This window comes from Pseudomonas sp. GW823-FHT02C02 (assembly GCF_058797635.1).
Genome location: NZ_JBXAJV010000008.1, coordinates 224257 through 280845, shown reverse-complemented (window position 1 = coordinate 280845; position 56589 = coordinate 224257). Strand labels below are relative to the sequence as shown.

General features: G+C 59.2%; 53 protein-coding genes, 4 tRNA genes and 1 pseudogene (2 of these 58 cut by a window edge). 24 read left to right on the top strand and 34 right to left on the bottom strand.

The features are described from left to right. Positions 1–17 carry the beginning of an energy-coupling factor ABC transporter permease gene (locus AC1ROI_RS17090; protein ID WP_083375730.1) on the bottom strand. Its footprint begins 673 nt before the window's first position, so only the first 17 of its 690 coding nucleotides appear in the window; its start codon is at positions 15–17; its stop codon lies off the left edge, out of view. Then, positions 14–481, bottom strand: coding sequence for a hypothetical protein (locus AC1ROI_RS17085; protein WP_010467572.1), 468 nt, complete (start codon positions 479–481; stop codon positions 14–16). Before AC1ROI_RS17085 ends, AC1ROI_RS17090 begins: the two co-directional genes overlap by 4 nt. A gap of 129 nt (positions 482–610) precedes the next feature. Here AC1ROI_RS17085 and AC1ROI_RS17080 point away from each other — a divergent pair, with 129 nt between their 5' ends. Genes AC1ROI_RS17080 through AC1ROI_RS17065 form a run of 4 tightly spaced genes read left to right on the top strand, consistent with a single transcriptional unit; the run spans position 611 to position 3345 of the window. Beyond that, positions 611–1237: a DUF1780 domain-containing protein gene (locus AC1ROI_RS17080; protein ID WP_007970534.1), complete on the top strand. Its 627-nt coding sequence runs from the start codon at positions 611–613 to the stop codon at positions 1235–1237. Next, complete coding sequence (locus AC1ROI_RS17075; protein ID WP_010467568.1) at positions 1234–1761, top strand: MOSC domain-containing protein; 528 nt, start codon at positions 1234–1236, stop codon at positions 1759–1761. The genes AC1ROI_RS17080 and AC1ROI_RS17075 overlap by 4 nt, the downstream gene beginning before the upstream one ends. A gap of 51 nt (positions 1762–1812) precedes the next feature. Continuing rightward, positions 1813–1986: a DUF3094 domain-containing protein gene (locus AC1ROI_RS17070; protein ID WP_008028730.1), complete on the top strand. Its 174-nt coding sequence runs from the start codon at positions 1813–1815 to the stop codon at positions 1984–1986. Between the two features lie 60 nt (positions 1987–2046). Next, the gene (locus AC1ROI_RS17065) at positions 2047–3345 is read left to right on the top strand and encodes an NAD(P)/FAD-dependent oxidoreductase (protein ID WP_010467566.1); all 1299 of its coding nucleotides are present in this window, start codon (positions 2047–2049) and stop codon (positions 3343–3345) included. A gap of 75 nt (positions 3346–3420) precedes the next feature. Here AC1ROI_RS17065 and AC1ROI_RS17060 read toward each other — a convergent pair whose 3' ends face one another. Next, entirely contained in the window at positions 3421–3741 is a 321-nt protein-coding gene (locus AC1ROI_RS17060) for a hypothetical protein (RefSeq protein WP_146012985.1), read from the bottom strand. 190 nt (positions 3742–3931) lie between these two features. On the opposite strand from AC1ROI_RS17060, the pseudogene AC1ROI_RS17055 reads away from it, so the two are divergent. Beyond that, positions 3932–4240, top strand: a pseudogene (locus AC1ROI_RS17055) (FAD-dependent oxidoreductase); the annotation flags it as partial. 304 nt (positions 4241–4544) lie between these two features. Further along, positions 4545–4943, top strand: coding sequence for an HvfA family oxazolone/thioamide-modified RiPP metallophore (locus AC1ROI_RS17050; protein ID WP_010467563.1), 399 nt, complete (start codon positions 4545–4547; stop codon positions 4941–4943). Between the two features lie 162 nt (positions 4944–5105). Here the strand turns inward: AC1ROI_RS17050 and AC1ROI_RS17045 are convergent. From AC1ROI_RS17045 to rluD, 7 genes are all read right to left on the bottom strand, one after another. Continuing rightward, positions 5106–5182, bottom strand: a tRNA-Pro gene (locus tag AC1ROI_RS17045). A gap of 95 nt (positions 5183–5277) precedes the next feature. Next, positions 5278–5353: transfer RNA gene (locus tag AC1ROI_RS17040), tRNA-Lys, on the bottom strand. A gap of 5 nt (positions 5354–5358) precedes the next feature. Continuing rightward, positions 5359–5435: transfer RNA gene (locus AC1ROI_RS17035), tRNA-Pro, on the bottom strand. A gap of 9 nt (positions 5436–5444) precedes the next feature. Further along, positions 5445–5520 (bottom strand) — tRNA-Asn (locus tag AC1ROI_RS17030). A 300-nt stretch (positions 5521–5820) separates the two neighbouring features. Next, positions 5821–8385: an ATP-dependent chaperone ClpB gene (gene clpB, locus AC1ROI_RS17025; RefSeq protein ID WP_010467561.1), complete on the bottom strand. Its 2565-nt coding sequence runs from the start codon at positions 8383–8385 to the stop codon at positions 5821–5823. 156 nt (positions 8386–8541) lie between these two features. Next, the gene (gene pgeF, locus AC1ROI_RS17020; protein WP_102593900.1) at positions 8542–9261 is read right to left on the bottom strand and encodes a peptidoglycan editing factor PgeF; all 720 of its coding nucleotides are present in this window, start codon (positions 9259–9261) and stop codon (positions 8542–8544) included. Next, positions 9258–10220, bottom strand: a complete 963-nt coding sequence (gene rluD, locus AC1ROI_RS17015) for a 23S rRNA pseudouridine(1911/1915/1917) synthase RluD (protein ID WP_007942311.1) — start codon at positions 10218–10220, stop codon at positions 9258–9260. Before rluD ends, pgeF begins: the two co-directional genes overlap by 4 nt. 151 nt (positions 10221–10371) lie before the next feature. Between rluD and AC1ROI_RS17010 the strand changes: the two genes are divergently transcribed. The 4 genes from AC1ROI_RS17010 (at position 10372) to AC1ROI_RS16995 (ending at position 14663) form a co-directional block, all read left to right on the top strand. Then, the gene (locus tag AC1ROI_RS17010) at positions 10372–11394 is read left to right on the top strand and encodes an outer membrane protein assembly factor BamD (protein WP_010467556.1); all 1023 of its coding nucleotides are present in this window, start codon (positions 10372–10374) and stop codon (positions 11392–11394) included. A 113-nt stretch (positions 11395–11507) separates the two neighbouring features. Then, positions 11508–11741, top strand: a complete 234-nt coding sequence (locus AC1ROI_RS17005) for a PP0621 family protein (protein WP_094470587.1) — start codon at positions 11508–11510, stop codon at positions 11739–11741. Continuing rightward, positions 11731–13320 carry a sensor histidine kinase gene (locus AC1ROI_RS17000; RefSeq protein WP_010467553.1) on the top strand — a complete coding sequence of 530 codons (1590 nt, stop codon included), beginning with the start codon at positions 11731–11733 and terminating at the stop codon, positions 13318–13320. The genes AC1ROI_RS17005 and AC1ROI_RS17000 overlap by 11 nt, the downstream gene beginning before the upstream one ends. Before the next feature lie 2 nt (positions 13321–13322). Continuing rightward, the gene (locus tag AC1ROI_RS16995; protein ID WP_010467552.1) at positions 13323–14663 is read left to right on the top strand and encodes a sigma-54-dependent transcriptional regulator; all 1341 of its coding nucleotides are present in this window, start codon (positions 13323–13325) and stop codon (positions 14661–14663) included. Between the two features lie 129 nt (positions 14664–14792). Here the strand turns inward: AC1ROI_RS16995 and thiO are convergent, their stop codons facing one another. From thiO to AC1ROI_RS16960, 7 genes are read right to left on the bottom strand one after another with little or no spacing between them, the layout of a single operon-like run. Next, positions 14793–15893, bottom strand: coding sequence for a glycine oxidase ThiO (gene thiO / locus AC1ROI_RS16990; protein WP_102593901.1), 1101 nt, complete (start codon positions 15891–15893; stop codon positions 14793–14795). Positions 15894–15951: 58 nt separating this feature from the next. Continuing rightward, a complete protein-coding gene (locus AC1ROI_RS16985; protein WP_077749389.1) occupies positions 15952–16353 on the bottom strand; it encodes a type IV pilin protein in 402 nt (133 codons plus the stop codon). A gap of 14 nt (positions 16354–16367) precedes the next feature. Next, the gene (locus AC1ROI_RS16980) at positions 16368–19478 is read right to left on the bottom strand and encodes a pilus assembly protein (protein WP_102593902.1); all 3111 of its coding nucleotides are present in this window, start codon (positions 19476–19478) and stop codon (positions 16368–16370) included. Further along, positions 19465–19935 carry a pilus assembly PilX family protein gene (locus AC1ROI_RS16975; RefSeq protein WP_102593903.1) on the bottom strand — a complete coding sequence of 157 codons (471 nt, stop codon included), beginning with the start codon at positions 19933–19935 and terminating at the stop codon, positions 19465–19467. Before AC1ROI_RS16975 ends, AC1ROI_RS16980 begins: the two co-directional genes overlap by 14 nt. Next, positions 19932–20645 carry a PilW family protein gene (locus AC1ROI_RS16970; protein ID WP_077749391.1) on the bottom strand — a complete coding sequence of 238 codons (714 nt, stop codon included), beginning with the start codon at positions 20643–20645 and terminating at the stop codon, positions 19932–19934. Before AC1ROI_RS16970 ends, AC1ROI_RS16975 begins: the two co-directional genes overlap by 4 nt. Further along, on the bottom strand, positions 20642–21091 hold the full coding sequence (gene pilV / locus AC1ROI_RS16965; RefSeq protein WP_042932547.1) for a type IV pilus modification protein PilV: 450 nt from the start codon (positions 21089–21091) through the stop codon (positions 20642–20644). The genes AC1ROI_RS16970 and pilV overlap by 4 nt, the downstream gene beginning before the upstream one ends. Beyond that, entirely contained in the window at positions 21088–21561 is a 474-nt protein-coding gene (locus AC1ROI_RS16960; protein WP_010467543.1) for a GspH/FimT family pseudopilin, read from the bottom strand. Before AC1ROI_RS16960 ends, pilV begins: the two co-directional genes overlap by 4 nt. Positions 21562–21692: 131 nt before the next feature. Here AC1ROI_RS16960 and AC1ROI_RS16955 point away from each other — a divergent pair, with 131 nt between their 5' ends. Next, positions 21693–22250 (top strand): GspH/FimT family pseudopilin, encoded by a 558-nt coding sequence (locus AC1ROI_RS16955; protein ID WP_102593904.1) that lies wholly within the window; start codon positions 21693–21695, stop codon positions 22248–22250. Here AC1ROI_RS16955 and ispH read toward each other — a convergent pair. From ispH to murJ, 6 genes are all read right to left on the bottom strand, one after another. Beyond that, a complete protein-coding gene (gene ispH / locus AC1ROI_RS16950; protein WP_102593905.1) occupies positions 22219–23166 on the bottom strand; it encodes a 4-hydroxy-3-methylbut-2-enyl diphosphate reductase in 948 nt (315 codons plus the stop codon). The genes AC1ROI_RS16955 and ispH overlap by 32 nt on opposite strands. 157 nt (positions 23167–23323) lie before the next feature. Next, entirely contained in the window at positions 23324–23761 is a 438-nt protein-coding gene (gene fkpB / locus AC1ROI_RS16945; protein ID WP_010467538.1) for an FKBP-type peptidyl-prolyl cis-trans isomerase, read from the bottom strand. A gap of 7 nt (positions 23762–23768) precedes the next feature. Then, positions 23769–24281: a signal peptidase II gene (lspA, locus tag AC1ROI_RS16940; protein ID WP_010467537.1), complete on the bottom strand. Its 513-nt coding sequence runs from the start codon at positions 24279–24281 to the stop codon at positions 23769–23771. Further along, positions 24274–27105 (bottom strand): isoleucine--tRNA ligase, encoded by a 2832-nt coding sequence (ileS, locus tag AC1ROI_RS16935; protein ID WP_010467536.1) that lies wholly within the window; start codon positions 27103–27105, stop codon positions 24274–24276. Before ileS ends, lspA begins: the two co-directional genes overlap by 8 nt. Next, on the bottom strand, positions 27106–28056 hold the full coding sequence (gene ribF / locus AC1ROI_RS16930) for a bifunctional riboflavin kinase/FAD synthetase (protein WP_010467535.1): 951 nt from the start codon (positions 28054–28056) through the stop codon (positions 27106–27108). Positions 28057–28185: 129 nt separating this feature from the next. Beyond that, entirely contained in the window at positions 28186–29724 is a 1539-nt protein-coding gene (gene murJ / locus AC1ROI_RS16925) for a murein biosynthesis integral membrane protein MurJ (RefSeq protein WP_010467534.1), read from the bottom strand. Between the two features lie 252 nt (positions 29725–29976). Between murJ and rpsT the strand changes: the two genes are divergently transcribed. Continuing rightward, the gene (rpsT, locus tag AC1ROI_RS16920; RefSeq protein ID WP_008154937.1) at positions 29977–30255 is read left to right on the top strand and encodes a 30S ribosomal protein S20; all 279 of its coding nucleotides are present in this window, start codon (positions 29977–29979) and stop codon (positions 30253–30255) included. A 185-nt stretch (positions 30256–30440) separates the two neighbouring features. On the opposite strand, the gene AC1ROI_RS16915 is transcribed toward rpsT, so the two are convergent. The 5 genes from AC1ROI_RS16915 to rplU all read right to left on the bottom strand — a co-directional run bounded on the left by AC1ROI_RS16915 (position 30441) and on the right by rplU (position 34201). Beyond that, on the bottom strand, positions 30441–30905 hold the full coding sequence (locus AC1ROI_RS16915) for a CreA family protein (protein WP_010467533.1): 465 nt from the start codon (positions 30903–30905) through the stop codon (positions 30441–30443). A gap of 12 nt (positions 30906–30917) precedes the next feature. After that, the gene (gene proB, locus AC1ROI_RS16910) at positions 30918–32036 is read right to left on the bottom strand and encodes a glutamate 5-kinase (protein ID WP_010467532.1); all 1119 of its coding nucleotides are present in this window, start codon (positions 32034–32036) and stop codon (positions 30918–30920) included. A 123-nt stretch (positions 32037–32159) separates the two neighbouring features. After that, entirely contained in the window at positions 32160–33383 is a 1224-nt protein-coding gene (cgtA, locus tag AC1ROI_RS16905) for an Obg family GTPase CgtA (RefSeq protein ID WP_102593906.1), read from the bottom strand. Positions 33384–33576: 193 nt separating this feature from the next. Beyond that, the gene (gene rpmA / locus AC1ROI_RS16900; RefSeq protein ID WP_003215862.1) at positions 33577–33852 is read right to left on the bottom strand and encodes a 50S ribosomal protein L27; all 276 of its coding nucleotides are present in this window, start codon (positions 33850–33852) and stop codon (positions 33577–33579) included. 34 nt (positions 33853–33886) lie between these two features. Further along, positions 33887–34201: a 50S ribosomal protein L21 gene (gene rplU / locus AC1ROI_RS16895; protein WP_003176051.1), complete on the bottom strand. Its 315-nt coding sequence runs from the start codon at positions 34199–34201 to the stop codon at positions 33887–33889. Positions 34202–34441: 240 nt separating this feature from the next. On the opposite strand from rplU, the gene AC1ROI_RS16890 reads away from it, so the two are divergent. The 3 genes from AC1ROI_RS16890 (at position 34442) to AC1ROI_RS16880 (ending at position 36395) form a co-directional block, all read left to right on the top strand. Further along, entirely contained in the window at positions 34442–35410 is a 969-nt protein-coding gene (locus AC1ROI_RS16890; protein ID WP_010467528.1) for a polyprenyl synthetase family protein, read from the top strand. A gap of 180 nt (positions 35411–35590) precedes the next feature. Further along, positions 35591–35932 carry a zinc ribbon domain-containing protein YjdM gene (locus AC1ROI_RS16885; protein WP_010467527.1) on the top strand — a complete coding sequence of 114 codons (342 nt, stop codon included), beginning with the start codon at positions 35591–35593 and terminating at the stop codon, positions 35930–35932. Between the two features lie 205 nt (positions 35933–36137). Further along, on the top strand, positions 36138–36395 hold the full coding sequence (locus AC1ROI_RS16880; protein ID WP_102593907.1) for a PA4570 family protein: 258 nt from the start codon (positions 36138–36140) through the stop codon (positions 36393–36395). Positions 36396–36509: 114 nt separating this feature from the next. Here AC1ROI_RS16880 and bamJ read toward each other — a convergent pair whose 3' ends face one another. The 3 genes from bamJ to AC1ROI_RS16865 form a co-directional block, all read right to left on the bottom strand. Next, positions 36510–37127 (bottom strand): BamJ family beta-barrel-assembly machinery protein, encoded by a 618-nt coding sequence (gene bamJ / locus AC1ROI_RS16875; protein ID WP_010467525.1) that lies wholly within the window; start codon positions 37125–37127, stop codon positions 36510–36512. A 126-nt stretch (positions 37128–37253) separates the two neighbouring features. Continuing rightward, entirely contained in the window at positions 37254–37559 is a 306-nt protein-coding gene (locus tag AC1ROI_RS16870; protein ID WP_102593908.1) for a DUF6482 family protein, read from the bottom strand. Positions 37560–37768: 209 nt separating this feature from the next. Further along, positions 37769–38257: a TIGR00645 family protein gene (locus tag AC1ROI_RS16865; protein WP_007943976.1), complete on the bottom strand. Its 489-nt coding sequence runs from the start codon at positions 38255–38257 to the stop codon at positions 37769–37771. A gap of 171 nt (positions 38258–38428) precedes the next feature. Between AC1ROI_RS16865 and AC1ROI_RS16860 the strand changes: the two genes are divergently transcribed. Then, a complete protein-coding gene (locus tag AC1ROI_RS16860; RefSeq protein WP_102593909.1) occupies positions 38429–40258 on the top strand; it encodes a hypothetical protein in 1830 nt (609 codons plus the stop codon). A 24-nt stretch (positions 40259–40282) separates the two neighbouring features. On the opposite strand, the gene AC1ROI_RS16855 is transcribed toward AC1ROI_RS16860, so the two are convergent. Next, entirely contained in the window at positions 40283–40603 is a 321-nt protein-coding gene (locus AC1ROI_RS16855) for a PA4575 family protein (protein WP_010467520.1), read from the bottom strand. 317 nt (positions 40604–40920) lie between these two features. Further along, entirely contained in the window at positions 40921–43359 is a 2439-nt protein-coding gene (locus tag AC1ROI_RS16850) for a Lon protease family protein (protein ID WP_010467518.1), read from the bottom strand. Positions 43360–43635: 276 nt separating this feature from the next. Between AC1ROI_RS16850 and AC1ROI_RS16845 the strand changes: the two genes are divergently transcribed. From AC1ROI_RS16845 to AC1ROI_RS16830, 4 genes are all read left to right on the top strand, one after another. Further along, positions 43636–44124 carry a DUF3015 domain-containing protein gene (locus tag AC1ROI_RS16845; protein ID WP_102593910.1) on the top strand — a complete coding sequence of 163 codons (489 nt, stop codon included), beginning with the start codon at positions 43636–43638 and terminating at the stop codon, positions 44122–44124. A gap of 93 nt (positions 44125–44217) precedes the next feature. Further along, complete coding sequence (locus tag AC1ROI_RS16840) at positions 44218–46071, top strand: Lnb N-terminal periplasmic domain-containing protein (RefSeq protein WP_010467514.1); 1854 nt, start codon at positions 44218–44220, stop codon at positions 46069–46071. Positions 46072–46286: 215 nt separating this feature from the next. Next, a complete protein-coding gene (locus AC1ROI_RS16835) occupies positions 46287–46643 on the top strand; it encodes a hypothetical protein (RefSeq protein WP_010467512.1) in 357 nt (118 codons plus the stop codon). A gap of 70 nt (positions 46644–46713) precedes the next feature. After that, positions 46714–47208, top strand: coding sequence for a GreA/GreB family elongation factor (locus tag AC1ROI_RS16830; protein WP_077749398.1), 495 nt, complete (start codon positions 46714–46716; stop codon positions 47206–47208). A gap of 167 nt (positions 47209–47375) precedes the next feature. Here AC1ROI_RS16830 and ettA read toward each other — a convergent pair whose 3' ends face one another. Then, on the bottom strand, positions 47376–49040 hold the full coding sequence (ettA, locus tag AC1ROI_RS16825) for an energy-dependent translational throttle protein EttA (RefSeq protein ID WP_077749399.1): 1665 nt from the start codon (positions 49038–49040) through the stop codon (positions 47376–47378). A gap of 286 nt (positions 49041–49326) precedes the next feature. Here ettA and AC1ROI_RS16820 point away from each other — a divergent pair, with 286 nt between their 5' ends. From AC1ROI_RS16820 to AC1ROI_RS16805, 4 genes are all read left to right on the top strand, one after another. Further along, entirely contained in the window at positions 49327–53175 is a 3849-nt protein-coding gene (locus AC1ROI_RS16820; RefSeq protein WP_102593911.1) for a sensor domain-containing protein, read from the top strand. Positions 53176–53392: 217 nt separating this feature from the next. After that, complete coding sequence (gene glyA, locus AC1ROI_RS16815) at positions 53393–54646, top strand: serine hydroxymethyltransferase (RefSeq protein WP_102593912.1); 1254 nt, start codon at positions 53393–53395, stop codon at positions 54644–54646. A 254-nt stretch (positions 54647–54900) separates the two neighbouring features. Then, positions 54901–56214, top strand: a complete 1314-nt coding sequence (locus AC1ROI_RS16810) for a C4-dicarboxylate transporter DctA (RefSeq protein ID WP_010467502.1) — start codon at positions 54901–54903, stop codon at positions 56212–56214. Positions 56215–56281: 67 nt separating this feature from the next. Then, positions 56282–56589, top strand: partial view of a FadR/GntR family transcriptional regulator gene (locus tag AC1ROI_RS16805; protein WP_010467500.1) — the 5' end (the start) only. Its footprint extends 397 nt past the window's final position; 308 of the gene's 705 nt are visible here — the first part of the coding sequence; its start codon is at positions 56282–56284; the stop codon falls past the right edge of the window.

Below are 56589 nucleotides of genomic sequence, written 5' to 3'. Positions count from 1 at the left end.
AGCTCGGCACCGATCATGGTCCAGCCTTCTCCAGTGCCTCATGCAACTGCGCGGCCGTGGCATATTCGTGTTGCGCAACCAATTGGCCATCTTTGAGTTGCAGCCACAGCACTTTATCCACAGCCCCGGGATAACGCGGCGCCACACGCCCCTCGCGGTCCAACATGACCCGATAGGAATAATCACGCATGGCCGGAACGGCAAACATCTTCGCGATCAGCCGTGGCATGCGCTGGATGTCCGCTAAAAACACAACGTGGCGCGCCTCCAGATAACCCTTGGGCTCGCCTTTCAGCGCAGCGTCAACCAGTTTGGCGGCGTCCATGCTTCGCGCCACCAGCAACGTCTGAGTCTGATGATCGAGCGTATAAGCCTGGTCGAATTGATCGAGCAAGGTCCAGGGCGCGAGTCGCTCGCCCACCTCCACCGCCTGGGCCCATAAGGGCAGAAGCCCCAGTAGCAACACCGGCCAATATTTCACATTCACCCCCTTATCGGATCAATTACACACAGTGGCCATCAGTCTACACCGCCCGATCCGACTGCCCAGTGACCTCCTTTACCGGTAAACGCTTTCTGCTTGTCGCATTTGAACGCTAAGCTTGGGCCTATGGATGACTCAGATTATTTACGCCTGCTGACCATCGCGGCCGAGCAAGCCAACGCCTTTCTGTCCAATGCCCGCAAATGGGAGCGTGAGCGTTGGGTTTGTCAGCGCCTGCTGCAAGGCCTGAACATTCCCTATCGCGCCGACGAGTTCGCGCCTGCCGGGGAGCCGCCAGACGTGCTGTTCCGCGACGCCAGTTTCGAGGTGTTCTTCGTCCTCGACGAGGGACGGCGCCTCAACGACGAATGGCGCGATGAACTGCAACGCCGGCGCAGCGCGTTTTCCCTGAGCCAACTGGTGCGTCGCGAGGCCAAGCCCCGGCGCATTCCCGCCAATGAATTCCTGCTGAGACTGGCGCCGACCTTGCGTAAAAAAGCCCACAACTACAAAGAACGCGGCATGGACCTGGGGGAACTGGACATCATTGCGTTCGCCAGCCTCAAGCGTGAAGTACTGGACCTCAACAGCCATTTTCCGCCGCCGACCGAATATTTGCGCCAGGGCTGGCGCTCGCTGTCGTTGGTCGGTCCGACCTTCGCCCGAGTGCTGTTTGCACATCCGGACGCTCCGGACTTCCTGCGCAGTAACCTTGGCCGCAGCATCGTCTTCGACGTCGGGATCAGCCTGTGAGCCCATTGCAGGCATTAATCGCGGAGGTCCCGCAAGCCGGCCGCGTGCGCTGGATCGGCGTGCGCCCGGAACCTCACGTGCCAATGATCGAACTGGATGCCGTTGAGGCGCGACTTGAAGCCGGCCTGACCGGCGATCGAGCCCGCCCGGGAGTCCGTAACGCACGGCAAGTGACGTTGATTCAGTGGGAGCATCTGGCGGTGATCAGTTCGCTGATGGGCCGCCCGCACGACAAACCGGTCTTGCCTGAAGATTTGCGGCGCAACCTCGTTATCAGTGGTATCAACCTGTTCAGCCTCAAGGGTCGTCGCTTCCGCATCGGCCAGGCAATTTTCGAAACCACCGGCTGGTGCCAGCCTTGCGCGCGCCTGCAAAACAACCTCGGCCCCGGGACGTTTCAGGCTGTGCGCGGACATGGCGGAATCACGGCCCGAGTGCTACAAGGTGGAATCATTCGCCTGGACGACAGGGTGAGCGTCGAACCCATTCCCGACAGCGGCTATGCTCCGTTCAACGTTCGTTAATCAGCCTGTAGCTTCTACACCTTCAGCAACGTCTACCTGACGAGGCCCAATATGACCAGCCGCCTGAACCCCGACGACCAGAAGCATGTCGAAGAGTACCTGCACCTGTCCCAGCACCGAGTCGAGCGCCGACCTTTCCGGCCGTGGATGCTCCTGGTGGTGGTGTTGGCAGTGACCATTGGTTTAGGCCTGTTGAGCCGATTTATCAGTTACCTGACGCTATGAGCTGCCTCGCGCTCGCTCGGTTGACTGCACCGATTTCTTTTAGCCTTGCGAGATATCCCTATGACTCATCGTATTGTCATCGTTGGCGGCGGCGCCGGCGGTCTGGAGTTGGCTACCCGTCTGGGTAAGACTCTGGGCAAACGTGGCACGGCCAGCGTGATGCTGGTCGACGCGAACCTGACCCACATCTGGAAGCCGTTGTTGCACGAAGTGGCGGCCGGATCGCTGAACTCTTCCGAAGACGAACTCAACTATGTTGCCCAGGCGAAATGGAACCACTTCGAGTTCCAGCTGGGGCGCATGAGTGGCCTCGATCGCGAGCAGAAGAAAATCCAGCTGGCCGCCACTTACGACGAAGCCGGCCTGGAACTGGTACCGGCGCGTGAAGTGGCTTACGACTCGCTGGTGATTGCCGTCGGCAGTACCACCAACGATTTCGGCACGCAGGGCGCGGCGCAGCATTGCCTGTTTCTCGACACCCGCAAACAGGCCGAGCGTTTCCACCAGCAACTGCTCAATCACTACCTGCGCGCCCATGCCGGGCAGACCGACAAGGTCGAGCAGATCAGCGTCGCCATCGTTGGCGCGGGTGCCACCGGTGTCGAACTGGCAGCAGAACTGCACAACGCCGCCCACGAGCTGGCGGCCTATGGCCTGGACCGGATCAAACCGGAAAACATGCACATCACCCTGATCGAAGCCGGCCCACGAGTGCTGCCAGCCCTGCCGGAACGCATCGGCGGGCCTGTGCATAAAACCCTGGAGAAACTCGGGGTCAATGTGATGACCAACGCCGCCGTCAGCGAAGTGACCGCTGATAGCTTGATCACTGCCGATGGCAACGTGATCAACGCCAGCCTGAAAGTCTGGGCCGCCGGCATTCGTGCGCCGGGTTTCCTCAAAGACATCGATGGCCTGGAAACCAACCGCATCAACCAGCTGCAAGTGCTGCCGACTCTGCAAACCACCCGCGATGAAAACATCTTCGCCTTCGGTGACTGCGCGGCCTGCCCTCAACCGGGCACCGATCGTAACGTACCGCCGCGCGCGCAAGCCGCACATCAGCAGGCCTCGTTACTGGCAAAATCGCTGAAACTGCGGATCGAAGGCAAGGCGTTGCCGGAGTACAAATACACCGACTACGGCTCGCTGATCTCACTGTCGCGTTTTTCGGCTGTGGGTAACTTGATGGGCAACCTGACCGGAAGCGTGATGCTCGAAGGCTGGCTGGCGCGGATGTTTTACGTGTCGCTGTATCGCATGCACCAGATGGCGCTGTATGGCGCGTTTCGTACGGCGATGTTGATGCTCGGCAGCAAGATTGGGCGCGGGACTGAGCCGCGGCTGAAGCTGCACTAGTACGTAAGTGCGTTACTAATGAAAACGCCCGGTTGTTTTACAACCGGGCGTTTTATTTGCTGATGCAGCACGTCATCAGATCACTTCAACACAGTGCGTAGGACTACGTGCCAACGCATTACCATCCTTCCATAACAAAATTTGAAAGCAAAACTGACCGTTCGATAACGGTTTATTGATCTGCAAATTGAAATGACCGTTTCCTTCCATAAGCTGCTCAGCACTCAAAGCATCTTCCTTTCCCGGGGTTACCACTCGCACACGGTGACGAGCGTGCCCCCCCCCTTGAACGCGAAAGTTCTGACCCACTTTGGTGTTTGCGGCTGGCGATGTGACGTAGGGCGGAGATACTGGTTTTGGAGGAGGATTAGGACCACCGGGGAATTCGTTGGACATGATTAATTTCCTTATTCAAATAAGTAAGAGAGGCCAACTGCAATATGTTTTTAGTCTGATTGCGAGCTCATTACACCTGTCATAAATGACAGTACCGACTAACGGTGCAGAAAGATTAGATAGTTGCCCCTACTGTATTTCCCGCACAACTTCATCCCTTCACTCCCCCCTACGGCACATCAGTAGCACCCAGGCTGCGCACCAGCAGGCGTCGTTGCTGGCCAAATCGCTGAAACTGCGGATCGAAGGCAAGGCGTTGCCGGAGTACAAATACACCGACTACGGCTCACTGATCTCACTGTCGCGTTTTTCGGCTGTGGGTAACTTGATGGGCAACCTGACCGGAAGCGTGATGCTCGAAGGCTGGCTGGCGCGGATGTTTTACGTGTCGCTGTATCGCATGCACCAGATGGCGCTGTATGGCGCGTTTCGCACGGCGATGTTGATGCTCGGCAGCAAGATTGGGCGCGGGACTGAGCCGCGACTCAAACTGCATTAACATCTTCAGCGTCCATTAGGGCCTCTTCGCGGGCACGCTTCGCTCCTACAAGTTAACCACCGATCTGTAGGAGCGAGGCTTGCCCGCGAATGAGGCACCTCGGTCCACTTGTGTGTCCCACTGTATCTCCCCCCTCGATTCCTCCCCTTCGCTTACAAACTCCCCCTTGCGCGACACAGTAGCGATACACCCCGCCCTTTAAATGGCCACATCCGAGCAAGGCAACTCGCCCGCTACGGTTATCGCCGCACTCACGTGGCGTCCTTTATCGAACGGTTGTGTCGTGCAACCCAGGAGTATTGAAATGTCCCGTACTACCAAAAACACTATTGGCCTGCTCGGCGCTGTTTTAGCCGGCGGCATGATGTTGTCCGGTTCCGTATTCGCTGCGCAGCCGTTGACCCAAGGCTATTTGCTGGCCTCGGCCGAACAGGTGGTGAAAACCCCTGAAGGCAAATGTGGCGAAGGCAAGTGTGGCGATGCGTCGATGGCGAAGACCGATACCGATGGCGACGGCAAGGTCTCCCGCGCCGAATTCCAGAAAGTCGCGCCGAAGTCCAATTTCGACAAGATCGACACCAACCATGACGGCTTCATCGACGAGCAAGAGGCTTACGACAACGTAAAAGCCAACTTCGAAGCCAATGGCAAGAAAATGCCAAAAGGTCTGTTCGAACATTTGAAAGACCAAGACGGCGCCTAAGCCTTCAGGAATCAAACCGCGTTTTTCCTTCGGGAAACGCGGTTTTTTTTCGGCTGGCGATTTACACCTGGAAGCGCTGCCCTGGAGTTATACGATAACTGAAGTGTTGTTTTTTGCAGACAAAAAAAATCCCCGTATCTTTCGATACGAGGATTTTTAATATGGTCGGGGTAAGGGGATTCGAACTCCTGACATCCTGCTCCCAAAGCAGGCGCGCTACCGGACTGCGCTATACCCCGGTAAAAAAAAGGCACCTTTTAAAGGCGCCTTCTGCGAACAGAGCTTTTGGCGTCTGATCTTAAGATCTGATCCCAGCGTTAACTGGTTTCAAAAATGGTGGGTCGTGTGGGATTCGAACCTACGACCAATTGGTTAAAAGCCAACTGCTCTACCAACTGAGCTAACGACCCAAAAATGGTCGGGGTAAGGGGATTCGAACTCCTGACATCCTGCTCCCAAAGCAGGCGCGCTACCGGACTGCGCTATACCCCGGTTTGAAATTGGCTCCGTGACCAGGACTCGAACCTGGGACCCAATGATTAACAGTCATTTGCTCTACCGACTGAGCTATCACGGAACTACATATTTCAATTACAACGTTTGACGCAATGTTGCACTCTCTTCGACCCGTTCGCATCGCTGCGTTCGTGTGTCTGAGGCGCGCTATTCTACAATCTTAAGCACCTCTGTCAACCCCTTAAATTGCATTCAAGTTAATGATTTGCAACTTATTTCAGATTTCTGCTTGGGGAGCAGAAACCCTTACGGGCGACTTACTGCGGGGCGCACTTTACAAGCCTTTTCCTTTCAGTTCAACAACCTGACGAAAAAAAGGCCTCGCAATGCGAGGCCTTGTTTATTTCACCGCCGTGACAGGTCAGGCAAATACGATCTCGTCGTTCTCCACCTTGCCGACAGCCGTGTCGCCAGGCATGAATCGACCGGACAGAATCAGCTGTGCCAGCGGGTTCTCGATCCAGCGCTGAATCGCTCGTTTGAGCGGTCGTGCGCCGTACACCGGGTCGTAACCTACCGCGATCAGCTTGTCCATGGCCTCTGGACTCAGCTCCAGTTTCAACTCGCGCTCAGTCAGGCGACTGCGCAGACGACCCAACTGGATCTCGGTAATGCCCGCGATCTGATCCCGCGCCAACGGCTCGAAGATCACCACTTCGTCGACCCGGTTGATGAACTCCGGCCGGAAGTGCGTGGAAATCGCATCCATCACCGCCGCGCGTTGCGCCTCCCGATCACCGACCAGTTCCTGGATCTGCACCGAGCCCAGGTTGGAGGTCATGACGATCACGGTGTTCTTGAAATCTACCGTGCGGCCATGGCTGTCGGTCAAGCGGCCATCTTCCAGCACTTGCAGCAAGATGTTGAACACATCCGGGTGGGCCTTCTCGACCTCGTCCAGGAGGATCACCGAGTAAGGCTTGCGACGCACCGCCTCAGTCAGGTAACCGCCCTCTTCATAGCCCACGTAGCCCGGTGGTGCACCGATCAGCCGGGCCACGGAATGTTTCTCCATGAACTCGGACATGTCGATCCGCACCATCGCCTCTTCCGTATCAAAGAGGAACTCGGCCAGCGCCTTGCACAGCTCGGTTTTACCGACACCGGTCGGGCCGAGGAACATGAACGAACCGCTCGGACGATTCGGGTCGGACAACCCGGCCCGGGAACGCCGCACCGCGTTGGAAACGGCGATCACCGCTTCGTCCTGACCAATCACACGCTGGTGCAACAGGCTTTCCATCTTCATCAGCTTGTCGCGCTCGCCTTCGAGCATTTTCGACACCGGAATGCCGGTCCACTTCGAGACGACTTCAGCGATTTCCTCTTCAGTCACCTTGCTGCGAAGCAACTGGTTTTCGCTTTTGCCATGCTGGTCGACCATTTGCAGGCTGCGCTCCAGGTCCGGGATCACCCCGTATTGCAGCTCGGCCATGCGGTTCAGATCACCTTTACGGCGCGCGGCTTCCAGTTCCTGACGGGACTGTTCGATTTTCTGCTGGATCTGCGCAGAACCCTGTACCTCGGCTTTTTCCGAGTTCCAGATTTCTTCGAGGTCCGAATACTCACGTTCGAGGCGAACGATTTCTTCCTGCAACTTCTCCAGACGTTTCTTCGCCGCGTCGTCGCTTTCTTTCTTCAGCGCCTGGGATTCCACCTTCAGCTGAATCAGACGGCGCTCCAGACGGTCGAGGACCTCCGGCTTGGAGTCGATCTCCATGCGGATACGGCTGGCCGCTTCGTCGATCAGGTCGATGGCCTTGTCCGGCAATTGACGGTCGGTAATGTAGCGATGGCTGAGCTTGGCCGCGGCAATGATGGCACCGTCGGTGATCGCGACTTTGTGGTGAACCTCATAACGCTCTTTGAGGCCCCGCAGAATCGCGATGGTGTCCTCTTCGCTCGGCTCGTCCACCAGGACTTTCTGGAAGCGTCGTTCGAGTGCCGCATCCTTCTCTATATATTGGCGGTACTCGTTCAGCGTGGTCGCACCAACGCAATGCAATTCGCCGCGTGCCAATGCAGGCTTGAGCATGTTGCCCGCGTCCATCGAGCCTTCGCCCTTACCGGCGCCGACCATGGTGTGCAGTTCGTCGATGAACAGAATGATCTGACCTTCCTGCTTCGACAGCTCGTTGAGCAGCGATTTCAGGCGTTCTTCGAACTCGCCGCGGTACTTGGCACCGGCAATCAGCGACCCCATGTCCAGGGACAGCAGGCGCTTGCCCTTCAGACCATCCGGCACTTCACCGTTGATGATGCGCTGGGCCAGGCCTTCGGCAATGGCGGTTTTACCCACGCCAGGCTCACCGATCAGCACCGGGTTGTTCTTGGTGCGACGCTGCAGGACCTGGATCGTCCGGCGAATTTCGTCGTCACGGCCGATCACCGGGTCGAGCTTGCCTTCTTCGGCACGCTTGGTCAGGTCGACGGTGTATTTATCCAGCGCCTGGCGCGACTCTTCGTGATTGGCGTCATTGACCGCTTCGCCACCACGCAGGTTAGTGATCGCGTTTTCGAGGGCTTTTTTGCTGACGCCTTGACCGAGCAACAATTTGCCGAGCTTGCTGTTCTCGTCCATCGCGGCGAGCAATACCAACTCACTGGAGATGAACTGATCGCCCTTCTGCTGGGCCAGGCGATCGGCCTGGTTAAGCAGGCGCGCCAAATCCTGCGACATGTTCACGTCGCCGGTCGGGTTCTGGATTTTCGGGAGCTGGTCGAGCTCTTTGGTCAGCTCTTTACGCAAGCTGTTGACGTCAAAACCGACCTGCATCAGCAGGGGCTTGATCGAACCACCCTGCTGTTCAAGCATGGCCTGCATCAAGTGCGCCGGCTCGATGCCGGGATGGTCAAGGCCGACGGCCAGCGATTGGGCGTCGGATAGAGCTAACTGCAATTTGCTGGTTAAACGATCTATGCGCATGGGTCACCTTCCTTTTGAGCAGGCCGGACCTATAAAACATCCTGAATGAAGAAACCTGCCAGATACCTCATTAGATGTGGTCGATTCTGGGAGATTCAAGCGTCTTGGAATTGATGTAGATCAGAGAAGTCTAGCGTTCGTACCCCAGATAGGGCACTACAGCCAGATAAGAGAGGCAAACCGACCCGTGCGTGGATTGCGGCGGTAAGAAAAGAAGCGAGGATCGGTCACGGTGCAGAAACCGCCACCATAAACAGCGGTGACACCGCGCACAGCAAGGCGCAAACGCGCCAGTTCGTAGATGTCGGCCATGAACTTGCCAGCGTTTTGGCTGGGCACAAAGGCTTTGGCCGCTTCGGGCAGTTGCTGGACGAAGGTCTCGCGCACTTCCGGGCCGACTTCAAAGGCTTGCGGGCCAATGGCCGGGCCCAGCCAGACCAGCACGTCTTCTGGAGGCACCGCCAGGCTGTCGAGCGTCGCTTCGAGCACACCTGCCGCCAATCCACGCCAACCGGCATGGGCCGCCGCGACGCGAGTACCGGCGCGGTTACAAAATAGCGCTGGCAGGCAATCGGCGGTCATTGCCGCGCAGGCAATGCCGGGGGTTGTCGTCCAACTGGCATCAGCGGTTGCCGTGATATTGGGGTCGGCATGGGCCACGGCAATGCCGTGAACCTGCTTTAACCAGGCCGGCTGAATAGAGAAATGATCGGTGAGGCGTCGGCGATTTTCGGCAACCGCTTCCGGGTTGTCGCCGACGTGATCGCCAAGGTTGAGGCTGTCGAACGGCGCCAGACTGACGCCGCCCGCACGGGTGGTAACGCAGGCTTTCACCCCGGCAGGCGCAGGCCAGTCGGGAATCAGCCAGTCACTCATCCGATGAACGCCTCGCGGTCTTGCTTGAGCAGCGTCAGCAACCAGACGAAATCATCCGGCAATGGCGATTCCCAGCTCATGCGTTTACCGGTGGTCGGGTGATCCAGCTCCAGGAACCGCGCATGCAGTGCCTGACGCGGGAACGCCTTCAACGATTCGACCATGGTCACACTGGCGGCCGGTGGAATGCGGAAGCGACCGCCGTAGGCAGGATCTCCGACCAACGGGTAGTTGATGTGGGCCATGTGCACGCGAATCTGGTGTGTACGACCGGTTTCCAGCTTCACCCGCACGTGCGTGTGAGAGCGGAAACGCTCAAGTACGCGGTAATGGCTGACGGCTTGCTTGCCCCCTTCCATCACGGCCATGCGCTGGCGTTGCTGGCCATGACGACCGATCGGCGCATTGATCTTGCCGCCGGCCGTCACCACACCGATCACGATGCATTCGTAGATCCGGCTTACGCTACGGCTCTGCAATTGCGTGACAAGCTGTGTCTGCGCCTGAATGGTCTTGGCCACCACCATCAGACCGGTGGTGTCCTTGTCCAGGCGATGCACGATACCGGCGCGGGGCACATTGATAATGTCCGGCACGTGGTGCAGCAAGGCGTTGAGCAAGGTGCCATCCGCGTGACCGGCGGCAGGATGCACCACCAGGCCCGCAGGTTTGTTGATCACCAGGATGTCATCGTCTTCATAGACGATGTCCAGCTCGATGTCTTGAGCGATCCATTCGCCCTGAGCTTCCTGCTCGGCAGTCAGTTCAAGAATGGCGCCACCATGAACGATGTCTCGCGGGCGGATAACCGCCCCATCCACAGTCAGGCGGCCGTCTTTGATCCAGGCGGAAAGGCGCGAGCGCGAGTGCTCAGCGAATAATTGTGCGGCGACTTGATCGAGGCGTTGGCCGCCCAATTCGGACGGCACCTCTGCGCGAAGTTCAATTTTATCGGACATGCTCAGACTAGGCGTCGGCACAGCCTTTGGTTTCGGCTGCGCGCTTGTGGTTAAATACGGCGTCTTTTGCCCCGAGGCTATTCAACGGGGCGCTCATCATAACAGGACGGCCCCGCCCAAGACAGCGGCCGTCATAGGGACGCAAGCCGCCATGCAAGTGAAACACCTGCTGCTGATCGCCATCCTCGCATTGACCGCTGCTTGCTCATCGAAGGAAGTCGTAGACGAAAACCTTAGTGAAGTCGAGCTGTACCAGCAGGCTCAGACCGACCTGGACAACAATAGCTACACTGCCGCCACAGCCAAGCTGAAGGCGCTGGAGTCGCGTTATCCGTTCGGGCGCTACGCCGATCAGGCTCAACTCGAGCTGATCTACGCCAATTACAAGAACGCCGAGCCTGAGGCTGCGAAGTCTGCTGCCGAGCGTTTCATTCGTTTGCACCCACAGCATCCGAACGTGGATTACGCGTATTACCTCAAAGGCCTGACCTCCTTCGACCAGGACGTCGGCCTGTTGTCGCGCTTCCTGCCGCTGGACATGACCAAGCGTGACCCGGGTGCGGCCCGCGACTCGTACAACGAGTTCGCCCAGCTGACCAGCCGTTTCCCGAACAGCCGCTACTCGCCGGACGCCAAGCAGCGCATGATCTACCTGCGCAACCTGCTGGCGGCCTACGAGATTCACGTTGCCGACTACTACCTGACCCGTCAGGCCTATGTCGCCGCTGCGAACCGTGGCCGTTACGTAGTGGAAAACTTCCAGGAAACCCCTTCGGTCGGTGACGGCCTGGCGGTGATGACTGAAGCCTACCAACGTCTGCACCTGGACGACCTGGCAGCCACCAGCCTTGAAACCCTGAAGCTCAACTACCCGAACCACCCAAGCCTGGTAGACGGTCAGTTCAAGCCTTCGGTCGACGAAGCCGACAACCGTTCGTGGCTGAGCAAGGCCACCTTGGGCCTGATCGAATCCCGTCCTCCTCTGCCGCCGGGCGAAACCCGCGCCAACCAGGACGTGCAGAAGCAGTTCCAGGATGCCAAGGACGCGATTCCGAACGATCTGAAGCCTAAAGATGCAGATGGCGACGTGATCGAAGAAGAGGAACACGAGTCCGAAGCCAACAGCGAAGACCGCTCGTGGTTCAGCTACATGACCTTCGGCGTGTTCGACTGACACATCGGGTTATGCAAAAAGGGAGACTCTTGAGTCTCCCTTTTTTATTGCGCTGTGCGCAGGTCAGGTCCTTGGCTAAACTGCCTGCTCATTAGCCAATAAAGCAGCTCACCATGCTTCGTTTACTGTTCTGGATCGCCCTGATTGCCGCTGCGGTATGGTTCTGGCGCAAGTTCAAGGCTTCGACTTCCGCGCCCAGGTCCTCCGCCGAGCTGGATGCCGCACCGATGGTCCGCTGCGCGCATTGCGGCGTACACCTGCCCCGCGATCGCGCGCTGAGCCTTCAACAACAGTGGTATTGCAGCCAGGCTCACCTTGAGCAAGGCCCGGGCCCAAGTGGTCGCTGAGACGTCCACTCCCGGCGGCAAACAGGCACAGCGACTGCTGCGTCTTTACCATCTCTACCGTTTAAGCGTCGGCATCACCCTCGTACTGTTGATTTCCAGCAACATGGACAACCAGCTGCTGGCCTTCGCCCAGGATGACCTGCTGCGCAGTGGCAGTTGGTTGTACCTGGTGCTGAACATCCTGCTGGTGGTCTTTTGGCAGAACACCCGACGGCCGGCGCAGCTTTTCAGCCTCGCATTGGTCGATGTCCTTCTGCTGTGCGGTCTGTTCTATGCCGCGGGCGGTGTGGCCAGCGCCATCGGCAACCTGCTCATTGTCTCGGTGGCCATCAGCAACACCCTGTTGCGCGGGCGTATCGGCTTGTTGATCGCGGCGGTCGCCGCCCTTGGCATCGTCGGCCTTGGCTTCCTCCTGAGTTTCAGTCACCCGATCAGTCCCGGCGAGTACCTGCAAGTCGGCACTCTCGGCGCGCTGTGTTTTGCCGCGGCGTTGCTGGTGCAAGGTCTGATCAGGCGACTGGAAGTCAGCGAAAACCTCGCTGAACAGCGAGCCAGTGAAGTGCTTGGCCTGGAAGCGCTCAATGCGCTGATCCTGCACCGCATGCGCACGGGCATTCTGGTGCTGGACGACCAGCGGCGGGTGCGACTGGCCAATCAAAGCGCCTTGACCTTACTGGGGCAGAACGACCTCGATGGTCAGTTGATCGACGACTATTCGCCGGCCTTGGTCGAACGCCTTCAGCTGTGGTTCAACAATCCATCGCTGCGACCGCAAAGCCTGAAAATCGCCAGCAGTGGCATAGAACTGCAACCCAGCTTCATTGCGTTGGACCAAAGCCCGAACCACCACACCCTGGTATTTCTGGAGGACCTCGCCCAGATCGCTCAACAAGCGCAGCAACTGAAGCTCGCCGCACTCGGGCGCCTGACGGCGGGTATCGCCCATGAAATCCGCAATCCGCTGGGCGCCGTTAGTCATGCCGCGCAGCTATTGCAGGAATCTGAGGAACTGAACGGCGCGGATCGGCGTCTGACGCAGATTATTCAAGACCACTCTCAGCGAATGAATCGGGTTATCGAAAACGTCCTGCAACTGTCCCGCCGCCAGCAAACCGTACCGCAACGGCTCGATCTGAAGCCGTGGCTGGAACATTTCGTCGCCGAAACCCGTGAAGGCGCGACCGATCGCCAGTTGATTCACCTGCACATCGGCCCGGGCGACTTCAAAACCCTGATGGACCCGAATCAGCTGACTCAGATTCTCGACAATCTGTTGCGCAATGCCTGGCGCCATAGCGCCCTGAATCACGACCTGGCGCAGGCCTGGCTCGAGTTGTTTGTCGAGCCCGACAGCCAGTTGCCGACGCTCGAAGTCCGGGACAACGGCCCCGGCGTGGCGCCGGACCAACAGACGCATTTGTTCGAACCGTTCTTCACCACCAGTAGCCAGGGCACAGGCCTGGGGCTTTATCTGTCCCGTGAGCTGTGCGAAAGCAACCAGGCCCGCCTAGACTTCAAACCACGCCAAGGCGGCGGCTGCTTTCGCATCACTTTTGCTCACGGACGGAAACAAAGTTGAACATGAGCCCACGGCCAAAAGTCCTGATCGTCGACGACGAACCGGATATCCGCGAACTACTGGAAATCACCCTGGGACGGATGAAACTCGATACCTACAGTGCCCGCAACCTTGGCGAAGCCCAAGCCTTGTTGATGCGCGAGACATTCGATCTGTGCCTGACCGACATGCGCCTGCCCGACGGCACCGGCCTTGAGTTGGTGCAGTACATCCAGCAGCGTTACCCACACGTGCCGGTGGCGATGATCACCGCTTACGGCAGCCTCGAAACAGCGATCAACGCCCTCAAGGCAGGGGCTTTCGACTTCCTGACCAAGCCGGTTGACCTGACGCGCCTGCGCGAACTGGTCACCAGCGCCCTGCGCTTGCCGGCACCGGGTGGCGCCAGTACCGCCATCGATCGCCGGTTGCTGGGCGATTCACTGCCCATGCGCAACCTGCGCAAACAAATCGACAAACTCGCACGCAGTCAGGCCCCGGTGTACATCAGCGGCGAATCCGGCAGTGGCAAGGAATTGGTCGCCCGACTGATCCACGAGCAGGGCCCGCGGGCTAATCAACCGTTCGTCCCGGTCAACTGCGGGGCAATTCCGTCAGAGTTGATGGAGAGTGAATTCTTCGGCCATCGCAAAGGCAGTTTCAGCGGCGCCATCGAAGACAAACCAGGGCTGTTCCAGGCCGCCCACGGCGGCACACTGTTTCTCGACGAAGTGGCCGATCTGCCCTTGGCGATGCAGGTCAAACTGCTCCGAGCCATTCAGGAGAAAGCCATTCGCAGTGTCGGTGGTCAGCAAGAAATGGTGGTTGATGTCCGCATCCTTTGTGCCACCCACAAAGACCTCGATGCCGAAGTCACCGCCGAACGCTTTCGCCAGGATTTGTACTACCGGTTGAACGTGATCGAACTGCGCGTCCCCCCTTTGCGCGAGCGCCGCGACGACATCGAACCGCTGGCCAGCCATGTGCTCAAGCGCCTGGCGGCCGGCAGCGGTCAACCCGCCGCAAAACTCCATCCACTCGCCCTGGATGCGCTGAAAAGTTACCGTTTTCCGGGCAACGTACGGGAGCTGGAGAACGTGCTGGAGCGGGCTTACACCCTGTGCGAGGACAAACAGATTGAAGCCAGCGACCTGCGACTGGCCGAAGGTAACTGCACGGCAGAGAGCGGCGTGCCGGACCTGACGCAAATCGATAACCTGGAAGATTATCTGGAAAACGTCGAACGCAAACTCATCCTCCAGGCACTGGAGGAAACCCGCTGGAACCGCACGGCGGCGGCTCAGCGGTTGAATCTTTCATTCAGATCGATGCGATATCGGCTCAAGAAGTTGGGTCTGGATTGAGGGCCCCTTCGCGGGCAAGCCTCGCTCCTACAGGGGGTGTGTCGTTCGCAAGTGTATTGAACGACTCAAACCTGTAGGAGCGAGGCTTGCCCGCGAAAGCGATCTGGCAGGCAATAAAGAATCTTGCTGTCAGATCCGCCCGGTCGGCGCATACGGCGCAGGATCAATAATCGGCGCCCTGCCCAACATCACATCCGCAAACAACTGACACGACGCCGGCGCCAGCACCAGCCCGTTACGGTAATGCCCGCAGTTGAGCCAAAGTCCATCGAACCCCGGCACTCGGCCAATGTAGGGAATACCCTCCGGCGAACCCGGGCGCAATCCAGCCCAATGCCCCACCACTTCGGCCTCTGCCAGCGCAGGAATCAACTCTACCGCTGATGCCTTCAGACTCTCCAGCGCCGAGTCGGTCGGCGTCTTGTCGTAGCCTTCATGCTCCAGCGTACTGCCTATCAGAATGTGTCCATCGCGCCGGGGAATCGCATAACGCCCCTTGGCCAGCACCATGCTCGGCAGGAAGTCCGCTGCGCATTTGTACAGAATCATCTGCCCTTTGACCGGCTCGACCGGCAACTCAAGGTCCAGACTCTTGAGCAAGTCACCACTCCAGGCGCCAGCCGTCAGGACCACCTGATCACCGTGTATGGGGCCCACCGGAGTCTGCACGCCGACAACCCTGTCGCCTTCGCGAATAAACCCGCTGACTTCGCACTGCTCACGAATCGTCACGTTCGGCAGCGCCAACAATGCAGCCTTCAGGGACTTTACCAGCCGTGGATTACGCACGTTGGCCACATCAGCCATATAGATCGCCCGGGAAAACCCGGGGCCCAGCACTGGTACGGCATCGTGTGCCGCCGAGATATCCACAGCCCGCAACGGACGGTTTTCCCGCTCGGCCCAGGCCAACGCCTCGGCCTCGTCATCCAGATCCAGCCAGTACAGGCCGGTGGTATGCACTTCGGGATCAACCCCGGTTGCGGCGAACAGTCGCTCACCGAGCTGCGGATAAAAATCCTGGGACCAATGCGCCAGCGCGGTGACTGCCGGACTGTAGCGCCATGGATAGAGCGGGGAAACAATCCCGCCACCGGCCCATGACGATTCCTGCCCCACGCTCGAACGATCCAGCAACACAACACTTTGCACTTCGGATGCGAGATTGAACGCCGTCAGCAGCCCAATCACGCCGCCGCCGACAATCACCACTTGCTGTTGCCTGCTCATGTTCTGATCCAACCGGTAAATAGACAGAGGGCGCAAAAAAGGCGCCCGAAAAAGGAACTCAGCGACCCCAGCAATCTTTGGTCGCCAACCCGGACGTCGCATTGACCATGCTTCTGACGCCGGTGTTGGTGAGGGTGAAATCCCCGCACTTGTCAGTCGCCATCGCAGCGCCGGTCTTGCGCGTTGCCGTCAGCAAAAAGGTTTGATCGGTCAGGGTCGGGGTGATGGTGTAAAAATCGTTGCCGGCGCTCAGTCCGGTGGCAGCGGTATAGACATTGTTCTTCGAGTAGAACCGCTCAAGGATCTGTGCCTGCTCGGAGAGCAGCCCGGCCACTTCGGTGCGGCGGCCCTTTTTCACGTACTCGGTGAGGCTCGGAGCACCAATGGTGATGACGATCCCGATGATCGCAATCACGATCATGATTTCGATCAGGGTGAAACCTCGGTTGGATCTACGCATTCCTTCACTCTCACTTACTGTATTTGTCGCCACATGATGCGACGGCTGCCGCCGCCGGATTTTTCCACCAGGGTGCTGATGCCGCCACTGGAGTCGTTCACAACCTTGCGGGTCGCGCCGTTGACGATGGCGTTCAGGGTCGGGATGCCACCGGTGAAAATCACTCCGCTGGACACCGTGTCCGTGCTGTCGACCGTCCCGTCGTTATTGGTGTCGAGCACCGCATAATTGAGCATCTTACCGCTGAACGCATCCAGTTCGACCAGTTTGCCGGTACCAAAGCTGGCACACGGGTCAGTGGTGTCCACACTCGCCGTGGTAAAGACGATCCGTCCCAGCACCAGGCTGGCCTGATTGATCACCCGCTCCCCCGTCAACACGCTGTTGTACACCAGCGGCAAGTACCAGCCCTTCTCCCCCGGATAGGTCACGTCGTTTTGACTGGTGGTGATGAACTGTCCGGTGCTGCCCGAGAACACACCGGTCACCGCTTGTGCCTGCAAACTGGACACGGTGATCTGACCCGCGCCGCCCTCCGCATCCCACACGGCGTAGAACGCCTGCAAATCCTTGTTGGTCTTGTCGGCAGTCTCGTTGAATTTGCCGGTGCCGAAAAACACTTCCTTGCCGCCCAATGAATTGTCCGCCAGCAACGGCTGCACAGTAATGGGCTGAGTGGCGCCGCCAGCCGTGGTAAACAGCGGTTTGCCGGAGAATGCCACGCCCCAGGAGTCGGGGGCGGTAGCGCTCAAATCGAACTTCCATAACCGCCCTTTCAGGTCGCCACCATAGGCGGCCTGCACCACATTCTGCGAGTTGACCCTGAGCTTCACCGACGATAGGCCATTGTTGGTGTCGGCGCTGTCGACCACGATTTTCTTGATCAACGAGCCGTCACGAACGTCCACTACGTACAACGCCGCCACCCCGGAGTTACTGCCATAGCCGTTGGAAATGAACGCGGCCCAGCGACCGTCGGCCAAGCGTGCCACTTCCGGCCGTGCATAGGCATAACCCAGATCATTGAAAGCGTTCGCAGTACTGGCCGTGGCCGGCGCACTGATTTCCCACAGCGCCTTGAACACGTTGCCCGCTGAAGCATCGAACAGCTGCAACGCATAAAAAGTCCTGCCGCCAGCCCCGGTTCCGCCAATGGCCAGGGTTTTCCAGACGCTGCTGAACTGGGCATCGAACACCCCGACCTGACCGTCGACCAGAAACTTGTGGCTCACACCGTTGATGTAGGTCGGGTCGGCGATGTAGCGCAGTGATGGCAACACGCTGGACGGCATGTAGGCATAACGCCGGGTGCCATTGGCCGAGTTGATGACATTCACAAACCCGTCGTTGGCATTCACCACCAGGCTGGGACTCATGGTGGAGGCTTTGGTGGTCAGGTAGGTGCTGTAAGTGGTGTCCCCCACCAGATCAGAGGCGGTCTTGTCCGTGGGTGACGCCAGCACGAGGGGTGAATTGATGATGTCGCCGAGCAGCACGCTACGCACCTTGAGCCCGGTTTTGTTGGTGCCCTTGCTCCACTCCACCAGATCGCTGCCGGTAATGCCGGTGGGCAGGCTTTGGCTGAGGGAGGTCTGTTGTGCCGGGGAAAAACTGGCATACGCCAAGGTGACTGCGGCGTTGGTCAGGGTGTTCCAGGACTGGTAAGTCGGCGCTGTGGCACCCGGGACGATCGTGGTGTCGGTGGTCCAGAGTGCCGCAGAGGTATTCACGATACCCGCCGAGGTGAAGCCAAAGGACTTGATCGTGCCGCGCCAGTCCTTGGGGTCATAAATGGTCTGAAAGTAACTCGAATTGCTGGCCAGGGTGGTGCCGCTGGTGACGCCGCTGCCACCGGAACCGGCCTTGGAGGTGATGTCGCTCAGCGCCGAGGACAGCGCACTGCTGAGTCCTGCGCTGTCGGTCGCCTGATAGTACTTGCCCTGTCCGTAGTTGGCGGCGTCCGACAGCATTTGGTTCGCGGCGGTGAAGCCCACGGTATAGGTGTTGATGTTCTGCTTGGGAAAATCCCCAGCGTTCCAGCTTTTGCCTGCCAGATCGGTTCCCGTGGAACGCATGTCGATGTCGAAGCCAAACTTGGCGATGTCGTCCAGATACAGCGTGTCGCCTTCTCCATCACCATTGAGGTTGTCGCCATCGTTATTCACGCCATCCCAGTTTGGAAGGCGAGCGCCCGCCAGTGGGTCGGTGCCCGGGAAAGTCCGGTCAAAGGTCGGCAAGCCATCGGTGATCACCACGCCATAGTTTTTCTGGCAGCGATACTGGATCGGGCTGCTGTAAGTCGCCGGTGTCGAGTTGTAGACCGGCGCCAGGCCTCGAAAATAACGGTTTATTTCATAGTAGGTTTCCGCCAGCGGTGTATTGGCCACGGCACTCAAGCCGTTGATGGCAGAGATCAGGTTGTTGTAGTTGGTATCCGCCTGGGATTGGGTGACGCTGCCGCTCACCGCAGAGAGATCGCTGATCGATCGGGCGATAAAGCCACCACCACCGGAGTTGCTGGTTGTAGGCGGATTGAACGTCGCAAGACCGATACGCAGCGAGCGATTGCTGGAGACCAGGCTTGTGGAGACATCCTGGGCCACGCTGATCCGGTATTCATTGGGGATCGCGCTGGCGCCCGTGGTGAAATCCTTGCTCGAACCGTTGGCCAACCCCAGCAGATAAGCCAGGTAGTCGGCGGTGTAGCGCGTATTTTCATTGCCCACCGGATCCGGCAGCTTCAGGCAGATGGGTGTCAAACCGAGAAAGCCGCGATAAAAACCGTACCAGTTGCCGTTGGTCGAGCAACCGCCGCGATTGAGGCTCGACAGCAAAATATTGGTATCACTCATGTTCAGGTTCTGACCGCTTAAACAGGAGGTGTTGGAACTGCAAATCGCGATCTGCCCATAGTTGGCCGCCGGATTGAACCCCGACGCCCAAATGATGTTGTTCATGCTCCCCGAGTCGTCGATCAGCAGCATGACGTTCGGAGGGACGGCTGCGCCGCTCAACAGCGGTGAATCCGACGGCGTGAAGGCATACGCCGGTGCGGACAGGTAAAGTCCCAGTACAACGCCGCAAAACAGCTGCCACACGCCACGGCACCCTTCAGTACTTCGCATAAATACTCTCCACGACGCTGCGCGAGTTGCCCGCGATGCCGACGGCGGTCACCCGGTAAAGCGTCGCCGAGGTGTTGCTCGGCACATTCACGGCGTTGACCGTAGTGCCGATATTCTGCACCCCGTAAAAGCCCTTGCCCGAGGCGATCCAGGTCACGCCGGGGGTCGAACCGGGGCCGGCGGCAGTGACCGTCAACGCGTCCGACGGTGGCGCGCACTGGCTGCAGACCGGCAATGAATAGCTGTCCAGTTGCACCGCGCTTTCTCCCACGCGTAATGCAGCTTCGGCGCTCTGGAACGACTGGTTGCGCAAGCTCACGCTGCCGGCCATTTTTTCCTGCAGCGTGGCGTTCTGCATCGATGAAAGACCGATCAAGGTCAGCAACAGCAGAAACACCAGGCTGACCAGCAGCGCCATACCCCGCTGGGCATGAAACGTCATGGAGGCCTCCTTCATGGCAACCTGTTGCGCAAGGCGGCAACCACGGTGAAGGTTTGATTTTTAACCCGACTGTTCGGGTCGTAGAGTGTCATCGTCAGGCGCACGCTGCGAATTCGCGCGGGGTCGGACGGGTTGGCGCTGTAGCTGGAAGCGGCTACATCGGTGGCCGAATTGGCGAGGCCGAAGAGCACGCTGAAAGCACTGACGTTATCGACCAGTACGAACTGGGCCGGCGTGCCGGGACCGGAGCCCATCATGATTTTGTTATTGCTGAAGCTGTAGATCAGCCGCCGTATGGGAAACGCCAACTGCCCCGATGTCAGCGCCGGTGGATTCGTATACGCCGTCGCCGTATTTCGACAGTCAGAAACCACTGTCCAGGCTGGCGCCCCGCCACCCGCTCCCACATCGGCGGCCACCAGGGTCAATTTCTGGTTGGCATTATCCCAGCTGATCGGCGTTATCTGACTGGCAGCGAAGCTCCCCCCTGTACTTGAATCGGTGATCGTCCCCAGGCAGCCAAACATGCCGACCATGCGGATTTCCTGAATCATCTTGCTGAGCACAAAACGCGCATCTTCCTGCATGGCGGCGGCGGCGTTCTGGCTGATGTAGGTGTTCTTGGCGGCGATGAAGATCTGAGCCACGCCCAGCACCACAATCAAACTCAACGCGAGGGCAATCAACAACTCGATCAGCCCGAAACCTCTGCTGGACCGCCTCATGGGGTTGCCACCGGGTCGACCGTGGCGCGACTGGTCAAGACAAAGCTGCGGCGCGAGTTGGCAATATTGGCGGCGCGCGAGTCATCCCAGGTGATGGTGATGGTGTACACGCGCTGATTCAGCGTAACGGTGCCAGTGGCCGTCGCACCGCCGAAATTGACGATATTGGTGGTGAAGTCGTAGAGGTCCTGATCGCGGGCGACGTTCAGGTTGCCCGACGTCGGAGGCGTCACAGTGTAGTCGGCGCCGGAATTGGCGCGGATACGGTCCATCATGTCGTAGGCGATAAAACTCGCCTGGCTGGTCATCCGCGAGCTGTCGGTGTATTTCAGCGCATTGAGCTGAATCGCCGCCGCGCCCAGCAGCCCCACGGTCAGAATCACCAACGCGACCAGCACTTCGATCAGCGTCATGCCCTCCTGTGCATGTTTGCCCCGTTCCCTCATCCGCAACTTCCACCCAATAGAATTCGTCCGTTCAAACACACATTCAGCGTCCTGGTTTGCGCCCCCAATACATAGCTGATCACCACGGGTGTGGCTGGCGCTGACAAACCACCCAGATTGTTGAAATCGATGGCGGTCACTCCTGAGGGTAGCGTCAGACTCGCGCCGCTGCTCAGTGCTGGAACAACCCGCAATACATTGGCCGGCGTGTTCGTACTGTCATATACCGCCAAGTCACCGGTCCAGGCGCCACCAACAGCGACCGGACGAACCCGAATGGAGACGCCCCGGTCGATGGCCTCAAGTCGTGCGAAATTGAGTCCGCGTTGCAGGTCGCCGATTTCGGTGTCTGCCTTGGTGCCTTGCACCGACCGGGTGAACGCCGGTACGGCCAGGGTGATCAGGATCAAAAAGACCGCGAGCGAGACCAGCAGCTCGATCAGCGTGAAACCTTTTGTACGATGATCCATCGGTGCCCTCCGTTGCCGTCGGCTATACCTGCGTCTACACGCTAGAACATTCGACCGCCCGGCGTGCGGTTGATTTGCCATTACTCGCGCACGGATTGCGCGGGCCGCAGCACTCCACGGAGGGAGATGACATGCATCAGCGAGGTTTCAGCCTGATCGAACTGCTCATGGGACTGACAATTGCCGGGATTGTTCTGCTGTTGGTCAGTCCGGCGTTCGCGGCCCTTACAGAATCGAATCATCGCGAGGCGGCGGCAAAGTCTCTTGCCGGTGGTATTCGCAGCGCCAGAAGCGAAGCTCTCGCGCGAAATCAGACCATCGTCATTCATGGCATCAACGACGACTGGGGTCAGGGCTGGCGCATCATTCTGGATATCAGCGGCAAAGGGCCGGAAGACAGCAGCAATCCGCTGCTGATTGAGCGCGTGAGTGGCGCTCATGTGCCGATTGTTGGCAATTGGCCGGTCAGACGATACATCCGTTTCAGCCGTATCGGCGAGCCACAGATGCCTGGCCGGGCGTTTCAAGCGGGGACGCTGCACGTTTGCACAGTCCGCGAACCGGTTAGCCAGCTTCAGGTGGTGCTGGCCGCGACCGGTCGCGTCAGCCTGCGCAGCGATAAGGCTGAGCAGGCGCTATGTCCGGGAGGAAAAAAAGTTAAAGCAGGGAGCGCACACGCAACTCTTTAGGCATGGAGAATGTGACGTTCTCCTCGCGACCCGCCAATTCATCGGCCCCGGTAGCACCCCAGGCCTGCAACTGCTGGATCACGCCACGCACCAACACTTCCGGTGCGGAGGCGCCAGCGGTGATGCCGATACGCTCGACACCGTCGAACCAGCTTTTTTGCAGGTCTTCGGCGCCGTCGATCAGATAAGCCGGGGTGGCCATGCGCTCGGCGAGTTCACGCAAGCGGTTGGAGTTGGAGCTGTTCGGGCTACCGACCACCAAGACCACGTCGCATTCGTCGGCCAGTTGTTTGACGGCGTCCTGACGGTTTTGCGTGGCGTAGCAGATGTCGTCCTTGCGCGGACCACCGATCGCCGGGAAGCGTGCACGCAGAGCGTCGATCACGCGGCTGGTGTCGTCCATGGACAGCGTGGTCTGGGTCACGAACGCCAGTTTGTCGGGATTGACCACCTGCAGCGCGGCGACGTCTTTCTCGTCTTCAACCAGATAGATGGCACCACCGTTGCTGCCATCGTACTGGCCCATGGTGCCTTCGACTTCCGGGTGACCGGCGTGGCCGATGAGAATGCATTCACGACCGTCACGGCTGTAACGCGCGACTTCGATGTGCACCTTGGTCACCAGCGGGCAAGTCGCGTCGAACACTTTCAGGCCACGGCCAGCGGCTTCGGTCCGCACAGCCTGGGAAACCCCGTGGGCACTGAAGATCACGATGACATCGTCCGGCACCTGATCCAGTTCTTCGACGAAGATCGCCCCGCGAGCACGCAGGTCCTCGACGACGAATTTGTTGTGGACCACTTCGTGGCGCACATAGATAGGCGGCCCGAAGACTTCCAGGGCGCGGTTGACGATTTCGATCGCCCGGTCCACGCCGGCGCAGAAGCCACGGGGGTTGGCGAGTTTGATTTGCATGCTGTGCCTCGTGTCTTGCGCGCAAGAAATTAGAACATTACATCCCTGTAGCAGCGAAGCTTGCTCGCGAAAGCGGTGTGTCAGTCGACATTGATGGTGAATGTGATGACGCCTTCGCGAGCAAGCTCTGCCCCTACATTGGACCGCATTCGGTCAGTTACAGCGATTTGACGCTGATGATTTCTACGTCAAAGGTCAATGTCTTGCCGGCCAGCGGGTGGTTGAAGTCGATGGTCACTTGCTCGTCATCGAATTCCTTCACCACGCCAGGCAGCTCAGTATTGGCCGCATCGTTGAAGATCACCAGCAAACCCGGCGAAAGCTCCATGTCCTTGAACTGCGAACGCGGGATGATCTGCACGTTTTGCGGGTTCGGCTGGCCAAACGCGTTTTCCGGCTGAATCGTCAGCGTGCGCTTGTCGCCTGCCTTGAAGCCGAACAGCGCTGCTTCGAAACCTGGCAACAGGTTGCCATCGCCGACCTGGAAGGTCGCCGGGGCTTTGTCGAAGGTGCTGTCGACGGTGTCGCCGTTCTCCAGGCGCAGTGCAAAGTGCAAAGTGACTTCCGTGTTCTGGCGGATGCGTTGCTCAGCCAATACCTGTTCAGTCATGAACGGCTTCTCCGGTCTTTTTACTTTTGAACATGTCCAGCGCGAGCATCACGGCCCCGACGCTGATGGCGCTGTCGGCAAAGTTGAACGCCGGGAAATACCAGCGGTTCTGCCAATGCACCAGAATGAAGTCGATCACATGGCCCAGGGCGATGCGGTCATACAGATTGCCCAGCGCCCCGCCCAGCACCAGCGCCAAAGCGACGGCCAGCCAGGTTTCGTTGCGCCCCAGACGCTTGAGCCACACCACCAGCACCGCACTGACCACCACGGCGATCAGGGCAAACAACCAGCGCTGCCAGCCGGAGCTGTCGGCCAGGAAGCTGAATGCCGCGCCAGTGTTGTAGGCCAGGGTCCAGCTGAAATAATCGGGAATCACCACGATTTGCTGGTACATCTTCAACGAGCCTTCGAAGTAGAACTTGCTGGCCTGGTCGATGACCAGGACCAGCAAGCTCAACCAGAGCCAGCTCAGCCGTCCGAAACGGCCAGCAGCGTTAGGCATAATGACGAACCTCGCCCGCACCGCTGATGTTGTCGACGCAACGACCGCAGATTTCCGGATGCTCCGGGTTCACGCCGACGTCTTCACGGCAGTGCCAGCAACGGGCGCACTTGGCGAAGGCCGACTTGACGATTTTCAGCTTCAGGCCGCTGACTTCGGTGACTACCGCGTCCGCAGGTGCCTGAACAAAAGGCGCCACGCTGGCGGTCGAGGTGATCAGCACGAAGCGCAGTTCGTTGCTCAGCTTGGCCAGGTCGGCGCTCAGCGCCTCTTCGGCGAACAGCGTCACTTCGGCTTGCAGGTTGCCACCGACGGCCTTGGCCGCGCGCTGGATTTCCATTTCCTTGTTGACCGCGACCTTCACCGCCATGATCCGCTCCCAGTAGGCGCGGCCCAGTTCGACGTTGTCCGGCAGTTCGGTCAGGCCTTCGTACCAAGTGTTGAGCATCACCGATTCGTTGCGCTCGCCCGGCAGGTATTCCCACAGCTCGTCGGCGGTGAAGGCGAGGATCGGCGCGATCCAGCGCACCAGCGCTTCGGAGATGTGGTACAGCGCGGTTTGCGCCGAACGGCGCGCCTTGCTGTTGGCGCCAGTGGTGTACTGACGGTCCTTGATGATGTCGAGGTAGAAACCACCCAGCTCTTGCACGCAGAAGTTGTGGATCTTGGAGTAGACGTTCCAGAAGCGGTATTCGCCGTAGTGCTCTTGCAACTCGCGTTGCAGCAGCAGGGTGCGGTCCACGGCCCAACGGTCCAGGGCGAGCATTTCCTCGGCCGGCAGGATGTCGGTGGCCGGATTGAACCCGGTCAGGTTGGAGAGCAGGAAGCGCGCGGTGTTACGGATACGCCGGTAGGCGTCCGCACTGCGTTGCAGAATCTGCTCGGACACCGCCATTTCACCCGAGTAATCGGTGGAAGCCACCCACAGCCGCATGATGTCGGCGCCCAGGGTGTCGTTGACCTTTTGCGGCGCGATCACGTTGCCCAGCGACTTGGACATCTTGCGACCGGACTCATCGACGGTGAAACCGTGGGTCAGCAGCTCGCGGTATGGCGCATGGTTGTCGATGGCGCAACCAGTCAGCAAGGACGAGTGGAACCAGCCACGGTGTTGGTCCGAACCTTCCAGGTACAAGTCGGCGCGCGGGCCGGTCTCGTGGCCCATCGGGTGCGAACCGCGCAGGACGTGCCAGTGCGTGGTGCCCGAATCGAACCAGACGTCCAAGGTGTCGCTGATCTTGTCGTACAGCGGCGCCTCGTCACCCAGCAGTTCGGCAGCGTCCATCTTGAACCACGCTTCGATGCCTTCGACTTCAACACGCTTGGCGACTTCTTCCATCAGCTCGGCAGTGCGCGGGTGCAGCTCGCCGCTTTCCTTGTTCAGGAAGAACGGGATCGGCACGCCCCAGTTGCGCTGACGGGAGATGCACCAGTCTGGACGGTTGGCGATCATCGAGTGCAGACGTGCCTGGCCCCAGGCCGGGACGAACTGAGTCTCTTCGATGGCTTTCAGTGCGCGCTTGCGCAGGGTGTCGCCGCTGACAGGCTCTTTATCCATGCCGATGAACCACTGCGCGGTGGCGCGGTAGATCAGCGGGGTCTTGTGACGCCAGCAGTGCATGTAGCTGTGTTCGATGATGGTGGTGTGCAGCAGCGCACCGACTTCGGTCAGTTTGTCGACGATGGCCGGGTTGGCTTTCCAGATGAACTGGCCGCCGAAGAACTCCAGCGATGTCACGTAGACGCCGTTGCTCTGTACCGGGTTGAGGATGTCGTCGTTGACCATGCCGTACTTCTTGCAGGTCACGAAGTCGTCCACGCCATAGGCCGGGGCGGAGTGAACCACGCCGGTGCCAGCGCCCAGCTCAACGTAATCGGCCAGGTAAACCGGCGACAGGCGATCGTAGAACGGGTGACGGAAGTTGATCAGTTCCAGTTCTTTACCGGTGGTGGTCGCGATGACCGAGCCTTCCAGGCTGTAGCGGGCCAGGCACGACTCGACCAGCTCTTCAGCCAGCACCAGTAGTTTGTCGCCAACGTCGACCAGGGCGTAGTTGAATTCCGGGTGAACGTTCAGCGCCTGGTTGGCCGGGATGGTCCACGGGGTGGTGGTCCAGATCACGATCGAGGCAGGCTTGGCCAGGGACGCCAGACCGAAAGCGGCAGCCAGCTTGGCTTCGTCGGCAATCGGGAAGGCCACGTCGATGGTCGAGGACTTTTTGTTTTCGTACTCGACTTCCGCTTCAGCCAGGGCTGAACCGCAGTCAAAGCACCAGTTCACGGGCTTCAGGCCCTTGAACACGAAACCGCCCTTGACGATTTCGGCGAGCGCGCGGATTTCACCGGCCTCGTTCTTGAAGTCCATGGTCTTGTACGGGTTGGCGAAGTCGCCCAACACGCCCAGACGGATGAATTCGGATTTCTGGCCTTCGATCTGCTCGGTGGCGTAGGCGCGGCACAGTTCGCGGGTTTTGTCCGCGCCCAGGTTTTTGCCGTGGGTCACTTCGACTTTGTGTTCGATCGGCAGACCGTGGCAATCCCAGCCCGGAACATAAGGCGCGTCGAACCCCGACAGGGTTTTCGAGCGGATGATCATGTCCTTGAGAATCTTGTTCAGCGCATGACCGATGTGAATCGTGCCGTTGGCGTAAGGAGGACCATCATGAAGTACGAACTTCGGACGATCCTTGCCAATTTCGCGCAACTTACCGTACAGGCCAATGCTGTCCCAGCGCTGCAGAATCTGCGGTTCGCGCTGAGGCAGGCCGGCCTTCATTGGGAAGGCGGTGTCCGGAAGGTTTAGCGTGGCTTTATAGTCGGTCATTTAAGGCTCTTCATTAGCGATTGGCGCTAGGTGCGACAGGGCACGGGCGGCGGCAACATCCGCATTGATCGCCGTCTTAAGCGCCTCCAGAGAGGCGAAACGCTGCTCTTCACGCAGCTTGTGGTGGAAAACCACCGTCAAACGCCGGTCATACAGATCGCCGGCAAAATCTAAAAGGTGCACTTCGAGGTGGGCTTTGCCATCACCTTGTACCGTGGGCCGCACGCCAATGTTGGCGACGCCGGGCCAGGTCTTGCCGTCGATATCGACGTTGACCAGGTACACCCCGGTCAAGGGCACGCGACGACGCTTGAGTTGAATGTTGGCGGTGGGCGTACCCAGTTGGCGCGCCAGCTTCTGGCCATGCAGGACCCGCCCGGTGATCTGGAACGGACGCCCGAGCAGCCGCTCGGCCAAGGCAAAATCGGCAGCGGCCAGGGCATTGCGGACCTGCGTGCTGCTGACGCGAATGCCGTCCAGCTCGACGGTTTGCGCCGCTTCAACGGTAAAGCCCTGAACGATGCCAGCCTGCTGCAGGAAATCGAAATCCCCTACCCGGTCACAGCCGAACCGGAAGTCGTCACCGACCTCCAGGTGCTGGACGCCGAGACCGTCGACCAGAATGGCATCGACGAATTCACTGGCACTGAGCTTGCTCAGCCGGTGGTTGAAGGCCAGGCACAGGACCCGGTCGACACCTTCGTCGGCCAGCAGCTGCAGTTTGTCCCGCAGCCGGGCCAGACGGGCCGGGGCCGTGTCCGGGGCGAAGAACTCTCGCGGCTGTGGTTCGAAAATCACCACGCAGCTGGGCACGCCCAACTCGATAGCGCGCTCACGCAGCCTCGCCAGGATAGCCTGGTGGCCACGGTGAACACCGTCAAAGTTGCCAATAGTGGCGACACAGCCCCGATGCTGGGGGCGCAGGTTGTGGAGGCCTCGAACCAGCTGCATAACGCGCTTCTTGCTCATAAAGTGGTCGATTATAACCACACCCGGCGGCCGACGACAGGCAACACCGTAACCCAAAGTAATCGAGCCGACAAAACTGCCGGTTCGCCCATGTTTATCGAGGCCCAAGCCTCAGCTCAGCGCCTTGCGATTGAAGTCGCGCAAACGGAAGCCCATCAACAGCAGCATGCCGAAATAACTGATCACCCCGGCAGCGACCAACGCGCCCAGGCGCAGGAACCGCTCCAGCATATGCCCCTGATCCCAGGCCGGCATGAAGTGCATCCCGGCCAGCAGCACAGCAGACATCACCAACACCGCAATCACAAGCTTCAGACCGAATTTGGCCCAACCCGGTTGCGGTTGATACATCTGCTGCTTGCGCAGCTGATAGAACAATAGCCCGGCGTTGATGCAGGCACCGATGCTGATGGCCAGGGCCAGACCGGCGTGAGCCAGCGGGCCGATGAGCACGAGGTTGAACAGCTGAGTAACGATCAGGGTGAAAATCGCTATTTTTACCGGAGTGCGGATGTTTTGTTGCGCATAAAAGCCCGGCGCCAGCACTTTGATCACGATAATTCCGAGTAAACCGACTGAATAAGCGATCAACGCCCGCTGTGTCATGGAGGCGTCAAACGCGCTGAATTGGCCGTACTGGAACAGCGAAACGGTCAGCGGCTCGGCCAGAATCCCCAGTGCCAGAGAACACGGCAACACCAGCACGAAGCACAGACGCAGGCCCCAATCGAGGATTCGCGAATATTCGTGGCGATCTTTGCTGGCGTAGGTCTTGGCCAGGGTCGGCAGCAGAATGGTGCCCAACGCTACGCCCAGTACGCCGGACGGCAACTCCATCAAACGGTCGGCGTAATACATCCACGACACGGAGCCGGCGACCAGGAACGAGGCGAAGATGGTGTTGATGATCAGGGAAATCTGGCTCACTGACACGCCGAGAATCGCCGGTAACATCTGCTTCATCACCCGCCAGACACCGCTGTCACGCAGATTCAGGCGTGGCAGCACGAGCATGCCGATCTTTTTCAGGTGGGGCAGCTGATAAAGCAACTGCGCCAGGCCACCCACCAGTACCGCCCAACCCAAGGCCATGACGGGAGGGTCGAAGTATGGCGTGAGGAATACCGAAAAGACGATCATGCTGACGTTGAGCAACGTCGGCACGAAAGCCGGCACCGAGAATCGGTTGTACGTATTGAGGACCGCACCGGCCAATGAAGACAGGGAGATCAGCAATATATAAGGAAAAGTCACGCGCAACAGATCGGTAGTCAGCTCAAATTTTTCCGGGGTATCGGTAAAACCCGGCGCGGTGGCCCAGATGACCCACGGCGCGGCGAGGATGCCCAGCGCGGTAACCAGGGCAAGCACCAGCGTCAGCAAGCCAGACACGTAAGCGATGAACGTTCGCGTCGCCTCCTCGCCCTTCTGGCTCTTGTATTCAGCAAGAATCGGCACGAATGCCTGGGAAAAGGCACCCTCGGCGAAGATTCTTCGCAGCAGATTGGGCAGTTTGAAGGCGATAAAGAAGGCGTCCGTCGCCATCCCGGCGCCAAATGTGCGTGCGATGAGGGTGTCACGAACGAACCCCAGAATCCGGGAAAGCATCGTGATAGAGCTGACGGCGGCCAACGATTTGAGCAGATTCATTGAAAGAGTTTGTGCCTGTCGATAAACAGCAGGCGAACAAAGCGCCTACTTATGCGATACTCCGCGCCGCAGCAGCACAGAGCCAAAGCTCGCGAGTTTACAGGTCAAGCGCCGGAAATAAATATCCCGCCTCTTTATACCTACCACTTAGCGGAACGTCTCAACCGCCCTTGACAAGACATCAACTCATCGGCATGATTCGCGGCCTATTTTGTTTGCTATTTCCTAAAAAGTCTTTCGAGGAGCTCGACGGTGGCCAACACACCTTCCGCCAAAAAACGTGCAAAACAGGCTGAGAAGCGTCGCAGCCACAACGCCAGCCTGCGTTCCATGGTTCGTACCTACATCAAGAATGTAGTTAAGGCCATCGACGCAAAAGACGCTGAAAAAGCTCAAGCAGCTTACGTTCTGGCTGTGCCAGTTATCGACCGTATGGCCGATAAAGGCATCATCCACAAGAACAAGGCAGCTCGTCATAAGAGCCGCCTGAACGGTCACGTCAAGGCTCTGAACCTTGCTGTAGCCGCATAAGCGATAAGCTTGTTGAAAAACCGACCTCAGGGTCGGTTTTTTATTGCCTGCGATTTGGTAAACGCCGCGCAAAAAAAATGTAGGAGTGGGCCTGCTCGCGATAGCGGTGCAACACTCAACATTGATGCCGACTGTTACACCGCTATCGCGAGCAGGCCCACTCCCACATTTCGATTTGCGCCAGCTTATTGGGCGTGCGTCCACGGCAGGATCGGGATCGCCGTCACCGCATTCTGCGGGCTGCCTTCGATCAAGCGATCGCTGTAGACCAGATACACCAGCGTATTGCGCTTCTTGTCGAGGAAGCGCACCACCTGCATGGTCTTGAACACCAGCGACGTGCGCTCCTTGAACACCTCATCGCCATCCTTCAGCTCACCCTTGAAGCTGATCGGACCTACCTGACGGCACGCGATAGACGCTTCAGCGCGATCTTCCGCCAAACCCAGCCCACCTTTCACACCGCCCGTCTTGGCCCGCGAGAGGTAGCAAGTCACACCCTCGACCTTCGGATCATCAAACGCCTCGACGACGATACGGTCGTTCGGGCCGACGAACTTGAACACCGTCGACACTTGGCCAATCTCCTCAGCCGAAGCCAGCAGCGGCATTGCCAACAGCAGACCCAACAATCCTTTTGCCACACGCATTCAAATATTCCTTCAGACCAGAATCAGGTTATCGCGGTGAACCAGTTCCGGCTCCGCCATGTAACCCAACAGACCGACAATCGCCTCAGACGACTGACCGATGATTTTTTGTGCTTCCAGCGCGCTGTAGTTGGCCAGGCCACGGGCAATTTCACGACCGTCCGGCGCCACGCACACCACCATTTCACCGCGCCGGAAACTGCCTTGAACCAGTTTGACGCCAACCGGCAGCAAACTTTTGTTGCCCTGGGACAGCGCGGTCACTGCACCCGCATCCAGCACCAGGGTGCCACGGGTCTGCAGATGACCGGCCAGCCATTGCTTGCGCGCCGCCAGCATGCCGCGCTCAGGTGACAACAAGGTGCCGATGCGCTCGCCCGCCTTCAGGCGATCCAGCACACGTTCAATGCGCCCACCGACGATGATGGTGTGCGCACCGGAACGCGCCGCCAGACGTGCGGCACGTAATTTGGTCTGCATGCCGCCCCGACCCAACGCACCACCGGTACCGCCAGCGACGGCATCCAGCGCCGGATCATCGGCGCGCGCCTCGTAAATCAGGTTGGCGTCGGGGTTGTTGCGCGGATCGGCATCGAACATGCCGTCGCGATCAGTGAGGATCACCAGCAAGTCCGCCTCAACCAGGTTGGCCACCAGCGCCGCCAGGGTGTCGTTGTCGCCGAAGCGGATCTCGTCGGTGACCACGGTGTCGTTTTCGTTGATCACCGGGATCACTTTCAGCTCGACCAACGCACGCAGGGTGCTACGGGCATTCAGGTAACGCTTGCGGTCAGACAAGTCATCGTGCGTCAGGAGAATCTGCGCGGTATGCCGGCCATGCTCGGCAAAGCTCGACTCCCAGGCTTGCACCAGACCCATCTGACCGATGGCGGCAGCGGCCTGCAGCTCGTGCATTGCACTGGGTCGCACGGTCCAGCCCAGGCGACTCATCCCCGCCGCTACTGCCCCGGAGGACACCAGCACCAGTTCGACGCCCGCCTCATGCAAAGCCACCATCTGCTCGACCCAGACACTCATTGCCGCGCGATCCAGACCCTTGCCGTCAGCCGTCAGCAAAGCGCTGCCGATCTTCACGACCCAACGCTGCGCACCTGTCACCTTGCTCCGCATCATCTTCAACCTTAGCTTGAGGGCAGCGCGACCCAGCGCCGCCCGTAACGTTATTCGTGACTACCGATTTCCAGATACTAAAACGCCGCTCGATTGAGCGGCGCTTAAGTTTACTGCAACGAATCAGTCACGCACGTAAATGATTTCCGGACCGTCTTCGTCATCCACATCTTCTTCGTCCCAGTCATCGTCGCCGATGTCATGGACCGACTTCACGCCGCTGCGACGCAGGGCACGCTGGTCATCCAGCGCTTGCAACTGGGCACGGGCTTCGTCTTCGATGCGCTGATCGAGCTCGGCCAGCTCTTCCTTGTAAACCGGGTCGTTAGCCAGACGGTCAGCACGATCTTCCATGTAACGCATGATGTCGTGGCACAGACGCTCGGTGCCCAGCTTGGAGATGGCGGAGATCACATAGACCGGACCGGCCCATTCCAGGCGATCAACGATTTCCTTGACGCGAGCGTCATGCTCTTCTTCAAGGATCTGGTCGCACTTGTTCAGCACCAACCAGCGATCACGCTCAGCCAGGGACGGACTGAACTTGGTCAGCTCGCTGACGATCACTTCAGCAGCATCCGGAGCGCTGGCGTCATCCAGCGGCGCCATGTCCACGAGGTGCAACAGCAAACGGGTACGCGACAAGTGCTTGAGGAAGCGAATCCCCAGGCCAGCGCCATCGGAAGCACCTTCGATCAGGCCCGGAATGTCCGCGACCACGAAGCTCTTCCAGCGATCGACGCTGACCACACCCAGGTTCGGCACCAGCGTGGTGAACGGGTAGTCGGCGACTTTCGGCTTGGCGGCCGATACGGAGCGAATGAAGGTACTTTTACCGGCGTTCGGCAAACCCAACAGACCGACGTCAGCCAATACTTTCATTTCCAGCTTGAGATCACGCGCCTCGCCCGGTTTACCCGGAGTGGTCTGGCGCGGAGCACGGTTGGTACTGGATTTGAAACGGGTGTTACCCAGACCGTGCCAGCCGCCATGAGCCACCAGCAGTTTCTGGCCAGCCTTGGTCAGGTCGCCGATCACTTCCTGAGTGGCTGAGTCGATGACGGTGGTGCCAACCGGAACACGCAGCACCAACTCTTCACCTTTCTTGCCGGTGCAGTCGGTGCTGCCGCCGTTGGAACCGCGCTCGGCATCGAAGTGCCGGGTGTAACGGTAGTCCACCAGGGTATTGAGGTTTTCGTCGGCGATCATGTAGACCGAGCCGCCATCACCACCATCACCGCCGTTCGGGCCGCCGTTTTCAATGAATTTCTCGCGACGGAAGCTCATGCAACCGTTGCCGCCGTCACCGGCCTTTACTCGAATCGATACTTCGTCAACAAACTTCATAACAAAACGCCTCTCGTCATACGGACGAGCCGAAAAAATCTAGACATAAGACTCTTGCAAAAATGAGCGCAGCGACCTCAATCAACGACCGCAAATCCAGCGCTGGAGCCCATCACAAACAGCTTTGCAAGAGACTCACCCCACAAACGAAAAAGCCCCGTCGCGAGACAGGGCTTTTCCAGCAACTACGCAATTATGCCGCGACGACTTCAGTCTTCGGGACAATGCTCACGTAACGGCGGTTGAAAGCGCCTTTTACTTCGAACTTGATCACGCCGTCGATTTTAGCGAACAGAGTGTGATCTTTACCCATGCCAACACCGTAACCGGCGTGGAATTGGGTGCCGCGCTGACGCACGATGATGTTGCCCGGAATGATAACCTGGCCGCCATACATCTTCACGCCAAGGCGTTTGGCTTCTGAGTCGCGACCGTTACGGGTACTACCACCAGCTTTTTTGTGTGCCATGAGTCAATTCTCCTAGTGAGGAATTAGGCTGAAATTAAGCCTGAATACCGGTGATTTTGATCTCGGTGTACCACTGGCGGTGGCCCATACGCTTCATGTGGTGCTTACGACGACGGAACTTGATGATGCGGACTTTATCGTGACGACCTTGGGAGATCACTTCAGCCACAACGGTAGCGCCAGCAACAACTGGAGCGCCGATGTTCACGTCATCGCCATTGGCGACCAACAGAACGCGATCAAAAGTAACGGATTCGCCGGTAGCGATTTCCAGTTTTTCGATCTTCAGGTATTCACCTGGGGCGACCTTGTATTGCTTGCCACCAGTAACAATTACTGCGTACGACATGGTATTTCTCCGATAATCCTGCTCACCCAGCTCTTTATAAGAAGAGGTATTGGCTGGCATGGCTGCATTGGGCTGGAAGGCCTGTTTGCAATTGCGTAAGGCAGGTGCTGCCCAGGAAGTTCAGGGTGCGCGATTGTACGCAAGCTGCCGGGGCGATGCAAGAGGCCGTCCATCGTGCCTTGACACCCGCCGACGTGGGTCCTAGCATGCCGCGCAACCCTTCTGGAGCAACTGTCGCTGATGCAACCCCAAGCTTTCTACCGCGCGGTGGCGGACGATTTTAGCGCCGTCGACGGCATCATCAAGAAGCAGCTGACTTCCCGAGTGCCGCTGGTATCGAAAATCGGCGATTACATTACCTCGGCTGGCGGTAAACGCCTGCGTCCCCTATTAGTGTTGCTGTGTGGCAAGGCTCTGGGTCGCGAAGGCGATGACCTGCGCCTGCTGGCCGCGACCATCGAGTTCCTGCACACCGCCACGCTGCTGCACGACGACGTGGTCGACATGTCCGGCATGCGCCGTGGCCGCTCGACCGCCAACGCCATGTGGGGCAACGCGCCAAGCGTGCTGGTGGGCGACTTCCTGTATTCGCGTTCCTTCGAAATGATGGTCGAACTGGGCTCCATGCCGGTGATGAAGATCCTTTCGCAAGCCACGCGCATCATCGCCGAAGGCGAAGTGTTGCAGCTGTCCAAAGTGCGTGATGCCAGCACCACCGAAGAAACCTACATGGAAGTCATCCGCGGCAAAACCGCGATGCTCTTCGAAGCCTCGACCCACAGCGCCGCGGCCCTGGCCGGCGCCACACCGGAACAGAGCGAAGCGCTGCGCACCTTCGGCGATCATCTGGGCGTGGCCTTCCAACTCGTCGACGACCTGCTGGACTACCGTGGCGACGCGGAAACCCTGGGCAAGAACGTCGGTGACGACCTGGCCGAAGGCAAGCCGACCCTGCCGCTGATCTACACCATGCGCGAAGGCACGCCGGAGCAGGCTGCACTGGTGCGCAAGGCGATCCAGAAAGGCGGTATCGAAGACCTGGAAAGCATCCGTGAAGCCGTGGAAGCGTCCGGTTCGCTGGATTACACCGCGCAACTGGCCCGCGATTACGTAGCCCGTGCAATCAAATGCCTCGACGCGCTGCCCGCCAGCGAATACCGCGACGCATTGGTTGAGCTCAGTGAGTTTGCGGTCGCCCGTACGCACTAACTGCGCCGTAATACCCTGTGGGAGCGAGCCTGCTCGCGAAAGCAATCTGTCAGTCGAATGCTGACTGGCACACCGCTTTCGCGAGCAGGCTCGCTCCCACAGTTTTTGGCGTCGCCCCCCTCCCAGCTAAAACCCTATATAATGTGCGCTTTTTAGCGATCCTGAATCCAAGGAGCTTTAGTGAGCACGTTGCCACCCTGCCCAAAATGCAATTCCGAATACACCTACGAAGACGGCGCTCAGCTGATCTGCCCCGAGTGCGCCCACGAATGGTCCGCCAGCGGCGAAGCCGAAGCGGCGTCCGATGACACCGTGAAAAAAGATTCGGTCGGCAACGTCCTGCAGGACGGCGACACCATCACCGTGATCAAGGACCTGAAGGTCAAAGGCACGTCGCTGGTGGTCAAAGTCGGCACCAAGGTCAAGAACATCCGCCTGTGCGATGGCGATCACGACATCGACTGCAAGATCGACGGCATCGGCCCGATGAAGCTCAAGTCCGAGTTCGTCAGAAAAGTCTGATTCTGTTGTCTTCCATCCCGCGCCCTGCGTGGGATGGTGCTTCACCCGCCCCGCCTCTCCCCACATATCCTCGCAATAGCCAAACGCCAGCCGTTTTGACCTTACGCAATCTTTACCCGGAAAAAATCACAAACCGCCAATAGGTCCTTGCCATTTGATGAATAAGAATTATTCTCATTGAAACCCATCAATGGAGATGAGACCCATGACTTATTTGATCGATGCCTGGCTGGACCGCCCACACCCCTACCTCAGGATCCTGTATCGGGAAACCGGGGAAGTCTGTGCAGTACTTGAAGAAGAAGCCTTGAACGAGCTGCAGGATCAGGGTGATCTGGACGTCAACGGCTTGAGTTCCTGCGAGCCGGTGGTGCTCAAGGAACTGGTGCGCAATCTGTTTCTGTTCTGCTACGCCCGGGCGTTGCGCCCGACGAGCGATCTGAACCACAAGATCGAAGTATGAGTAGCACTAAACCCCGTAGGAGCGAGGCTTGCCCGCGAACCTGACAACTCGGTTCTGACTTGAAACCGAGGTGATGCATTCGCGAGCAAGCTTCACTCCTACAGAATCAAGAGCTTACAAAACGTCGAGCAGTTCGACGTCGAATACCAGAACGCTATGCGGCGGAATGCTGCCAACGCCTTGAGCGCCGTAAGCCAGTTCGCTCGGCACGTACAGGCGCCATTTGCTACCGGCATTCATCAGTTGCAGGGCTTCGGTCCAGCCAGCGATCACGCCGCCAACCGGGAATTCTGCAGGCTGGCCACGATCGTAGGAGCTGTCGAACACAGTGCCGTCGATCAGGGTGCCGTGGTAGTGAGTGCGCACTTGATCTTCACGGGTTGGCTTGGCGCCTTCACCTTGAGTCAGCACTTCGAATTGCAGGCCCGAGGCCAGGGTGGTGATGCCGTCACGCTTGGCGTTTTCAGCCAGGAAAGCCAGGCCTTCGCCAGCGGCCGCTTCGGCTTTTGCAGCTGCTTCGGCCTGCATGATTTCGCGGATCACCTTGAAGCTGGCGGACATTTCTTCCTGACCTACACGGCTAGGCTTACCGGCGAACGCGTCGGTCAGGCCAGCCAGGATCGCGTCCAGGTTAACGCCCGGTGGCGGGTTGTCGCGCAGTTGGTCGCCCAGCTGACGGCCAATGCCGTAGCTGACGCGGGTTTCGTCGGTGGACAGATTTACTTCGGACATGACACTGCTCCGCTGTGCGGACGGCCCGGGAACTTGCCGTGCGTGCACAGCGCGTCCCGGAGCGCCCGGAACCAAAAGGGCCAGCAGACTAGCACAGATGCCGTTGCGCTGATCAGGGGGTCATTGCTACCAGCGAGAACTGAAGGCGATCGGCACCTTCAGGCCCTCTTCTGCATTGGCACCGAGTCCGCACATTTCATCATGGACCGACGTGTGCACAAGGTTGAAAGGCAAGGTGGGGAAGCGGTGCAGCACTTGACGCGCATGCTCCACCGAACGCAGGTGGAGCATATGGTCGCGGGCATCACTTAACGGATACGCCGCCCCATGCATGCGCGCCTCCAGCAGGTAGATCCCGCCTTCCATAGAAATCAGGTTCAGCTCATCGACTTTCCCTGCGATGGCATATGCACGTAATTCAACAAGGTTCATGAATGCACCTCATACGGTGTCAAGCCAATATCAATACATGCATAGGCTTCGGCACCTCAAAGTACAAGCCACAAACGACACCGCCCGTCTGTTTGCACCTGACTGTAGGAGCGAGGCTTGCCCGCGAAGGCGGTGTGACGGGCAACAACTGTATCGACTGACACAGCCCCTTCGCGGCCAAGCCTCGCTCCTACAGGGCTTTGTGAGCGTCAGTGCTTGGTCAGCTTATCCAGATAACCCATGGCAAACGCCGACACGACGAACGTCATGTGAATAATCACGTACCACTTCAAATGCTCGGGATCGACGTTCTTGGCGTCCATGAAGATCCGCAGCAGGTGGATCGACGAAATCGCCACGATGGAGGCCGCCACTTTCATCTTCAGCGAAGACGAATCCATGGTGCCCAGCCAGTTGAGCTTTTCCTTGCTGTCGTCGATGTCCAGCTGGGAAACGAAGTTCTCGTAACCGGAGATCATCACCATCACCAGCAAGCCACCCACCAGTGCCATGTCGATCAGCGACAGCAGCACCAGGATCAGGTCCGACTCGGCCATCGAGAATACGTTGGGAATGACGTGGAAAACTTCCTGGAAGAATTTCAGCGCCAGCGCCAGTAGCCCAAGGGACAGACCGAAGTAGATCGGTGCCAGCAGCCAGCGGGAGGCATACATTGCATTTTCGATAAAGCGTTCCATTGAATCTCACACGTGATGTTGAAAATGGCCGCAAGTATACCAGCCCCCTGTCTATACCCTGAAGCAGCCAGAAACCTTCGGCAAATCCGCGACCTGCGCGTGTGCCACAAAGTTTTTCTGCTAGTGTCCAGACTATTGACAGCTCAGCGACATCGGACAGGAAGACTGGAAATGGATGTGCGATTGCCAATAACGAGTGCCGGCATTTGCCTGGCTCTGCTGCTGGGCGGCTGCTCACCCAGCGATGAGAAGCGCCAGACTAGCCTCGAGGAAAAGACCGCGCAGTTCGAGAAGTCTCTGGATGCGATTGAGGATCCAAAGCTCAGGGATGCCGTTGCCGAACTCGGCGGTTCACTGCTGTTGCTCGAGCGTGCGCAACTCAAGCTCGACAGCAAACCCGTGGAAACCGAATACGGCGAAGACGTTCTCGCCGTGCTCAAGCACTACCCCACGCCTCAGGCTTTGGTCGACACCTACATCAACGGCCTGTTCGTGCTGCACAAGGATTCCAGTTCCGACTACCTGACCGACCTGCAACCGGTGTTCCCTTTCAACTTCAACATTCCGGCAGCGTTTCTCTTTCCCCATGGCCTGGAATGGCAATCGGTGACCTTGAGCAACAAGCGCGTCATCGCGTTCCAGCCGGAATGGTCGGAAACCGATCCCGGCATTCAACTGAGCCCCTCCAGTTCCAACCTGACCAACCCGGATGATCTGACGGTGACCTATCCGTTCATCGACGGTCTGGACATGGACAACAAGAACCAGCCCCAACCGGTGAGCCTGCAAGGCAAGGTCGAGGTCATCGCCCCGCGCCGGCTCTACACCTTCGACCTGACGAAAAAAGACGTTGGCCAGACCCGCACCAACGACAACCTCAGCGTCACCTTGCTGAAACTGGGCAACAACTACGCCGAAATCGAATTCAACAACAGCGCACCACTGGCTCCTGAAGTCAGCGAAACACCGTTGAATCCGCTGATCGTCCAGGCCAGGGACATCACCGGGCAATTCCTCTCGCGATCGGGTTCGATCAACGAAACCGCTGCGCAAATTGCCTTCTATCAAAAACAACTGGCGAAAATTCAGCAGCAGAAAGCCTGGAGCGAGACTTTCGAAAAGCAGATCGACGAAGAACAGCGCACCTTCGAGGCGCAGCAGAAGAATCATTACACCAAAGTGTATTTCAACGGTCCGGTCGAAACCGTTGAAGTGAGCGTTCTGGATTTTTCGGCCGCCACGGTGACCCACAAGGACCTGAACCTGCCGGTGCGCCGCTTCGACTCACACACCACGGCAAAAACCATCCAGCCACTGACCCTACCGGTGGTGGTGTATGACGATCAGGCCCCGACCTGGCTCAAGGGCGCGACATTGAGTGAGGAACAGCTGAAGAAGGGCATCATCGTCAGTCAGTCGGTGGATGACCCCAGCGCCGCACGCATTGAATTCGACCACCCCAGAAGCTTCAATGACGAGATGCTCGGTACATCGTTCAGCGCTGGCGATAGCCCGGTCACGTTCTTTACGGAGGATGGCAGTGGCAAGCGCGATGGGCCGATCGAGCTGCCGCTTGAGGCTTACGAGGTCGATCCGCTACGTGGCGCCATCACCTATGACTTGAACCTGTTTCCGGAAACACCGGCCTATGCAGTGGGCTCCATGCCGCTGTTTCTGGCGACGGTGGCCAAACAAACGCTCGACGCCCATACGTTGCCCAAAGGCCTGGAACTCAAAGGCAATGCCTTGGTGGTTGATTTGAAGCTGTTTCCTGCCCAGGAGTGGCGTTTTTTCGCCAAGGACGACTCTGGAAACTATCTGAAAGAAATCCTTTCGGTCACTCACGACGCGAGCGCAGAAGGCCCGGCGCTATTTGCCGTGCATTACTTCTATGGCCAGCCAACACGTCTGGAAACCTATCAGCGAACCGACCTCACCACGGTGCAATATGGTTTCGAGGTCAAACTGGCCAAGGCGGATTTGAGCCACCTTGATCAATAACCGGTTTCAGTGGCCGCGCCGAACTCAGCCATTGAGGTTGCGGCAACGGCCCCCGTTGATTTCCCGCAGCTGGGCTTGCAGGTGCAGGCACCAGATTTGTGGGTCATCGGCCAGTTCGTAGCCATGCAGCGTCAGGCTTTCAACAATCGTGTCGAGGATGGACTCCGCCACGAAAGGCCCATGAAACGGTCCCTGCGCCTTGATGGCGGAAGGTTGTTCGCCGGCCATTCCGGCGGCGAAGAGCAAGGTCCACATGCCCGTATCCCCCGCCAACGGACGGATGGCACACTCGATACGGGTCACAAGGCCCAGGCATTGACGGGTGAGGCAGAGGTTGCGCGACATGGCGGCGACCCTCGGTAGATCCGGTGTTCAGCCCCCACGGGAAGGCTGTCTCGATCCAGTGATTACTGTCGATATCCTTGAGCTGAGAATAGAAGAAAAGTCTGACTAGCACGTCAAGTCAGACCAGAAGGCGCCGAATGGTCATTGTGTGAATATTGACGTCAGAGTGATGGCACTTTCTTGAAGTGGACACATCCCAAATGTGGGACTGATCCTGCCCGCGATAGCGAACTTTCAGCCAACACATGTGTTGGATGAAAGTGCCACATCGCGAGCAGGCTCGCTCCCACTGTGGATCGGGGTGATCCTCAGATCGGTCAGGCCGGTTTGGCCTCCACCAGGGCTTCCAGCGCCGCTTCTTTCTCGGCTTCCTTGAGGTCTTCTTCGCTGATCATTTCCGCGATCACGCGCAAGCGTTCCACCACCCGTGCGTTAACGCTGCCTTCGGGGAACTGGCCATCGGCATCCGGCGCACCGGCCGGCTCTCCGACCAACAGGCTCAACGCCTCGTCAGCCTGGCGCACGGCGTAGACATGGAACTGCCCCGCACGCACCGCCGAGAGCACCTTCTCGTCGAGCATCAGCGTGGCGACGTTGGCGTGAGGAATGATCGCCCCCTGCTCCCCGGTCAGCCCACGGGCTTCGCAGAGTCGGAAGAAGCCTTCGATCTTCTCGTTGACCCCGCCCACCGCCTGCACTTCACCGAACTGATTGATCGAACCGGTGATCGCAAAGCATTGCTTGAGCGGCGTTTTCGACAGGGCCGAAATCAGCGTGCACGCCTCGCCCAGCGACGCACTGTCGCCATCGACGTAACCGTAGGACTGCTCCAGCGCGATACTCGCGGAAATCGCCAGCGGGAATTCCTGAGCGTAACGACTGCCCAGATACCCGGTGAGGATCATCACACCCTTGGAGTGGATCGGCTGGCCGAGGTTGACCTCGCGCTCGATGTCGACGATGCCGCTGCCGCCCGGGTAGACCGTGGCGGAAATCCGCGCCGGCACACCGAACGCCGAGTCGCCGACTTCCAGCACGGTCAGCCCGTTGCACTTGCCGACGGCGGCGCCGTCCGTGTCGATCAGGATGATCCCGGCGAGCATGTCATCGAGAATCCGCGCAGAGACCCGCCCGGTACGGGTGGCCTTGGCCTTTAGCGCCCGTTCGATATGCCCGGCATCGGTCATCTCGTCCCCCGCCAGGTGACGAATGAAGTCCGCCTCGCTGACCAGTTGGAACAGATCACCGATGCGCGCCGACAAACGCCCCTGGTGTTCGGCCAGGCGCGCGCTGTAAGTCGCCAGGCGCGCCACGGCATCGGCCGTCAGCGGCGCCATGCCTTCTTCCGAGGTGCGGGTTTTGAGCAACTGGGCGAACTGCTCCAGGCTCTCGTCGACCATCGGGATGTCTTCGTCGAAATCCACCAGGACGCGGAACATCTCCTGGAAGTCCGGATCGAGGTCTTGCAGCGTGTAATACAGCTGACGCGCACCGATGATGACGACTTTGACCTGCAACGGGATGTGTTGCGGCGTCAGGGTCACGGTGGCCAGGCGGCCCAGCTCACCGAGCGGCGACTCCATTTTCAGCTTGCGCGATTGCAGAGCGCGCTTGAGCGCATCCCACACGAACGGCTCGCTGAGCATTTTTTCCGCTTCAAGGATCAGGAAACCGCCGTTGGCCCGGTGCAATGCGCCCGGCCGCAGTTGCCGATAGGTCGTGTACATCGCGCCCTGATCGGTGCTGTATTCAATGCGGCCAAACAGGTTTTCGTAAGTCGGGTGCGGCTCGAAGACCACCGGCGCACCGCCGCTGGACGAATGACCGACCACCAGGCTCGGGGCGTATTGCTCTTCCAGCAATTTGCGGGCGACGGCGTCGGTCTTGCTGTCGTCCACCAGTTGCTCGACCACGGTCTTGAGCAGGTAGACCTGCATGGCTTGCAGGTAACCGCAAACGGCGGCGTTCTCGGCGTATTTCTCCGACAACGGCGACAGCAACGGCTGCAAGGCCAACGTGATGGTTTCTTCGTTGAGGTGGCGCAGCTGATTGCTCGACTCGCGCTTCCATTGCGGCAGGCTGGCGAGCTCTTCGTTCAGTCGCTCCTCCAGACCGGAAATATCGTCGTGGAAACGCTCGCGATCGGCTTCCGGCAACTGGGCGAATTCCGCTTCGTCCAGGGCCTTGCCTTCGCTCATGGGCGTGAACGCGATGTTGCTGGCGTCGCGGTAAAGCGCGACCTCCTTCTCCAGCGCCAGGCGCTCGATCACGTCCAGTGCCTTGTCGTAGCGCTGGTTGAAGGCGCGGTCGATGGCGCTTTTTTTCTGCTGGTAGGACGGGTGCTCGAACACTGCCGGAAAAGTCGCCAGCAGGTTGTCGATCAAGCCGTTGATGTCACCGATGAAGGCGCCAGCAGTGCCCGATGGCAATTCCAGTGCACGAGGCTCGCGAGGCTCATCGAAATTATTGACGTAGACCCAGTCGGCCGGGGTCTGCAGGCGCTTGCCTTCGGCTTTCAGATAGCGTTTGACGAACGAAAACCGGCCGGTGCCGGGCTCACCCATGACAAATACGTTGTAACCGGGGCGTGGCATGGCCACGCCGAACTGCAAGGCTTCGACCGCACGTTCCTGGCCAAGCACACCGCGAAAGGGCTCCAGATCATTGGTGGTAGAGAAGCTGAACTGTTCAGCGGAAAACGGACGGGTCAGCGCTTCAGGCGCTAGACGCAAGCTGGCAGCAACAGGATCAGGCATCGGGCTTCCTTACATCAGGCGGGGCAGATAGCGGCATTCTGGCGCTGCCCATACCTCACTTGCAAGGCGCGCCTCCAGCCAAAGCATAGACAAACCGTCATCTCCAGGCCGGCCGGGGACAAATCAATGATTTCAACGAATGTTTTGCAAAAAATCACGGAACCCCAGGAACGTGCCTAAACTCCAAACTGCGCGGCTGGATTAATAACTGGCCCACTGGCGCCGGATTGGGCCAGACCCCTTGTCCATTGGTATGCACATAAAGAGAACAAAGCTATGAAACGGATTCTTCTCGGTACTCTCTTCACCGCTGTATCCATCAACGCCATGGCCCAAGCGCCAGGCGGCCCGGATTGCGGTTGGGGCAACATGCTGTTCGAAGGTCAGCGTGGCACCCCGGCTCACTTCCTGGCATCCACCACCAACGGCACTTCCGGTAACGCAACGTTCGGTATGACTTCTGGTACCAACGGTTGCTCGACTAATGCGTCGCTGACTTATGGCGGCAAATCCTGGTTTGCCATGAATGGCATGATGAACGAGCTGTCCGAAGACATGGCCAAAGGTAACGGCGAAGCGCTGACGACCTATGCCGTGGTACTGGGCGTGGCGCCGGCAGACCGTGCGCACTTCGCCGCTGTGACTCACCAGCACTTCCAGCAGATCTTCAGCAAGGCTGACGTGACCGCTGACGACGTGCATACCAACACCCTGGCCGTTCTGAAGAACGATCCGCGTCTGGCCAAGTACGCTACTCAAGCTTAAGCTCGACCCACCCGCTCCTTTCGGGGGGCGGGTTTTATTTTTTGGACCTGTCCCCCTTGGGTCTTTATTTTTTTTCGACTTAAGTTGCTCACTATGCTCAAACGCCTTGCCTGGCTGGCGCTCTGTGTCTGCGCCCCGCTGTCCGCCGCGCCACATGTCGACAATCAACGTTTGCAGCAACTGGCCAACGACCCTTTCTGGATTTCCCTGGGCCATTACGAAACCGCCAAGCTGGGCGGCTGGCGCAGCTATGTCAGCGACAAAAAGTTCTTTCTCGCACCCGACGGTAACGAACACCCCGACCGCGAACTGGCGGCCACCGTGCAGGCGCTGTACGCCCCGGCCAGTGCGGGCGAACAACATGCCCAATGTGTGTACCCGGCGCGCACCCGCTGGTTGAAAGCGCAGCTCAACCTGACTGATTTGCCGGCGCTCGATTGCACTGAGTTCAAGCAATGGTTCAAGGATGTCTCGCCCCATAGCGCGGTGATGATTTTCCCGGCGGCTTACCTGAACAGTCCGTCATCGATGTTCGGCCATACCTTGCTGCGCATCGACCAGGCCGATGTGCAGAGTGATCACACCGCGCTGCTCAGTTACGCGATCAACTTCGGCGCCTACATCGAAGGTTCGGACAACAGCATCCTCTACGCCTGGAAAGGCTTGATGGGCGGCTACCCGGGGCTGTTCGCGCTGGTGCCGTATCAGGAGAAACTCTCGGAATACCGCAGCCTCGAAAACCGGGACCTGTGGGAGTACCGGCTGAACCTGACGCAGGCAGAAACCGAGCGCATGGTCGAGCACGTCTGGGAGTTGAAGCAGATCCAGTTCGACTATTTCTTTTTCGACGAAAACTGCTCCTATCGCCTGCTTGAGCTGCTGCAGGTGGCGCGGCCAAGCCTGCGCCTGACCGAACAGTTTCCACTGACGGCCATTCCGACCGATACCGTCAAAGCGGTGAAAGAAGCCGGGCTGGTGGAATCCATTCAGTATCGTCCGTCCCGTGAACGGGAACTGCTGAGCCGCGCCGAGCCGTTGACTGACGAAGAACAGGAGTGGGTGCTGAAAGTCAGCGCCGACCAAAAGCAATTGCAGACACCGGCGTTCAAGGCTCAACCGCGCGACCGCCAGGCGCTGATCATCGATGCGTCTTACCGCCTCGAACGCTATCGCGCCAACGGTCAGGAGCGCGACCCTGAGAGGGCGCAACGCAGTTTCGAACTGCTGCGGGCGATCAACCAGAACCCCGCCCCTGAGCTGGACATCCCGAGGCCCGGCCTGCCCGAGGACGGTCATGAATCCCGCACCTGGCAGGCCGGCATCGGCACCCGGGGCGACAAGGCCTTTGGCGAATATGGCCTGCGCATGGCGTATCACGACCTCAACGATAACGCCGAGAGCTTCCCGCTCGGTGCGCAGATCGAAATCCTGCAGATGAAACTGCGCCAGTACGAAGGCAATGACTGGCAGTTCCAGCAACTGGACCTGGCGACCATTCGCTCCCTGACGCCGCGCAATGAGTTGTTGAAGCCATTATCGTGGCAAGTCACGGGCGGCCTGGAACGCGTGCCAGGCAAGCATGACGATGAAACGCTGGTCAGCCACGTCAACGGCGGTGGCGGCGGCACCTGGCAGTTGGGTGAAGACATGCTCGGCTTTGCACTGGGCACCGTGCGTGTCGAACACAACAACGACTTCGCGGGCTTTATCGCACCGGCGGCAGGTTTCAATAGCGGTCTGCTGTGGAAAAACCCACTGGGCAACTTCAGCCTGGAAACCAAGGGCGATTTCTTCACCAACGGCGAGGTGCGCCGCAGTGTGAGCCTCAACCAGCAGTGGGAACTGTCGCGTAACCTGGGCCTGCGCCTGAGTGCCCAGCGCGAATTCAGCCACCTCGCCTCGCCCGAGAACGAAGTGATGCTTGAGGTGAAGTGGTATCACTATTGACGTGACACCCCACCGTCCCTGTGGGAGCGAGCCTGCTCGCGATGGCGGTGTATCAGTCGACATCAGTGTTGACTGACACACCGCCATCGCGAGCAGGCTCGATCCCACAGCGGATGTGTGGTGGCCAACAGATTAATCACACGCCTTTCACAACTGCCTCACGAATCCACTCCTAGAATTCACCCATTGGCCGTCCAACGGCCCGGGAGTCGGAGATGTGGCGTTGCGCAGGTGTGCTGGGATTGTTGATGTTGATCGCGGGTTGCCAGACGACCCACGAGGATTTGATCGCCAAGGGTTATCCACCGGCGTTCGCCGATGGTTTCGATGACGGTTGCAGCAGTGGCCGGCAAGCTGCCGGGGCAATCACCGGGGAATTTCGCAAGAACGTCCCGCGTTATCTCAAGGACAAGCAGTACGCCGAAGGCTGGAGCGACGGTTTTCGCCAGTGCCAGGCCATGCGCGAAAGCGAGGATCGCGAGGACTATCGCAGCCACCACTGGGACGACCGCGACAAAGCCTGGCAGCAACAAAAGGACCAGGACGCCGCCCGTGCCTATCGCTCGCAATGAGTCGCGGACAGACATCCATCGAAACTAAAAGCCTGCAACCATGGCCCAAACCCTATAACGGGAGAAAACCATGAGTCGCGCTTTCGTCAATGAAGATAACGCCGCCGCGCAAGCCGATCAGCCGGTCGAACGGCAGGTCAGCACACAGCCCAATTACGTCACGCCCGCGGGGCTGGCGCAGCTTCAGGCGAAAGTCGCCGAAGTGCAAAACCTGCTCAATGGACAGAGTGCGAAAGGCGAACTCGCGGACAAACAGCGCCAGGCCGATCTGGAACGTGACTGGCGATATTTCAATCAACGCCTGCAAAGCGCTCAGTTAGTCGTACCGGCCTCCTCGACCGATAAAGTCCAGATTGGCGCGTGGGTAACGTTTGCCGATGAACAGGGCCACGAACAGCGTGTGCAGTTGGTGGGTGAGGATCAGGCGGATGCGGCGAGTGGGCTGATCAACTGGGGCTCGCCGCTGGGGCGGGCGTTGTTGGGCGCGCAGGTCGGGGATGAAGTGGTGTGGAAGCGGCCGGTGGGGGATTTGATGATTGAGGTGTTGAGCATAGAGATCGAGTGATCGTCAGGCCGTCATCGCTAGCAGGCTGGCTGCCACAGTGGATTTGTGCCGCTCACATATCCCCTGTGGGAGCCAGCCTGCTGGCGATGGCCGCGCCGCGGTGTCACTGAAACCCATAAAAAAACGGAGCCCCGAAGGCTCCGTTTTTTCATGCGACCCGCCCGATATCAGGCCAGTTTCTTGTGCCGTACACGATGCGGCTGGGAAGCCGCTTCGCCGAGGCGTTTCTTGCGATCGGCTTCGTACTCGGTGTAGTTACCTTCGAAGAACACCGCTTGCGAGTCGTCTTCGTAAGCCAGGATGTGCGTCGCGACGCGGTCCAGGAACCACCGATCGTGAGAGATCACAATGGCGGCGCCCGGGAAGTCCAGCAGGGCTTCTTCCAGGGAACGCAGGGTTTCAACGTCGAGGTCGTTGGACGGTTCGTCGAGCAGCAGGACGTTGCCGCCCTCTTTCAAGGTCAGGGCCAGGTGCAAGCGACCGCGCTCACCACCGGACAGGTCCTTGACGAACTTCTGCTGGTCGCCGCCCTTGAAGTTGAAGCGACCGACGTAGGTACGCGACGGGATCTCGTAGTTGCCGATGCGGATCTGATCGGAACCGTCGGAGATTTGCTGGAACACCGTCTTGCTGCCGTCCAGGTCTTCGCGGCTCTGATCGACGCACGCCAGTTGCACGGTTTCGCCGACTTCGATGCTGCCCGAATCCGGCGTTTCCTTGCCCATCAGCATGCGGAACAGGGTCGACTTACCGGCACCGTTACCGCCGATCACGCCAACGATGGCGCCTTTTGGCATGGAGAACGACAGGTTGTCGATCAACACGCGATCGCCGTAACCCTTGGAAACGTTCTTGAACTCGATGACCTTGTCACCCAGGCGTGGACCGGCCGGGATGTAGATCTCGTTGGTTTCGCTGCGCTTCTGGAATTCCTGCGACTGCATTTCTTCGAAGCGTTGCAGACGAGCCTTGGATTTGGACTGGCGGGCCTTGGCGCCTTTGCGCACCCACTCCAGTTCTTCCTTCATGGCTTTTTCGTGAGCCGACTGCTGCTTGGATTCGGCAGCCAGACGGTCGGACTTGGCTTCCAGCCAACCCGAATAGTTGCCCTCGTAAGGGATACCGGCGCCGCGGTCGAGCTCGAGGATCCAGCCGGCGACGTTGTCCAGGAAGTACCGGTCGTGCGTGATCGCGACTACGGTGCCCGGGAAGTCGTGCAGGAAGTGCTCCAGCCAGGCGACGGAATCGGCGTCCAGGTGGTTGGTCGGTTCGTCGAGCAGCAGCATGTCCGGAGCAGACAGCAGCAGGCGGCACAGGGCCACGCGACGCTTCTCACCACCGGAGAGGAATTCGATCTTGGCATCCCAGGCCGGCAGACGCAGCGCATCGGCGGCGACTTCCAGCTGGCGATCCAGGTTGTGACCGTCGCTGGCTTGCAGGATGGCTTCGAGCTTGGCCTGTTCGGCGGCCAGTTTGTCGAAGTCGGCATCTTCATCAGCGTAAGCGGCGTAGACCTCGTCCAGGCGAGCCTGGGCGTTCTTGATCACGCTGACCGCTTCCTCGACTACTTCACGCACGGTCTTGGTCGGGTCCAGGATCGGCTCTTGTGGCAGGTAGCCGATGTTCAGGTCCGGCATCGGACGCGCTTCGCCCTCGAACTCGGTGTCGACGCCCGCCATGATTTTCAACAGCGTGGACTTACCCGAACCGTTGAGGCCGAGCACGCCGATCTTGGCGCCGGGGAAGAAGGACAGCGAAATATTTTTCAGGATTTCCCGCTTCGGCGGAACAACTTTGCCCAGCCGATGCATGGTGAAGACGTATTGAGCCATGGAGAACCTTGGGTCAGTGACAGATGAATGATTGGAGCGCAGGCGATGCCTGGCCAGACTGTGCGCGTCGTCAGATTGATAATGTATCAATACATGAGCGCTGAAAAAGTCTGAGTCTAGGAGCTGGAACGCTCCCGCGTAACCGGCAAAGCTACCTGAATGACAGATGGCAGTCCAGCCGGGAGGGGCTGGCACTTCGCCACAACACAAGGCATGCTAGCCGCCCTCCGGGCGTCCGGCTTATAGTGCACGTCGCGCCAGTCCAGCCAAACCGCAGGATTACAGTTTGTCCAATGTCTCTCCGCCTTCGTCCGTGAGCGCACCTCATCCTGCGCCCGGCGCGCCCCTGCGCGGATCCTTGAAGGGTGCGCTGGCGATACTCGTGCTGTTGTTGCTCGCCTTGCTGTTCTGGCAGCTGCTGGATCAGCTGCGCGAAACACAGAAGCACCAGCGGCAATACACCATCGACTACACCGCCGATCTGGCCGCGCAAGTCAGCCTGAACATGGCGCTCAACGCCCAGATTGCACTGAACCTGCTACCGATCGTCGAACAACCGCAAAGTGCCGACGAACAGCAGGCGCTACTGCGCAAACTGCAACAATCGCTGCCTGACCTGCGCAGCCTGGCGCTACTCAGTCCTTCCGGCAAAGTCCTCAGTGACAGCGCCGCCGACGCCCAGGATGCCGATTACCTGGGTGAACTGGTCCGGCGCAGCCGCGCCCAAGCCCACTATTTCAGCAATGCCGACGACGGTTCAGTGGTGCATCTGCTGCTGCATCAAGCCAGCGGCAGCAGTCGTGGCTACTGGGCCCTGCGCCTGACACCGACGTTTTTCTCGTCACTGACCAAACAAAACGAAGCCGGCATCCGCCCGCTGTGGCTGGTGGAAAACCGGGTCAATCACCAGATCATCAGCCGCGATGAAGCGTCGCCTTCGGTCAAACCGAGCGCGTTATCCCCCGACGATCTGGCCAAAAGTGTGCTGACAGTGCCCCTGAGCAGCAGCGACTGGCAACTGCGCGGACTGTTCGATCGCCAGCAAGTGCTCGAACAACTGTTGCCGGCATTCATCGGCAAATGCCTGCTGGGCCTGGCCTTCTCCCTGCTGCCGTTCATCGTGTTGCTGAACATTCGCCGCCGTCAGCGCCAGTTGCATGAAGGCCGCCGCCGCTATCACGATATTTTCGAAGGCACGGGCGTTGCCCTGTGCGTACTGGACGTCTCCGGGCTCAAGACCTTCTTCGACAAAGCCCAACTGCACAGCAGCGAGCAACTCAAGGCGTGGCTCGACAGACCGGAGCAACGCCAGCAACTGCTCCAGGAACTGCGCATCACCGAGGTCAACCAGGTCGCCCTGCAACTGCTCAACGTCAACTCCTGCACTCAGGCCTGGAAACTGTTGATTGACGGTTGCCCGCTGGACGGCACCGCCATCGGCCACCAAGTGATCGAAACGGTGTTCAACCAGCAGAGACAGCTCGAGCTGGAAATCAAACTCCAGGACCTCAATGGCCGCGACCAGCACCTGTGGCTGGTGCTGCGCCTGCCGGAAGATTACGCCGACTATAAAGCGGTGATCCTGAGTATCACCGACATTACCAGCCGTAAACTCATCGAACTGTCGCTGCTGGAACGCGAAGGGTTCTGGTCCGATGTGGTGCGCACTGTGCCGGACCACCTGTACGTGCAGGACGTGATCAGCCAGCGGATGATTTTCAGTAACCACCACCTGGGCCAGACCCTCGGTTACAACCGTACCGAGTTGCACCAGATGGGCGAGTACTTCTGGGAAATCCTCCTGCACCCCGAAGATGCCGATGACTACCACCGCTCGCGCCAGGCCCAGCGCCACGGGGGTTACACCCAATTGCTGCAGTGCCAGTTGCGGTTCCGTCATCGCGACGGCAAGTGGCGGCGTTTCGACATTCGCGAACAGGCACTGGCGCGGGACAAACACGATCAAGTCACGCGGATCATCGGCGTGGCCAAGGACATCACCGAACAGATCGAAGCCAGTGAATCCCTGCGTGACAGCGAGCAGCGCTACCGGATGCTCGCCGAAAGCATCAGCGACGTGATTTTCTCCACCGACAGCAAAATGGCACTCAATTACGTCAGCCCGTCGGTGCATGCCGTGCTGGGCTACGACGCCGAGTGGATCTTCCAGAACGGCTGGCAATCGACCATCGCCAACCCGCAGCAACTGACCGGCATTTACGGCCTGATGGATCGGGTCAGCAAAGCGCTGGATAAACCCGAGCAACTGGCGCTGCTGCGCACTCAGGTGCAGACCCAACTGTTCCTGTTCGATTGCCTGCGGGCCGACGGGCGCAAGATCCCGATCGAGCTACGGCTGGTGCTGGTCTGGGACGAACACGGGGCCTTCGAAGGCGTGCTCGGCGTCGGGCGCGACATCAGCCAGCAACGCAGGGCCGAAAAAGACCTGCGCATGGCGGCCACGGTTTTCGAACATTCGACGTCGGCGATCCTGATCACCGACCCGGCCGGCTACATCGTCCAGGCCAACGAAGCGTTCAGTCGCGTCAGCGGTTATGCCGTGGAGCAGGTGCTGGACCAGCTGCCAAACATGCTGACCGTCGACGAGCAGCAGGAAGCCCATCTGCGTTATGTGCTCAAACAACTGCATCAGAACAGCACCTGGGAAGGCGAAGTCTGGCTCAAGCGGCGCAACGGCGAGCATTACCCGGCCTGGGTCGGCATCACGGCGGTGCTCGACGATGAAGGTGACCTGGCCAGTTACGTGTGCTTCTTCAGCGACATCAGCGAGCGCAAGGCCAGCGAACAGCGGATTCACCGCCTCGCCTACTACGACGCCCTGACTCACCTGCCCAACCGCACGCTGTTCCAGGACCGCCTGCACACCGCGCTGCAATCGGCCGAGCGGCAGAAGTCCTGGGTCGTGCTGATGTTCCTCGACCTCGACCGTTTCAAGCCGATCAACGACTCCCTCGGCCACGCCGCCGGCGACCGCATGCTCAAGGAAATGGCCACGCGCCTGCTCGGTTGCGTCGATGATGACGACACCGTGGCGCGCATGGGCGGCGATGAATTCACCTTGCTGCTCCAACCGCGGGCCAACCGTGAGGTCGCCTTGAACCGGGCGATCCATGTCGCCGAGCAGATCCTCGCCAGCCTGGTGAAACCGTTCGTGCTGGAAGGCCGCGAGTTCTTCGTCACCGCCAGTATCGGCATCGCGCTGAGCCCGCAGGATGGCAACGAACTCAGTCAGCTGATGAAAAACGCCGACACCGCGATGTACCACGCCAAAGAGCGCGGCAAGAACAACTTCCAGTTCTATCAGGCGGACATGAACGCCAGCGCCCTGGAGCGCCTGGAGCTGGAAAGCGACTTGCGCCATGCCCTGGAACAAGACGAATTCGTTCTGTACTACCAGCCGCAGTTCAGCGGCGACGGCAAACGCCTGACCGGCGCCGAAGCGCTGCTGCGCTGGCGTCATCCACGTCGCGGCCTGGTGCCGCCGGGGGATTTCATTCCGGTGCTCGAAGAGCTCGGGCTAGTGGTGGATGTCGGTGACTGGGTGATCAGCGAAGCCTGCCGTCAGCTCAAGACCTGGCATCAGGCCAAGGTGCGGGTGCCGAAGGTGTCGGTGAACATTTCGGCCCGGCAATTCTCCGACGGCCAACTCGGGACGCGGATTGCCACCATCCTAAAGGAGACCGGCCTGCCGCCGGCGTGCCTGGAGCTGGAGCTGACCGAGAGTATCCTGATGCGCGAAGTCAGCGAAGCGATGCAGATCCTCGCCGGATTGAAAAACCTCGGCCTGAGTATTGCGGTCGATGACTTCGGCACCGGGTATTCCTCGCTCAACTACCTCAAGCAATTCCCGATCGACGTGCTGAAAATCGACCGCACCTTCGTAGATGGCCTGCCGTCGGGTGAGCAGGATGCGCAGATTGCCCGGGCGATCATTGCGATGGCCCACAGCCTGAATCTGGCGGTGATCGCCGAAGGTGTGGAAACCCACGAGCAGCTCGATTTCCTGCGTGAGCATGGTTGCGATGAGGTTCAGGGGTATCTGTTCGGCCGGCCGATGCCGGCGAGCCGGTTTGAGGCGCAGTTCAGCAATGATGCGCTCTTCATGTTTGATTGATTGGAGCCAACAGCTCCAATCAATCAAACATGAAGAAAGCTGGAAGCTTCAAGTGGCAAGCTTCAAGCAGTGGCCGGTCCGCTTTTGACTTGCCGCTTGAGGCTTACAGCCAGAAGCTGAATTCCTTTCGTCTGCGACATGATGTCCTTTCATATGCCATCTAAAAGCGGTTGAGTTAGAATGCCCCCCTTTTCTGCCCCGATCCTTGAGGACCGCCATGTTCAGCCGTGATTTGACTATTGCCAAGTACGACGCCGATCTTTTTGCCGCCATGGAGCAAGAAGCTCAGCGCCAGGAAGAACACATCGAGCTGATCGCTTCGGAAAACTACACCAGCCCAGCGGTGATGGAAGCTCAAGGCTCGGTACTGACCAACAAGTACGCCGAAGGCTACCCGGGCAAGCGCTACTACGGTGGTTGCGAGTTCGTCGACGTGGTTGAGCAACTGGCCATCGACCGCGCCAAAGAACTGTTCGGCGCCGATTACGCCAACGTTCAGCCACACGCCGGTTCCCAAGCCAACAGCGCCGTGTACCTGGCACTGCTGCAAGCGGGCGACACCATCCTGGGCATGAGCCTGGCCCACGGCGGTCACCTGACCCACGGCGCCAGCGTTTCCTCCTCCGGCAAGCTGTACAACGCCGTTCAATACGGCATCGACGCCAACGGCCTGATCGACTACGACGAAGTCGAGCGTCTGGCGGTTGAGCACAAGCCAAAAATGATCGTGGCCGGTTTCTCTGCCTACTCGCAGATCCTCGACTTCCCGCGTTTCCGCGAAATCGCTGACAAAGTCGGTGCCTACCTGTTCGTCGACATGGCCCACGTGGCCGGTCTGGTCGCCGCTGGCGTCTACCCGAACCCGGTTCCGTTCGCTGACGTCGTGACCACCACCACGCACAAGACCCTGCGCGGTCCACGTGGCGGCCTGATCCTGGCTCGCGCCAACGCCGACATCGAGAAGAAGCTGAACTCCGCGGTATTCCCGGGCGCCCAGGGTGGCCCACTGGAGCACGTGATCGCCGCCAAAGCGATCTGCTTCAAAGAAGCGCTGCAGCCTGAGTTCAAGACCTACCAGCAACAAGTGGTGAAAAACGCCCAGGCCATGGCCGAAGTGTTCATCGAACGTGGTTTCGATGTGGTTTCCGGCGGGACCAAGAACCACCTGTTCCTGCTGTCGCTGATCAAGCAGGAAATCTCCGGTAAAGACGCCGACGCCGCTCTGGGCAAAGCGTTCATCACCGTGAACAAGAACTCCGTGCCAAACGACCCACGCTCCCCGTTCGTCACCTCCGGCCTGCGCTTCGGTACTCCGGCTGTGACCACTCGCGGCTTCAAGGAAGCAGAGTGCAAGGAACTGGCCGGCTGGATCTGCGACATCCTGGCTGACCTGAACAACGAAGCGGTGATCGATGCCGTTCGTGAGAAGGTCAAGGCCATCTGCAAGAAGCTGCCGGTGTACGGCGCTTAATTGCGGCGCTAAACCGCAGCCATAAAAAACCGGCCACGTGATGGCCGGTTTTTTTTCGCCCTGGATTTGTAGGAGCTGGCACCACTGGTCAGACCGGTCATGCCAATTATGCAATTTCCGCTTGCGATCACCCAAAAACAGCGCCTAGACTGCGCCTGCACTGGACATACCGGTAAGACCACAATAATTAAGTCCTGAATCTGATGCGCCCACTCAAGCGCACGGCAGCCAGGACACCGACCAGGATTCCTCCCATGCTCAGATGGTGCTCGCGTTCAATCTTCCTCCAAGTGGTTCTCGGACTGGTGCTCGGCATCGTCTGCGGGCTGACCCTTCCTGAATACTCCGCCCAGCTCAAACCGCTCGGCGATGGCTTCATCAAACTGATCAAGATGCTCATCGGCCTGATTGTGTTCTGCGTAGTGGTCAGCGGTATCAGCGGTGCCGGCGACTTGAAGAAGGTCGGGCGCATCGGCCTGAAATCGGTAATCTACTTCGAAATCCTGACCACCATCGCCCTGGTGATTGGTCTGGTGTTCGCATTCACCACCGGCATCGGCAGCGGCGCGAACATTCATCTGGATCAGCTTTCCGCTGCCGACATGGGCGACATCGCCCAGCGCGGCCAGCACATGCAAACCACCTCCCAGTTCTTGATGAACCTGATCCCCACCTCGGTCATCGGCGCCTTCGCGGAGAACAACATCCTGCAAGTCCTGCTGTTTTCAGTGCTGTTCGGCAGTGCGCTGAACCTGGTGGGCGAAGCAGCGTCGGGTATTTCCCGGCTAATCAATGAGCTGAGCCACGTGATCTTCCGCATCATGGGCATGATCGTGCGCCTGGCGCCGATCGGCGTGTTCGGCGCCATCGCCTTTACCACCAGCAAATATGGCCTGGATTCCCTGCAACACCTGGGCAGCCTGGTCGGCCTGTTTTACCTGACCTGCGTGGCGTTTGTGACATTGATTCTCGGCCTGGTGATGCGCCTTTCGGGCCTGAAGATGTGGCCGTTGCTCAAGTACCTGCGCGAAGAACTGCTGATCGTCATGGGCACTGCTTCGTCCGACGCCGTGCTGCCACAAATCATGCGCAAGCTTGAGCACCTGGGCATCGGCAGTTCGACGGTGGGGTTGGTGATTCCGACGGGTTACTCGTTCAACCTCGACGGGTTCTCGATCTACCTGACCCTTGCCATCGTCTTCATCGCCAACGCCACCGGCACGCCGCTGGCCATGACCGACTTGCTGACGATTCTGCTGGTCTCGCTGATTACCTCAAAAGGGGCCCACGGGATTCCCGGTTCGGCGCTGGTGATTCTGGCAGCGACACTCACGGCGATCCCGGCAATTCCGGTGGTCGGCCTGGTATTGGTGCTGGCGGTGGACTGGTTCATGGGCATCGGCCGGGCGCTGACCAACCTGATCGGCAACTGCGTCGCCACCGTGGCCATCGCTCGCTGGGAGAAGGACATCGATATTCAACGGGCGAACAAAGTGCTTTCCGGCCAGGTGGGGTATACCTTCCAGCCGAGAAAACCCGTCGCCCCGGCACATCAGCAGGAATTCTGAATAAACGCCGTGCCTGTCTTCGGGCAGGCACGGTCAACAACCGTTTTGGATGCTCATGGAGCGAACAGTGATTACCTCGTCGACCGTTGTGAACTCAGTCGTAGAAAAACTCCGGGCCGCTTTGGCCCGTGGTCAGTGGCGCTCCGGCGAAATGCTGCCTGGGCAGCGTGAGCTGGCCGAACAACTGGGCATCAGCCGCCCGAGCCTGCGTGAAGCGGTGATCGTGCTGGAAACCCTTGGCCTGGTGCGCTCGATGCCCGGCAAAGGCGTGGTGGTGCTGGACGCCCATCTCAGCGACAGCCAAAGCCACGACAGCGCGGTCGCCGGCGCCAGCCTGGAAGATGTCTTGCAACTGCGCTACACCCTCGAGCCGTT

Excerpts from the sequence above, each read along its gene's own strand:
- AC1ROI_RS16890 (WP_010467528.1), top strand. The coding sequence starts at position 34,442 with ATGCAACCCCAAGCTTTCTACCGCGCGGTGGCGGACGATTTTAGCGCC.
- AC1ROI_RS17070 (WP_008028730.1), top strand. The coding sequence starts at position 1,813 with ATGACCAGCCGCCTGAACCCCGACGACCAGAAGCATGTCGAAGAGTAC.
- proB (WP_010467532.1), bottom strand. The coding sequence starts at position 32,036 with ATGCGGAGCAAGGTGACAGGTGCGCAGCGTTGGGTCGTGAAGATCGGC.
- bamJ (WP_010467525.1), bottom strand. The coding sequence starts at position 37,127 with ATGTCCGAAGTAAATCTGTCCACCGACGAAACCCGCGTCAGCTACGGC.
- pilV (WP_042932547.1), bottom strand. The coding sequence starts at position 21,091 with ATGAGGGAACGGGGCAAACATGCACAGGAGGGCATGACGCTGATCGAA.
- AC1ROI_RS16845 (WP_102593910.1), top strand. The coding sequence starts at position 43,636 with ATGAAACGGATTCTTCTCGGTACTCTCTTCACCGCTGTATCCATCAAC.
- AC1ROI_RS16915 (WP_010467533.1), bottom strand. The coding sequence starts at position 30,905 with ATGCGTGTGGCAAAAGGATTGTTGGGTCTGCTGTTGGCAATGCCGCTG.
- AC1ROI_RS16840 (WP_010467514.1), top strand. The coding sequence starts at position 44,218 with ATGCTCAAACGCCTTGCCTGGCTGGCGCTCTGTGTCTGCGCCCCGCTG.
- AC1ROI_RS16850 (WP_010467518.1), bottom strand. The coding sequence starts at position 43,359 with ATGCCTGATCCTGTTGCTGCCAGCTTGCGTCTAGCGCCTGAAGCGCTG.
- AC1ROI_RS16970 (WP_077749391.1), bottom strand. The coding sequence starts at position 20,645 with ATGAGGCGGTCCAGCAGAGGTTTCGGGCTGATCGAGTTGTTGATTGCC.
- glyA (WP_102593912.1), top strand. The coding sequence starts at position 53,393 with ATGTTCAGCCGTGATTTGACTATTGCCAAGTACGACGCCGATCTTTTT.
- AC1ROI_RS17080 (WP_007970534.1), top strand. The coding sequence starts at position 611 with ATGGATGACTCAGATTATTTACGCCTGCTGACCATCGCGGCCGAGCAA.
- AC1ROI_RS16995 (WP_010467552.1), top strand. The coding sequence starts at position 13,323 with ATGAGCCCACGGCCAAAAGTCCTGATCGTCGACGACGAACCGGATATC.
- AC1ROI_RS16955 (WP_102593904.1), top strand. The coding sequence starts at position 21,693 with ATGCATCAGCGAGGTTTCAGCCTGATCGAACTGCTCATGGGACTGACA.
- AC1ROI_RS17065 (WP_010467566.1), top strand. The coding sequence starts at position 2,047 with ATGACTCATCGTATTGTCATCGTTGGCGGCGGCGCCGGCGGTCTGGAG.
- ispH (WP_102593905.1), bottom strand. The coding sequence starts at position 23,166 with ATGCAAATCAAACTCGCCAACCCCCGTGGCTTCTGCGCCGGCGTGGAC.
- AC1ROI_RS16975 (WP_102593903.1), bottom strand. The coding sequence starts at position 19,935 with ATGAAGGAGGCCTCCATGACGTTTCATGCCCAGCGGGGTATGGCGCTG.
- cgtA (WP_102593906.1), bottom strand. The coding sequence starts at position 33,383 with ATGAAGTTTGTTGACGAAGTATCGATTCGAGTAAAGGCCGGTGACGGC.
- AC1ROI_RS16980 (WP_102593902.1), bottom strand. The coding sequence starts at position 19,478 with ATGCGAAGTACTGAAGGGTGCCGTGGCGTGTGGCAGCTGTTTTGCGGC.
- clpB (WP_010467561.1), bottom strand. The coding sequence starts at position 8,385 with ATGCGCATAGATCGTTTAACCAGCAAATTGCAGTTAGCTCTATCCGAC.
- ileS (WP_010467536.1), bottom strand. The coding sequence starts at position 27,105 with ATGACCGACTATAAAGCCACGCTAAACCTTCCGGACACCGCCTTCCCA.
- AC1ROI_RS16855 (WP_010467520.1), bottom strand. The coding sequence starts at position 40,603 with ATGTCGCGCAACCTCTGCCTCACCCGTCAATGCCTGGGCCTTGTGACC.
- AC1ROI_RS17005 (WP_094470587.1), top strand. The coding sequence starts at position 11,508 with ATGCTTCGTTTACTGTTCTGGATCGCCCTGATTGCCGCTGCGGTATGG.
- AC1ROI_RS16880 (WP_102593907.1), top strand. The coding sequence starts at position 36,138 with ATGACTTATTTGATCGATGCCTGGCTGGACCGCCCACACCCCTACCTC.
- AC1ROI_RS16870 (WP_102593908.1), bottom strand. The coding sequence starts at position 37,559 with ATGAACCTTGTTGAATTACGTGCATATGCCATCGCAGGGAAAGTCGAT.
- rplU (WP_003176051.1), bottom strand. The coding sequence starts at position 34,201 with ATGTCGTACGCAGTAATTGTTACTGGTGGCAAGCAATACAAGGTCGCC.
- rpmA (WP_003215862.1), bottom strand. The coding sequence starts at position 33,852 with ATGGCACACAAAAAAGCTGGTGGTAGTACCCGTAACGGTCGCGACTCA.
- AC1ROI_RS16985 (WP_077749389.1), bottom strand. The coding sequence starts at position 16,353 with ATGCGTAGATCCAACCGAGGTTTCACCCTGATCGAAATCATGATCGTG.
- AC1ROI_RS16810 (WP_010467502.1), top strand. The coding sequence starts at position 54,901 with ATGCTCAGATGGTGCTCGCGTTCAATCTTCCTCCAAGTGGTTCTCGGA.
- ribF (WP_010467535.1), bottom strand. The coding sequence starts at position 28,056 with ATGCAGCTGGTTCGAGGCCTCCACAACCTGCGCCCCCAGCATCGGGGC.
- AC1ROI_RS16860 (WP_102593909.1), top strand. The coding sequence starts at position 38,429 with ATGGATGTGCGATTGCCAATAACGAGTGCCGGCATTTGCCTGGCTCTG.
- lspA (WP_010467537.1), bottom strand. The coding sequence starts at position 24,281 with ATGCCTAACGCTGCTGGCCGTTTCGGACGGCTGAGCTGGCTCTGGTTG.
- AC1ROI_RS16830 (WP_077749398.1), top strand. The coding sequence starts at position 46,714 with ATGAGTCGCGCTTTCGTCAATGAAGATAACGCCGCCGCGCAAGCCGAT.
- murJ (WP_010467534.1), bottom strand. The coding sequence starts at position 29,724 with ATGAATCTGCTCAAATCGTTGGCCGCCGTCAGCTCTATCACGATGCTT.
- AC1ROI_RS17050 (WP_010467563.1), top strand. The coding sequence starts at position 4,545 with ATGTCCCGTACTACCAAAAACACTATTGGCCTGCTCGGCGCTGTTTTA.
- AC1ROI_RS16865 (WP_007943976.1), bottom strand. The coding sequence starts at position 38,257 with ATGGAACGCTTTATCGAAAATGCAATGTATGCCTCCCGCTGGCTGCTG.
- AC1ROI_RS17010 (WP_010467556.1), top strand. The coding sequence starts at position 10,372 with ATGCAAGTGAAACACCTGCTGCTGATCGCCATCCTCGCATTGACCGCT.
- pgeF (WP_102593900.1), bottom strand. The coding sequence starts at position 9,261 with ATGAGTGACTGGCTGATTCCCGACTGGCCTGCGCCTGCCGGGGTGAAA.
- thiO (WP_102593901.1), bottom strand. The coding sequence starts at position 15,893 with ATGAGCAGGCAACAGCAAGTGGTGATTGTCGGCGGCGGCGTGATTGGG.
- AC1ROI_RS16835 (WP_010467512.1), top strand. The coding sequence starts at position 46,287 with ATGTGGCGTTGCGCAGGTGTGCTGGGATTGTTGATGTTGATCGCGGGT.
- AC1ROI_RS16960 (WP_010467543.1), bottom strand. The coding sequence starts at position 21,561 with ATGGATCATCGTACAAAAGGTTTCACGCTGATCGAGCTGCTGGTCTCG.
- AC1ROI_RS17060 (WP_146012985.1), bottom strand. The coding sequence starts at position 3,741 with ATGTCCAACGAATTCCCCGGTGGTCCTAATCCTCCTCCAAAACCAGTA.
- ettA (WP_077749399.1), bottom strand. The coding sequence starts at position 49,040 with ATGGCTCAATACGTCTTCACCATGCATCGGCTGGGCAAAGTTGTTCCG.
- rluD (WP_007942311.1), bottom strand. The coding sequence starts at position 10,220 with ATGTCCGATAAAATTGAACTTCGCGCAGAGGTGCCGTCCGAATTGGGC.